General features: G+C 48.4%; 60 protein-coding genes and 2 pseudogenes (1 of these 62 running past the window's edge). 20 read left to right on the forward strand and 42 right to left on the reverse strand.

Features of this window, described 5'->3' with window-relative positions:
- Nucleotides 1-118: 118 nt before the first annotated feature.
- From NC980_RS19280 to NC980_RS19315, 8 genes and pseudogenes are all read right to left on the reverse strand, one after another.
- A pseudogene (locus tag NC980_RS19280) lies at nucleotides 119-361 on the reverse strand (biliverdin-producing heme oxygenase); the annotation flags it as partial.
- A 70-nt stretch (nucleotides 362-431) separates the two neighbouring features.
- Entirely contained in the window at nucleotides 432-794 is a 363-nt protein-coding gene (locus tag NC980_RS19285) for a hypothetical protein (protein ID WP_190376100.1), read from the reverse strand.
- A gap of 316 nt (nucleotides 795-1,110) precedes the next feature.
- Nucleotides 1,111-1,470 (reverse strand): nitronate monooxygenase, encoded by a 360-nt coding sequence (locus tag NC980_RS19290; protein ID WP_347272586.1) that lies wholly within the window; start codon nucleotides 1,468-1,470, stop codon nucleotides 1,111-1,113.
- A complete protein-coding gene (locus NC980_RS19295; RefSeq protein WP_347272587.1) occupies nucleotides 1,404-1,901 on the reverse strand; it encodes a nitronate monooxygenase in 498 nt (165 codons plus the stop codon). The genes NC980_RS19290 and NC980_RS19295 overlap by 67 nt, the downstream gene beginning before the upstream one ends.
- A 174-nt stretch (nucleotides 1,902-2,075) precedes the next feature.
- A complete protein-coding gene (locus NC980_RS19300; RefSeq protein WP_190376101.1) occupies nucleotides 2,076-2,438 on the reverse strand; it encodes a metalloregulator ArsR/SmtB family transcription factor in 363 nt (120 codons plus the stop codon).
- 120 nt (nucleotides 2,439-2,558) lie between these two features.
- A complete protein-coding gene (locus tag NC980_RS19305) occupies nucleotides 2,559-2,888 on the reverse strand; it encodes a hypothetical protein (protein ID WP_190376102.1) in 330 nt (109 codons plus the stop codon).
- Nucleotides 2,851-4,446, reverse strand: coding sequence for a cryptochrome/photolyase family protein (locus NC980_RS19310; RefSeq protein WP_190376103.1), 1,596 nt, complete (start codon nucleotides 4,444-4,446; stop codon nucleotides 2,851-2,853). Before NC980_RS19310 ends, NC980_RS19305 begins: the two co-directional genes overlap by 38 nt.
- A gap of 87 nt (nucleotides 4,447-4,533) precedes the next feature.
- Nucleotides 4,534-5,469: a transglutaminase family protein gene (locus NC980_RS19315; protein ID WP_190376104.1), complete on the reverse strand. Its 936-nt coding sequence runs from the start codon at nucleotides 5,467-5,469 to the stop codon at nucleotides 4,534-4,536.
- 155 nt (nucleotides 5,470-5,624) lie between these two features.
- Between NC980_RS19315 and NC980_RS19320 the strand changes: the two genes are divergently transcribed.
- The 3 genes from NC980_RS19320 (at nucleotide 5,625) to NC980_RS19330 (ending at nucleotide 9,131) form a co-directional block, all read left to right on the forward strand.
- The gene (locus NC980_RS19320; RefSeq protein ID WP_190376105.1) at nucleotides 5,625-6,968 is read left to right on the forward strand and encodes an N-acetylmuramoyl-L-alanine amidase; all 1,344 of its coding nucleotides are present in this window, start codon (nucleotides 5,625-5,627) and stop codon (nucleotides 6,966-6,968) included.
- Between the two features lie 238 nt (nucleotides 6,969-7,206).
- Entirely contained in the window at nucleotides 7,207-8,307 is a 1,101-nt protein-coding gene (locus NC980_RS19325) for a chemotaxis response regulator protein-glutamate methylesterase (protein WP_190376106.1), read from the forward strand.
- On the forward strand, nucleotides 8,307-9,131 hold the full coding sequence (locus tag NC980_RS19330) for a protein-glutamate O-methyltransferase CheR (RefSeq protein WP_190376107.1): 825 nt from the start codon (nucleotides 8,307-8,309) through the stop codon (nucleotides 9,129-9,131). The genes NC980_RS19325 and NC980_RS19330 overlap by 1 nt, the downstream gene beginning before the upstream one ends.
- A gap of 42 nt (nucleotides 9,132-9,173) precedes the next feature.
- On the opposite strand, the gene NC980_RS19335 is transcribed toward NC980_RS19330, so the two are convergent.
- Complete coding sequence (locus tag NC980_RS19335; protein ID WP_242026699.1) at nucleotides 9,174-10,784, reverse strand: SpoIID/LytB domain-containing protein; 1,611 nt, start codon at nucleotides 10,782-10,784, stop codon at nucleotides 9,174-9,176.
- A 276-nt stretch (nucleotides 10,785-11,060) separates the two neighbouring features.
- Between NC980_RS19335 and NC980_RS19340 the strand changes: the two genes are divergently transcribed.
- The gene (locus tag NC980_RS19340; protein WP_190376109.1) at nucleotides 11,061-11,294 is read left to right on the forward strand and encodes a hypothetical protein; all 234 of its coding nucleotides are present in this window, start codon (nucleotides 11,061-11,063) and stop codon (nucleotides 11,292-11,294) included.
- A gap of 101 nt (nucleotides 11,295-11,395) precedes the next feature.
- Here NC980_RS19340 and NC980_RS19345 read toward each other — a convergent pair whose 3' ends face one another.
- The 4 genes from NC980_RS19345 to NC980_RS19360 all read right to left on the reverse strand — a co-directional run bounded on the left by NC980_RS19345 (nucleotide 11,396) and on the right by NC980_RS19360 (nucleotide 14,418).
- Nucleotides 11,396-11,779, reverse strand: coding sequence for a response regulator (locus NC980_RS19345; RefSeq protein WP_190376110.1), 384 nt, complete (start codon nucleotides 11,777-11,779; stop codon nucleotides 11,396-11,398).
- Nucleotides 11,780-12,159: 380 nt separating this feature from the next.
- Nucleotides 12,160-13,092 (reverse strand): ribokinase, encoded by a 933-nt coding sequence (gene rbsK / locus NC980_RS19350; protein ID WP_190376111.1) that lies wholly within the window; start codon nucleotides 13,090-13,092, stop codon nucleotides 12,160-12,162.
- An 8-nt stretch (nucleotides 13,093-13,100) separates the two neighbouring features.
- The gene (locus tag NC980_RS19355) at nucleotides 13,101-13,958 is read right to left on the reverse strand and encodes an ImmA/IrrE family metallo-endopeptidase (protein ID WP_190376112.1); all 858 of its coding nucleotides are present in this window, start codon (nucleotides 13,956-13,958) and stop codon (nucleotides 13,101-13,103) included.
- An 88-nt stretch (nucleotides 13,959-14,046) separates the two neighbouring features.
- The gene (locus NC980_RS19360) at nucleotides 14,047-14,418 is read right to left on the reverse strand and encodes a helix-turn-helix transcriptional regulator (RefSeq protein WP_190376113.1); all 372 of its coding nucleotides are present in this window, start codon (nucleotides 14,416-14,418) and stop codon (nucleotides 14,047-14,049) included.
- Between the two features lie 191 nt (nucleotides 14,419-14,609).
- On the opposite strand from NC980_RS19360, the gene NC980_RS19365 reads away from it, so the two are divergent.
- The 3 genes from NC980_RS19365 to NC980_RS19375 are packed head-to-tail and all read left to right on the forward strand — an operon-like array spanning nucleotide 14,610 to nucleotide 17,183.
- Nucleotides 14,610-15,608: a hypothetical protein gene (locus NC980_RS19365; RefSeq protein ID WP_190376114.1), complete on the forward strand. Its 999-nt coding sequence runs from the start codon at nucleotides 14,610-14,612 to the stop codon at nucleotides 15,606-15,608.
- A gap of 42 nt (nucleotides 15,609-15,650) precedes the next feature.
- Nucleotides 15,651-16,739: a hypothetical protein gene (locus tag NC980_RS19370; protein ID WP_190376115.1), complete on the forward strand. Its 1,089-nt coding sequence runs from the start codon at nucleotides 15,651-15,653 to the stop codon at nucleotides 16,737-16,739.
- A gap of 12 nt (nucleotides 16,740-16,751) precedes the next feature.
- A complete protein-coding gene (locus NC980_RS19375) occupies nucleotides 16,752-17,183 on the forward strand; it encodes a KTSC domain-containing protein (protein WP_190376116.1) in 432 nt (143 codons plus the stop codon).
- Between the two features lie 43 nt (nucleotides 17,184-17,226).
- On the opposite strand, the gene NC980_RS19380 is transcribed toward NC980_RS19375, so the two are convergent.
- The 4 genes from NC980_RS19380 to secY form a co-directional block, all read right to left on the reverse strand.
- Nucleotides 17,227-18,747: an FAD-dependent oxidoreductase gene (locus tag NC980_RS19380; RefSeq protein WP_190376117.1), complete on the reverse strand. Its 1,521-nt coding sequence runs from the start codon at nucleotides 18,745-18,747 to the stop codon at nucleotides 17,227-17,229.
- A gap of 75 nt (nucleotides 18,748-18,822) precedes the next feature.
- Nucleotides 18,823-20,160 (reverse strand): LLM class flavin-dependent oxidoreductase, encoded by a 1,338-nt coding sequence (locus tag NC980_RS19385; protein ID WP_190376118.1) that lies wholly within the window; start codon nucleotides 20,158-20,160, stop codon nucleotides 18,823-18,825.
- 220 nt (nucleotides 20,161-20,380) lie between these two features.
- Nucleotides 20,381-20,932 carry an adenylate kinase gene (locus NC980_RS19390; RefSeq protein WP_190376119.1) on the reverse strand — a complete coding sequence of 184 codons (552 nt, stop codon included), beginning with the start codon at nucleotides 20,930-20,932 and terminating at the stop codon, nucleotides 20,381-20,383.
- Entirely contained in the window at nucleotides 20,932-22,236 is a 1,305-nt protein-coding gene (gene secY, locus NC980_RS19395; protein WP_190376120.1) for a preprotein translocase subunit SecY, read from the reverse strand. The genes NC980_RS19390 and secY overlap by 1 nt, the downstream gene beginning before the upstream one ends.
- A 224-nt stretch (nucleotides 22,237-22,460) precedes the next feature.
- Between secY and NC980_RS19400 the strand changes: the two genes are divergently transcribed.
- Genes NC980_RS19400 through NC980_RS19415 form a run of 4 tightly spaced genes read left to right on the forward strand, consistent with a single transcriptional unit; the run spans nucleotide 22,461 to nucleotide 24,003 of the window.
- A complete protein-coding gene (locus NC980_RS19400; RefSeq protein ID WP_190376121.1) occupies nucleotides 22,461-22,730 on the forward strand; it encodes a DUF1778 domain-containing protein in 270 nt (89 codons plus the stop codon).
- On the forward strand, nucleotides 22,721-23,224 hold the full coding sequence (locus NC980_RS19405) for a GNAT family N-acetyltransferase (protein ID WP_190376122.1): 504 nt from the start codon (nucleotides 22,721-22,723) through the stop codon (nucleotides 23,222-23,224). Before NC980_RS19400 ends, NC980_RS19405 begins: the two co-directional genes overlap by 10 nt.
- 39 nt (nucleotides 23,225-23,263) lie before the next feature.
- Entirely contained in the window at nucleotides 23,264-23,794 is a 531-nt protein-coding gene (locus tag NC980_RS19410; protein ID WP_190376123.1) for an endonuclease/exonuclease/phosphatase family protein, read from the forward strand.
- On the forward strand, nucleotides 23,788-24,003 hold the full coding sequence (locus NC980_RS19415; protein WP_190376124.1) for a hypothetical protein: 216 nt from the start codon (nucleotides 23,788-23,790) through the stop codon (nucleotides 24,001-24,003). The genes NC980_RS19410 and NC980_RS19415 overlap by 7 nt, the downstream gene beginning before the upstream one ends.
- On the opposite strand, the gene NC980_RS19420 is transcribed toward NC980_RS19415, so the two are convergent.
- The gene (locus NC980_RS19420) at nucleotides 24,000-24,614 is read right to left on the reverse strand and encodes a UbiX family flavin prenyltransferase (protein ID WP_190376125.1); all 615 of its coding nucleotides are present in this window, start codon (nucleotides 24,612-24,614) and stop codon (nucleotides 24,000-24,002) included. The two genes, NC980_RS19415 and NC980_RS19420, sit on opposite strands and share 4 nt — an antisense overlap.
- A 48-nt stretch (nucleotides 24,615-24,662) precedes the next feature.
- Entirely contained in the window at nucleotides 24,663-27,026 is a 2,364-nt protein-coding gene (locus NC980_RS19425; RefSeq protein WP_190376126.1) for a ribonuclease R family protein, read from the reverse strand.
- A 139-nt stretch (nucleotides 27,027-27,165) separates the two neighbouring features.
- Between NC980_RS19425 and NC980_RS19430 the strand changes: the two genes are divergently transcribed.
- The 3 genes from NC980_RS19430 (at nucleotide 27,166) to NC980_RS19440 (ending at nucleotide 28,828) form a co-directional block, all read left to right on the forward strand.
- Nucleotides 27,166-27,399 (forward strand): hypothetical protein, encoded by a 234-nt coding sequence (locus tag NC980_RS19430; RefSeq protein ID WP_190376127.1) that lies wholly within the window; start codon nucleotides 27,166-27,168, stop codon nucleotides 27,397-27,399.
- A 213-nt stretch (nucleotides 27,400-27,612) separates the two neighbouring features.
- Nucleotides 27,613-28,353 carry a thioredoxin domain-containing protein gene (locus NC980_RS19435; RefSeq protein ID WP_190376128.1) on the forward strand — a complete coding sequence of 247 codons (741 nt, stop codon included), beginning with the start codon at nucleotides 27,613-27,615 and terminating at the stop codon, nucleotides 28,351-28,353.
- 19 nt (nucleotides 28,354-28,372) lie between these two features.
- Nucleotides 28,373-28,828 carry a DVUA0089 family protein gene (locus NC980_RS19440; RefSeq protein ID WP_190376129.1) on the forward strand — a complete coding sequence of 152 codons (456 nt, stop codon included), beginning with the start codon at nucleotides 28,373-28,375 and terminating at the stop codon, nucleotides 28,826-28,828.
- Nucleotides 28,829-28,889: 61 nt separating this feature from the next.
- Here the strand turns inward: NC980_RS19440 and NC980_RS19445 are convergent, their stop codons facing one another.
- Together NC980_RS19445 and NC980_RS19450 are read right to left on the reverse strand one after the other, a co-directional pair.
- Complete coding sequence (locus NC980_RS19445) at nucleotides 28,890-29,228, reverse strand: P-II family nitrogen regulator (RefSeq protein WP_059000501.1); 339 nt, start codon at nucleotides 29,226-29,228, stop codon at nucleotides 28,890-28,892.
- Nucleotides 29,229-29,440: 212 nt separating this feature from the next.
- Nucleotides 29,441-30,025, reverse strand: a complete 585-nt coding sequence (locus tag NC980_RS19450; RefSeq protein WP_206753812.1) for a hypothetical protein — start codon at nucleotides 30,023-30,025, stop codon at nucleotides 29,441-29,443.
- 211 nt (nucleotides 30,026-30,236) lie between these two features.
- Between NC980_RS19450 and queF the strand changes: the two genes are divergently transcribed.
- Nucleotides 30,237-30,635 carry a preQ(1) synthase gene (gene queF / locus NC980_RS19455; RefSeq protein WP_190376131.1) on the forward strand — a complete coding sequence of 133 codons (399 nt, stop codon included), beginning with the start codon at nucleotides 30,237-30,239 and terminating at the stop codon, nucleotides 30,633-30,635.
- Here the strand turns inward: queF and NC980_RS19460 are convergent.
- From NC980_RS19460 to NC980_RS19495, 8 genes are read right to left on the reverse strand one after another with little or no spacing between them, the layout of a single operon-like run.
- Nucleotides 30,613-30,996, reverse strand: a complete 384-nt coding sequence (locus tag NC980_RS19460) for a DUF2809 domain-containing protein (RefSeq protein ID WP_190376132.1) — start codon at nucleotides 30,994-30,996, stop codon at nucleotides 30,613-30,615. The genes queF and NC980_RS19460 overlap by 23 nt on opposite strands.
- The gene (locus NC980_RS19465; protein WP_190376133.1) at nucleotides 30,997-31,233 is read right to left on the reverse strand and encodes a hypothetical protein; all 237 of its coding nucleotides are present in this window, start codon (nucleotides 31,231-31,233) and stop codon (nucleotides 30,997-30,999) included.
- Between the two features lie 13 nt (nucleotides 31,234-31,246).
- A complete protein-coding gene (locus NC980_RS19470) occupies nucleotides 31,247-32,620 on the reverse strand; it encodes a cytochrome c biogenesis protein (RefSeq protein ID WP_190376134.1) in 1,374 nt (457 codons plus the stop codon).
- A gap of 3 nt (nucleotides 32,621-32,623) precedes the next feature.
- Complete coding sequence (locus NC980_RS19475) at nucleotides 32,624-33,355, reverse strand: cytochrome c biogenesis protein CcdA (protein WP_190376135.1); 732 nt, start codon at nucleotides 33,353-33,355, stop codon at nucleotides 32,624-32,626.
- A 53-nt stretch (nucleotides 33,356-33,408) separates the two neighbouring features.
- Entirely contained in the window at nucleotides 33,409-34,614 is a 1,206-nt protein-coding gene (locus NC980_RS19480; RefSeq protein ID WP_190376136.1) for an FtsW/RodA/SpoVE family cell cycle protein, read from the reverse strand.
- Nucleotides 34,611-35,189 (reverse strand): hypothetical protein, encoded by a 579-nt coding sequence (locus tag NC980_RS19485; RefSeq protein WP_242026701.1) that lies wholly within the window; start codon nucleotides 35,187-35,189, stop codon nucleotides 34,611-34,613. The genes NC980_RS19480 and NC980_RS19485 overlap by 4 nt, the downstream gene beginning before the upstream one ends.
- Before the next feature lie 32 nt (nucleotides 35,190-35,221).
- Complete coding sequence (locus NC980_RS19490; RefSeq protein WP_190376137.1) at nucleotides 35,222-36,250, reverse strand: alcohol dehydrogenase catalytic domain-containing protein; 1,029 nt, start codon at nucleotides 36,248-36,250, stop codon at nucleotides 35,222-35,224.
- A 26-nt stretch (nucleotides 36,251-36,276) separates the two neighbouring features.
- A complete protein-coding gene (locus tag NC980_RS19495) occupies nucleotides 36,277-36,474 on the reverse strand; it encodes a hypothetical protein (protein ID WP_190376138.1) in 198 nt (65 codons plus the stop codon).
- Nucleotides 36,475-36,623: 149 nt separating this feature from the next.
- Between NC980_RS19495 and NC980_RS19500 the strand changes: the two genes are divergently transcribed.
- A complete protein-coding gene (locus NC980_RS19500) occupies nucleotides 36,624-37,211 on the forward strand; it encodes a Crp/Fnr family transcriptional regulator (protein WP_190376139.1) in 588 nt (195 codons plus the stop codon).
- Between the two features lie 4 nt (nucleotides 37,212-37,215).
- On the opposite strand, the gene NC980_RS19505 is transcribed toward NC980_RS19500, so the two are convergent.
- The 4 genes from NC980_RS19505 to NC980_RS19520 all read right to left on the reverse strand — a co-directional run bounded on the left by NC980_RS19505 (nucleotide 37,216) and on the right by NC980_RS19520 (nucleotide 42,294).
- A complete protein-coding gene (locus NC980_RS19505; protein ID WP_190376140.1) occupies nucleotides 37,216-37,407 on the reverse strand; it encodes a hypothetical protein in 192 nt (63 codons plus the stop codon).
- Between the two features lie 231 nt (nucleotides 37,408-37,638).
- Nucleotides 37,639-37,893, reverse strand: a complete 255-nt coding sequence (locus NC980_RS19510; protein ID WP_190376141.1) for a hypothetical protein — start codon at nucleotides 37,891-37,893, stop codon at nucleotides 37,639-37,641.
- Nucleotides 37,894-37,986: 93 nt separating this feature from the next.
- Entirely contained in the window at nucleotides 37,987-39,519 is a 1,533-nt protein-coding gene (locus NC980_RS19515; protein ID WP_206753813.1) for an ATP-binding protein, read from the reverse strand.
- 297 nt (nucleotides 39,520-39,816) lie between these two features.
- The gene (locus NC980_RS19520; protein ID WP_190376143.1) at nucleotides 39,817-42,294 is read right to left on the reverse strand and encodes a phosphoketolase family protein; all 2,478 of its coding nucleotides are present in this window, start codon (nucleotides 42,292-42,294) and stop codon (nucleotides 39,817-39,819) included.
- 195 nt (nucleotides 42,295-42,489) lie between these two features.
- On the opposite strand from NC980_RS19520, the gene NC980_RS19525 reads away from it, so the two are divergent.
- Both NC980_RS19525 and NC980_RS19530 read left to right on the forward strand, forming a co-directional pair.
- Entirely contained in the window at nucleotides 42,490-43,650 is a 1,161-nt protein-coding gene (locus tag NC980_RS19525; RefSeq protein ID WP_190376144.1) for a DMT family transporter, read from the forward strand.
- 43 nt (nucleotides 43,651-43,693) lie between these two features.
- The gene (locus NC980_RS19530) at nucleotides 43,694-43,930 is read left to right on the forward strand and encodes a hypothetical protein (protein ID WP_190376145.1); all 237 of its coding nucleotides are present in this window, start codon (nucleotides 43,694-43,696) and stop codon (nucleotides 43,928-43,930) included.
- A 442-nt stretch (nucleotides 43,931-44,372) separates the two neighbouring features.
- Here the strand turns inward: NC980_RS19530 and NC980_RS19535 are convergent, their stop codons facing one another.
- A complete protein-coding gene (locus NC980_RS19535; protein WP_190376146.1) occupies nucleotides 44,373-45,056 on the reverse strand; it encodes a response regulator transcription factor in 684 nt (227 codons plus the stop codon).
- A gap of 105 nt (nucleotides 45,057-45,161) precedes the next feature.
- Here NC980_RS19535 and NC980_RS19540 point away from each other — a divergent pair, with 105 nt between their 5' ends.
- The gene (locus NC980_RS19540; protein WP_190376147.1) at nucleotides 45,162-46,577 is read left to right on the forward strand and encodes an ATP-binding protein; all 1,416 of its coding nucleotides are present in this window, start codon (nucleotides 45,162-45,164) and stop codon (nucleotides 46,575-46,577) included.
- On the opposite strand, the gene purU is transcribed toward NC980_RS19540, so the two are convergent.
- The 3 genes from purU to NC980_RS19555 all read right to left on the reverse strand — a co-directional run bounded on the left by purU (nucleotide 46,542) and on the right by NC980_RS19555 (nucleotide 48,669).
- Nucleotides 46,542-47,396: a formyltetrahydrofolate deformylase gene (gene purU, locus NC980_RS19545; protein WP_190376148.1), complete on the reverse strand. Its 855-nt coding sequence runs from the start codon at nucleotides 47,394-47,396 to the stop codon at nucleotides 46,542-46,544. The genes NC980_RS19540 and purU overlap by 36 nt on opposite strands.
- Nucleotides 47,393-47,983 carry a DUF4340 domain-containing protein gene (locus NC980_RS19550; RefSeq protein ID WP_190376149.1) on the reverse strand — a complete coding sequence of 197 codons (591 nt, stop codon included), beginning with the start codon at nucleotides 47,981-47,983 and terminating at the stop codon, nucleotides 47,393-47,395. Before NC980_RS19550 ends, purU begins: the two co-directional genes overlap by 4 nt.
- Before the next feature lie 77 nt (nucleotides 47,984-48,060).
- Nucleotides 48,061-48,669 (reverse strand): rhomboid family intramembrane serine protease, encoded by a 609-nt coding sequence (locus NC980_RS19555; protein ID WP_190376150.1) that lies wholly within the window; start codon nucleotides 48,667-48,669, stop codon nucleotides 48,061-48,063.
- 47 nt (nucleotides 48,670-48,716) lie between these two features.
- Here NC980_RS19555 and NC980_RS19560 point away from each other — a divergent pair, with 47 nt between their 5' ends.
- Nucleotides 48,717-49,823 carry an acyl-CoA dehydrogenase family protein gene (locus NC980_RS19560; protein ID WP_190376151.1) on the forward strand — a complete coding sequence of 369 codons (1,107 nt, stop codon included), beginning with the start codon at nucleotides 48,717-48,719 and terminating at the stop codon, nucleotides 49,821-49,823.
- A gap of 59 nt (nucleotides 49,824-49,882) precedes the next feature.
- Here NC980_RS19560 and infB read toward each other — a convergent pair whose 3' ends face one another.
- The 5 genes and pseudogenes from infB to NC980_RS19585 form a co-directional block, all read right to left on the reverse strand.
- Entirely contained in the window at nucleotides 49,883-52,930 is a 3,048-nt protein-coding gene (gene infB, locus NC980_RS19565; protein WP_190376152.1) for a translation initiation factor IF-2, read from the reverse strand.
- Between the two features lie 422 nt (nucleotides 52,931-53,352).
- Nucleotides 53,353-53,628 (reverse strand): YlxR family protein, encoded by a 276-nt coding sequence (locus NC980_RS19570; RefSeq protein ID WP_190376153.1) that lies wholly within the window; start codon nucleotides 53,626-53,628, stop codon nucleotides 53,353-53,355.
- A gap of 68 nt (nucleotides 53,629-53,696) precedes the next feature.
- Nucleotides 53,697-54,980, reverse strand: coding sequence for a transcription termination factor NusA (gene nusA / locus NC980_RS19575; protein WP_190376154.1), 1,284 nt, complete (start codon nucleotides 54,978-54,980; stop codon nucleotides 53,697-53,699).
- Nucleotides 54,981-55,021: 41 nt separating this feature from the next.
- Complete coding sequence (gene rimP, locus NC980_RS19580; RefSeq protein WP_190376155.1) at nucleotides 55,022-55,480, reverse strand: ribosome maturation factor RimP; 459 nt, start codon at nucleotides 55,478-55,480, stop codon at nucleotides 55,022-55,024.
- A 159-nt stretch (nucleotides 55,481-55,639) separates the two neighbouring features.
- Nucleotides 55,640-55,724 (reverse strand): annotated as a pseudogene (locus NC980_RS19585) (carbohydrate porin); its annotated part runs 53 nt beyond the window's last position; the annotation flags it as partial.

Here is a 55,724-nt window from a genome sequence, read left to right on the forward strand (position 1 = left end):
ACTCTTCAACGCTTTCCTGGATTTCTAACTTGTAAACCCCTGCCATCGCGAAGTACAGAATCCAACTCTTGAGTTATACCATCTGTAGTCTAGTTTTGAAGAATTGGTATTAGCCGTGCTCTAAATTCGCAGCGCGGTGAAGTTCGGGAAATACAATCGCTCCAACGATCAGATGATTTGCGTGGCGCTGAAGTTCCGCTTCGAGCGTACTGTAGACCAAATATAAATTTGCAAGCAATTTGCGGAAGGGTTCCCGCTCGACAATGCCTTTTAAGAAGCATTTCATGTAAGCGGTGTTTTCGGCTGCGGTATGGGATTGCACTGTCCCTTCTCGGAGTTGTTTCGCTAGATCTTGAGCCACTTCAAACTCCTCTCTGTTATCAAAGAAACGCTAAGTACCGACAGAGATTGTCCTGATGATGGTGGGAAGCTTAGACATCTTCTGGATAGAGATTGCCGTACTGGTTCAGTTCATCCACGTTTAGCAGGTTTTTCAAGCCCTGTTGACGCGATCGCAACAACTGCTGGCTCAAATTCGCAATTTCACCCTCTGGTAAATCTGCTTGTGCTAACTCATCAAACAATTGATGATAGGCTTCCCGAAGCTTATGGGTGAACTTGAAGCGAAGTTGCTGTGCTTTAAGCCGCTTTTGAGCTAATGCAGATTCTGGTGCATTGTTCGCCCAATCTTGGGGTTTTAGGAAAACTTCGGTGAGTTCGGCATCTTGTAGAGTGATGCGCTGAAAGCTGCGGTCTCCAGTCGCGTAGTGTTTGAGTAGATCACTAAATTGCATCGCCTTCACTATGCCTCGATCGTGGTTTGCTTTTCATCTTAGATAGTTAGCGTCATCATTAATTCCGCCACAGATATGATATTCTCGACGGGTTTCACATTCCCGCTAGAAAAGACTAAACCCTGTTCTACATCTCCCTGAGATGCTTTGGAGAGTGCTTGAAGCAGACAGTAAGTTTTACCTGTATCGCGACAGAGACAATGGCTCAGACAGTTTGCGATACAGCGCCGTTCCAGCGTAGGAGCGTTAATCGTTGCTTGTTTTGCAAACGCATTGTGTAGTGCTCGACCTGGCTTTCCAGCCGGACTAGGAACCGTTACACGTTTTGGGGATGTGCCTGGAGATAAAATTCTTTGTAGCGTCGATCGGCATCACATTCCTCTGTTGTAATGAAGCGTGTTCCGATTTGAACCCCATTTGCACCCAATGCGATCGCGCGATCGATGTCTTCTCGATCCCAAATGCCTCCCGAAACAATGAGCGGAATCTCAAGCCCTACCTCAGTTAGATAACTTCGTAGCTCGGTGATCACCGTCTGAATGGTTTCGGTATTACTTGCCTCGCATTGACTCGCGAAATGTCCACCAATCTGTTTGCAGTTTTCCACAATCAAAGCATCGGGAGAGCGATCGTAGCATTCTGACCAGGTTTCACAGATTGTTTTTGCAGCTTGCACATCCCTACGATTGGGATTAGTGCAACATTGAGATAGTCTACGGTCGCTTCCGGTAACTGCAAGGGTAGACCTGCACCTGTTACGATCGCATCAGCTCCGTGTGCTGCTGCGGTTTGGGCTAAAGCAAGATAATCTCTTGTTACTACTAAGATATTGACACCGATGATTCCATCAGGGCTAATCATTCGTGCCTTCTGCAATTCCTCGATCAGTGCCGATCGATTCGCTGCAAAAAAGCTGCTGCTTTTACGGGGATCAAACTGAGCAGAGGCAAGTCCGATGCCCAAAGAAGAAATCAGCCCAATACCGCCAGCATTCGCAACCGCTCCAGCCAGGTTTGCACCTGAGACTCGTACTGCCATTGCACCCTGAATAATGGGATGTCGAGCAATATGCTGACCAATTCGCCGGGCAGGAAGAATACGGTTCATCTTAGAATTACTCATAGTTTATCGAAACAGCCAAAATTTAATCGAAGCATAGAATGCAGAGTTTTACTTCTTTACTTTATAGCCGTTCAGCTATTAAGCCGATTAGTGAAGAATTGACTACTGATTCCAGCGATCGAGCAGAATTAATTTTCAAGTTTATGTTCTGTAAGCCTCCTAGAACACGGAGGTTTTGTTGCGTAAAGCCTTTAAACTGGCTGCTTGTTGTTGCGCTCGTTCAGCCACGCGATCGCAAGCTAACTCACAGAATTCAAAAATCATTGGGTCGGCAATTTCGTAGTAGGCGCTCGTTCCCTTTGCTTCACGCGAGAGTATGCCAGCTTGGTATAAAACCTTTAGGTGCTTAGACAAATTTGCTTGTCCTAATCCCGTTGCCTCTGAAATTTCCATGACATTCTTTGCCCCCGATTTCAGGCAAGTCAGAATCTGGAGCCGACTCATTTCTGACAGCACCTTGAAATAGTCAGCGACTGCTGCAAGAATCGCTGGATCAACCTTTGAGGGTTTCGCTTTGGGCATAGGGAAACTTGGTAATCAGAGTGAGTTTGATTATATAACTAATTAAGATTATAGCTACACGTTAAGCACTCAGGAAATTACGATCGAGCAGGGAGTCTATATCTCACACTTCTAGAGAATCTAGCGCTCTTGGGAGTTTGATTCACTTGCTTTTCCGCGCCAGTTTAAGCTGTTTTGATTGAGTTGCTGTAAGTATGAGTCAGGCTGAGCGATGATGCTGTTTGCTAGTGCGATCGCGCTTTCTAACTGGGCTTCGGTTAATTGCTGATAGGCAGGAATGCGCTTACGTTCTAAGACTTCATACCAGCAGCGATCGAATAGATTATCCAGAATAATGCGCTGAAAGCAATGATTGTAGCGAACGGGGAAATGGCGCGATCGGGCTAAGTCTGGCAAAACGTGATTTGTTAGTTCAAGGTACTGATTGCGGAGTTGCGTCAGGCGATTCATGAGGTGCAGGGGTAGAGGGAAGGGGATATTCAGTCTGTCGATGTTCGGTTCTCCACTGTTCTGCTTCGGCGCGAATTAGCTGAAGCTCCTCGGCTGAAATGCGCTCTAAGTTGCGATAGATCTGTGTCATGCGTGGATTGTGCTTAAGCTTGTCGTAATGTCGGGCAAGAAAGTCCCAATACATAAAGTTAAACGGGCAAGCCGTCTCCCCAGTGCGACTGCGGGGATTGTAGGTACAGTGTTTGCAATAATCGCTCATGGTATTGATGTAATTTGCTGAAGCGGCATAAGGCTTTGATGCCATCATGCCACCATCTGCATACTGCCCCATGCCAATCACATTCGCTTGCATCACCCAGTCATACCCATCAATAAAGGCAGTATGAAACCAGTCCTGCAATTCTTGCGGAGAGATCCCTGCAATCAATGCAAAGTTATTCAGAACCATCAATCGTTGAATGTGGTGGGCATATCCCGTCGCTTTGACTTGAGTGAGAACATGGTGCAAGCAGTTCATCTTGGTGTCGCCTGTCCAGTAAAAGTCTGGAAGCGGTTGCGTGTGATTAAACCAATTGCGATCGGGATAGTCTTCGCCCATGTAGACATAGATACCGTGCATATATTCACGCCAGCCGATGATTTGTCTGACAAAGCCTTCAGCGCTATTGAGTTCCCAGGTATCCCGATTAGCGTAATAAGCCTGCTCTGCGGCTTGTACCACTTCTAAAGGGTGCAATAGTCCAATGTTCAGATAAGGCGATAACATTGCGTGCCATAGGGTCTGTTCACCCGTGACCATTGCATCCTGATAAGGGCCAAAGTTAGACAGTCGAGTTTTAATAAAAAAGTCTAGTACCTGTAATGCTTGTGTACGGGTGACTCCCCATTGAAAGGGTTCAATCTGCCAATAGGCTTGACTATCTTTAAGATTTGGGGACTGCTTTATCCAGTCAATCACGTCTTGGGTGATCTGGTCTGGCTCAAACCAAAGTGCTTCGGGAAGAGTCAATTTACCTTTGGGGGGCTTACGATTGTCCCGATCGAAGTTCCATCGCCCTCCAACTGGATGCTTTCCATCCATCAACACATTAAATCGCTGCCGCCCTTCACGATAAAAGTCTTCCATCAATAGGCGTTTGCGCGATCGTGCCCAATCGACAAACTCTTGATCCTGCCAAATGAAGCGATTGTTCGGAGTAAAAGTTACAGAGCAAGGAAGATTGAGTGACTGAATCAGCTTCATAAACGGACGATCGACCGGAGCCATCACCCGCAGTTCCGTAATTCCGTATTGCTCAATCCACTTGATTAAGGGGGTCTGGAAATCGATCGATTGTGTATAGCTCACAATCCATCCTGATTGCCTCAGTTCTTCAGCAAAGTGGCGCATTGCTGACCAAACTAGCACCAACTTTTGCAGATGATAGGGTAACTGTTGAGCATGGTGTAGCGACTCAATAAAAAAGACGTGCGTTTGCTTAAGGTTATCTTTGCAGCTTTGCAATGCAGTTTGCCCTGTCCAAAGCTGATCGCCCAGTACCCATACTCCGATGCTCATGCTTTAATCTCAATGATCCCGCGCAACTCGATTACAGCAAATTCTAGACGAGCGATCGTCCGTCTTTGGTTGCAAACGATCTGAATTTTACTGCGAGGCTGTCACGATTGGAACTGCGGGAGCCACTTCAAAGTCAGGCAACATTCCTAACTTGCGAATTGAAACATTCACATCCATTCCCAAATAGTCATCCGTCCCACCAAACCAAGATCCAGAAAGCGGAATCACCTGTCCAGGATGACGAGCGATCGCGACTCGAATCAGATCAAATCCGGCTGTAATTCGATTGGTCGGATCATAAGCTCTCCAGCCTGCACCCGGTAAATAAACCTGCGCCCAAGCATGAGTTGCACCGGAACCTGTCATACCCACTTCACCGCCGTCTAAGGCTGAATCGTAAATATAGCCGCTGACAAAGCGACAAGCTAGCCCTAAGCGTCGAAGTGCTTCAATCATTAACCAAGCATAATCTCGACAAGTCCCCGACTGTAAGCGTAGTGTCTCAGCCGGATTCTGAGTGCCTTCTGCATCTCGTGACTGATAGCTCAATGTGGTGTTAATACTATCCATCATGCGTTGCAAGACATCTAAGGTACTATCTTGATCGCCTGCAACAAATTGTTTTGTCCAAGCTGCAAGCCGACCCTCGGAATCTTCGGTATGCGGGCGAATGAACACAGAGAGATCATTCCATTCATCCGGAGTGTACTGTACGGGAATTTCTTCAGCACGGGCATCCAGCGGAAAATCTGCGATCGTCGGAATGCCAAAATGCTCAGCTCTCACCCGATAGGTCACACTCAGTTCTTTTGCAGGTTCACTGAAGCTCAGGAGTGCAACATTATTCGAGAGCGTATCCATCATCCAGCGAGTTTTGCAGGGAACGTTGCTGTCGATCGCATAGCTCAAGATGCGCCCACTATAGCCAATACTCGGTAAGAAAATCGCTCGATGTTCTCCGAAAGTAACAGGATTGCGATAGTGATAGGTTGTAATATGTTCTAAATCGTAAATAATACTCATAGTACGCCTGAACAAGTTGCAGATGCGGAATCACTTCAAGCATATCGTTATCTTATGTGGATGGAGTTTGAGGCATTTATCAGCTATTTCCTCAAAAGAAGATAGAATGAGCCACTGACAATGTAACTGCATAACCTCGTTACGCAAACAATCTGATGGGACGTATCTTTATTTCTGCCGGACATGGCAATCGCGTTAACGGTGTCACCGATCCGGGGGCAGTCGTCGCAGGCACAACCGAAGCAAGAGAAATGATTCTGACTCGCGATCTAGTCGTGACAGAATTACGATCGCGGGGGGTAGAAGTCCTGTCTGTGCCCGATGCGCTGAGTGCGGCTCAAGCGATCGACTGGATCAACGCTCGCGATCGTCCGGATGATGTGGCGCTTGAAATCCGCGCCGATGCGTTTAGTAATCCAGCCGTGCGAGGGGCAACCGTTTACTACATTGCCAATAACGATCAGCGTCGCCGTAATGCCGAACAGCTATTGCTAGCGCTGATTCGCCGCGTTCCTCAACTGCCGAGCCGAGGAGCCAGACCCGATACCGACACAGGACTCGGTAGCCTGCCGTTTACTCGCCAGATCACCTGCGGATCGCTGTTGATGACGGTTGGATTTCTCACTAATCCAGACGATCGCTTCATTATTCAAAACCAGCGTCGCGATTTGGCAAGTGGGATTGCAGATGGTTTGGTAGCTTGGGCGCGGGGCACGGCTTTACCACCCGATTCCACGACCTATCCTGAAATTCGCATTAGCATTAACGGGCAGATTTACGGCGAGAAGGGAATTCTGGTCAATGGCAATGCCTACATTCCGATCGATTTAACCGATCGTCTGGGAATCGATTTAACTCAAGATCCGAACATTCGTCGCTTGAATTATCGTCAAGTCGTTTTTGTCAAAGCGGTAGACCTACGAAACTATACGATCTCCGTGGGTTGGGATGCTCAAGCGCGAACCGTGCTGTTGCGATCGATTCTAAAAATCTGTCCGGGAACGCTCGATCGCATCATGAGCAACGGCAACACCACTTCGGCACAGTTAATTGCATTTCTCCGCAGCAACAACGATGCCGCGCCCGTACAGTATCCTCAGCTTGCAGACCTCTACCGCAGTGAAGCTGCGATCGAAGGAGTCAATTACGATATTGCCTTCAGTCAAATGCTGCTCGAAACAAACTACTTGCGATTTGGAGGTGAGATTAAACCCTCGCAAAACAACTTTGCCGGACTGGGAGATGTGGGCGGCGGCCCTGAAGGCGCAAGTTTTCCGAATGCTCAAACTGGCGTGAGAGCACATATTCAGCTACTCAAAGCCTACGCCAGTACAGAGCCGCTAGTGCAAGAAGTGGTTGCGCCTCGGTTTCGGTTTGTCACCCGTGGGATTGCGCCCTTAGTGGATCAACTGAGTGGGCGATGGTCGGCCGATCCGCAATATGGTGCAAAGATTACGGCAATTCTGAGGCGGCTGTATGAAGCGGCGCAGCTTTTGTAAGGTAGCCTGAGGTCGATCGAGGGTGTTCGTGAGGATTGCGATCGATTAAATGCCTCTTGGGATTGTTTCAGACTGTGATTTTTCCTTGCTACAGTTATTGTATCGTCGGCATCATACCAAATTTCTAAATGCTCTCTGAAGACCTTCGTAGAGACGTGAGGTATCGCGTCTTCACAGCGGGACTAGTGTGGCGCAGGATTTTTGGGAACTGGTAGCGCTCTTTAATAATCCCGAAGTCATGCAACCTATTAGAGTTTTAATCGTAGATGATGCAGTGATGGTACGGAGCCGTCTGAGCAAAATTCTCGCAGCAGATCCCCAGATTGAAGTTGTGGGAGTCGCTTCTTCAGGAAGAATTGCACTCGCAAGACTGTCTCAACTGAATCCGGATGTAATCATTCTCGATATCGAAATGCCTGACTTAGACGGGCTGCAAACGTTGGCGCAGATTCGTCAACTCAATCCACAACTGCCCGTGATTATGTTTAGCGCGATGACCACGATCGGGGCAATTGCAACGCTGGATGCTCTTTCTTTAGGAGCTTCGGACTATGCGACAAAACCGAGTCAGATGGACAACGTAGATCATTTAACCGACTATCTTCGAGCGACGCTGATTCCTAAGATTAAAGCACTGAGCCAGAAAGTTACACAGAACCGATCGGCACCAATCTCCGACATTAGCCCAAAAGCCACCCCCACAACCGCTGCTTTCTCAAGTTCTCAACTCCATCGATCGTCTGCTGAGATCGTTGCGATCGGTGTTTCCACCGGAGGGCCAAATGCCCTCGCCGCGTTGCTCTCAGAATTACCCGCCGATTTTCCTGTCCCGATCGTCATTGTGCAGCATATGCCGCCCATGTTCACCAAGCTGCTCGCAGAACGTTTATCGACAAAATGCGCTTTGCCCGTTTGGGAAGCAACGCTAGGAGCAAAACTTCGCCCCGGTACGGTTTGGATTGCGCCAGGCGATTATCATTTGAGAGTGAAAGACACGGACTCAACTGTGCAACTTGTGATCGACCAGTCTCCAGCCCAAAATTTTTGTCGTCCTTCAGCCGATGTCTTGTTTGAATCTGTTGCCGAAGTGTACGGGGATCGCGCTCTGGGGGTGATTCTGACCGGGATGGGGCAAGATGGACTCCGGGGCTGTCAGGAGATTCACGATCGCAATGGGCAAATCCTGGCACAAGATGAGGCGAGTAGCGTGGTTTGGGGAATGCCGGGATTTGTGGTGAATGCAGGATTAGCCGATGCCGTTTTGCCGCTCGATCAAATCATGCCAGAGATTCTGCGTCGAGTGAATCGATCGTCTACGCTGGCGCGGAGGATGGACTGATGGCGGTTCCTGCTTTTGATTTTGAGTATCTCCGTCAGTTAGTGCGGCAGCAGTCTGGAGTAGTGTTAGAGCCACACAAAGACTATCTCGCAGTGCTGCATCTGGATCAGATAGCTGCGAATGCTGGGTTTGCTTCAATTGCAGAATTAGTCGAACATCTAAAACACACTCCATTAAGCGAACTGCATCTTCAAGCTCTTGAAGCTTTAGTGATTAAGGAAACGTCTTTTTTTCGCGATCGCTCTCCCTTTGAAGCGCTAAAAGCTTCGGTGTTACCCGCGTTGATTCAGTCCCGTTCTAGTCAGCGAACCATCAATATCTGGTGTGCCGCTTGCTCAACCGGTCAAGAACCTTACAGCATTGCGATGCTGATCCGGGAAGCCTTTCCAGAACTGTCCGCTTGGACAATTCGCTTAATCGCGACTGACTTTTCTAAGCAGGTGCTCGACCGCGCTCAGCAAGGACAGTATACAGACTTGGAAATCAGCCGGGGTCTGGCCCCTGAACTGCGCGATCGGTATTTCCGCAAAGCTGGGGATGCTTGGCAGATCGTTGATGAAATTCGTCAGAGAGTTGAGTTTCGGCAGTTGAACCTAATTCACTCTTGGAGCGCTCTACCAAAGATGGACATTATTTTTCTGAGAAATGTTCTAATTTACTTTGATATCGACACCAAGCGATCGATTCTGAACAAGGTACAGCACTACTTGCAAGCAGATGGCTGTTTATTCCTTGGCAGTGGTGAGACAACGTTTCACCTTGATCCTAGATTTGAAGCGATTCAAAGCAAGACGAGCTTTTATCACCGTCTACGAAGTGCGTAAACAAACGTAAGTTTGACAGGGAGAATTCCCGTTAAACCAGCGTCAGTTTGATGCTTGCTGCTCTGAAGTTCGATCGCGCCACAGCGTAATCGAACTGTTAAATGGTTGCAGTTGCGTATCGGGGAAGTAGAAGCGAAGAATACGATCGCTTGTCCAGCCCAGTCTGCCAAGGTTATAAGACCCAAATTGGCTCATTCCGACCCCATGACCAAATCCACCCCCGACAAACACGAAGCCTTTCAGCACTTTATTTTCCATTATTGGATCGAGGTAAAATAGCGTGCTCGCTGGCGCATCAAATACAGTTTGGATATCATCCTTTTCAAGCTTAATCGTGCCTGCGTCGGTGACGATTGCCGATTTCAAAATGCGTCCCCCTTCCGATCGCTGCTGGATTTGAATGTTCCGAATCGTTTTGAAGTTCGCGAACGGATGCCGGACTGCTTTCAGGTAGTCGCGCAATTCCTGATTTAGCTGCGCTAAGGGCACAGGGTAGCGCCATCGGAACATATTGGTTCCATCTTCGTTAAAGCCTTTCTTTTGATTGATAAAGGCGCGGAAATTGCTCTCATCGGATAAACTGCGCGATCGCAAATCCCAAACTGGACTCGCTGAGTCGATCACTGCTCTAAGATAAGGACGCTCCCAACCGTGCCAGATATCATCAAAGCTTGCAGTCACACCTCCGCTAGTAGAGGAATAGACGGCATCAACTAGCTCATTCTGATAAGTCAAAACCAAGCCACGAGTTGCCGCGATCGCGCGATCGGTTGAAGGTGCTGCGCCGTCTAGACCGCGATAAACCTGGCATTGTGTCGTCGCGCAGAGTTGATAGTTATCGATCACAAATCGACGCAAATTCCGCAGAGCATAGGTGCGGGCGAGAACGGCTTGAGCCTCTAACACCGGTTGGGGTGCCCAAGTTCCAATCTCATGCGGCACAACGCCTCTGAGATATGTTTCAATCCCAACGAAGTTGACGAGCGTATAGTTACCGTAAGCATTCGGTTGAATTCGTAATGCCCCACCAAAAGGACGGTTTGGATGATCATCAGTGGCACGATCGACCTGAACGACTCCTGAACCCGATGAAATATCAATCACATCTCGCGTATACCGGAATCCATCCAGTACCCACGTCGGACGCGGCACTTCTCGAACGACTTTAGTTTCAATCCGTGCGGTTTGAATGCCCTTTGCCTGCAAGCTTCTCAGCAACAAACGCCGTAAGAGTGGCGTGTTGTAGACATCGCGCTTTGCCCAAACTTGCCAGCGCTCCGGTTGAGCGATTTCGACCTCGATCCCTTGTGATTTCCAGTCTTGAGCCTGATCCTCTGCGGTTTCAAAACTGCGGTGCGTACTGAAAACAACGCGCTCCTCGACCACGGGCTGCGGAAGTTTCTGCATCGCCGTTTCGAGCTTGAGTTCTTGAGCGGTTAGGGTTTGGGGCTTGCCGTTTGTGTTGAAGCGCACGGTTAAGCGATCGCCCGGATTTGCTTTCAGAGTGAGCGTATCGGCAGAACGATCACCAAATCGCTGCACGATGCCCACTTGAATCCCGACATCTTGTGGAGGGTTGGCAGTGGCGGGGGCAGCTAGTGCAGCGAAGCAACTGAAACCAAGCGCGATCGGGGTGAGAAGATTGAGTTTCATCAATGTTGAAGCCAAGGGAGTCGAGCCTCTTTCTATTCAGAAGGGGACGTGCGGCGGGTAAAAACCTGTGTTCGATTGTAATGGGAATTTTATGAATCGGAGTGCGTGGAGCAATTAGATTTTTCAGCTTGGATTTATTGATTCCGGATCGATCCGGAATCGATCTGCGTTCAGATTTTGCAGTTCGGTTATCACGAATCACAAGTAATTCGCAATCTTTGTAAATACCTGTTACATTTATTTACATAAAGAAACATAAGTTCACAGGAGGTTCCGATGGTCATCCTCGTTAGTCTGTTAGTTGTGGGCTGGGTAGCAGTTGCTTTGCTGGGTTCCTTGGCTTACTTCTTGGGAGAACAAACGAAACCGATTCACGAGCGCAACTGGCGATCGACCTCGTTTGAAACGCTATCTAAATCGATCACGGGCACCTCGATCGACTACAGCACCCGCGTTCCTGCTTTCGCCGTAGCTGATGCCTACGCCAGCAGAAACTTACCGAGCGCCTAATTGAATTGTTACGACTACTCTCTCTTCTCAACCCTTTGCTGTCGCAGTGAAGGGTTTTCTATTGGTAAGCAATCCGCCTTTTAGCCTGCAATCCCAAGCCATTAATCTGAGCCACAATATTGCTGAATGACGCGCATTAGCTCCACCGGATCGATCGGCTTTGTTAAGTAATCATTGAAGCCTGCATTGATCGCTTGTAAACGATCCTCCTCGCGGGCGTATGCGGTCAATGCGATCGCGGGTAGTTCTGCGCCTTGCGGTAACTCGCGGACAAGTCCGATTAGTTGAAATCCGTCCATTTCGGGCATCGCTACATCACTTACCAAAATTGTAGGAAGTTCTTTTTCCAAAAGCGAGAGTGCTTCCTTGGCATTGGTTGCAACAGTGACGTTTGCTCCTTCGTCCTCCAGCATAAATCGCAGCAGATCTCGTGTATCGGGATCGTCATCTACGACAAAGATGTTAATCTGCTCTAGCGATTCCATTTTTAAGTATTACCAGCGAAGAAGGAACTTGAGGAATTTTTTGACTTGAGTGAAATCTAGGCTAAGCCCCACGGTAGAGACCGTCTTCTACCCAAAGATGGAGACGTATAAATTAAACGACTGTCATCTTAATCCTATTCAATCGACAGGTTTTTTGCTGCTGTTATTGAGCAGCAAGATACATCAGAGAGAGTTTCATCAGAATCAGTCGGGGGCAGTAGCCAGTCTGGAAGATTATTCTAACTTTTGTTGGGGTATGTTTCTTCTCTAGGGCATGGGACGGCATCAGGTGATTCTTTATAAACTGTAATCATTACAAGCTTAACTCTCCTCTCTCTAGTAAAGTTTGGTTCAGAAGCCTGCCCTGTGTCGTTTTCAGCTCAGGGCTTTTGCATTTGGCTCAAAAAAGCATCGAATGTCGATCGCTCTGCTAGTGAGGCTTGCGCCCCGGATTTCGTTGTAGAAAGCGCCCCTGCTGCTGCACCCCAAGTAATCGCCTCGCGCATCGATAACCCTTCAGATAACGCCACAGCTAATCCTGCATTAAACGCATCCCCGGCTGCTACTGTATCGATCGCATTCACTGAAAAAGCTGGGACAAAAAAGCGATCGTCTTCGGTCGCGCAAAATGCGCCTTGAGCGCCTAGCTTGATCACGATCGTTGGTATGCCTTTTTGCTGCAAAATTGCGGCTGCGCGATCGGCATCTGCTTGATCCCGAATTGGAAATCCGACAAGTTGCGCTGTCTCAGTTGCGTTAGGAGTCAGAATATCAATCTGTGAATAAAGCATCCCTGGAAAGTCTTTAGGAGCGGGAGCAGGATCAAGAATGACCGTTGCACCAATTTGTTTTGCAATCGTCGCGGCAGATTGAACGATCGATAAAGGAATCTCAAGCTGCAATAACAAGATCGATGAATCAGTCAATGCGACCCTGAGACGATCAACATCAACATTACCCACATTGCCATTAGCACCTGGAATGACAATAATATGATTCTCAGCCCGATCGTCCACTGCGATCATCGCAACGCCTGACGAGATTGTACGATCGACGGTAATTAAATCGGTTTGTACTCCCGCAGTTTGCAAGCTTTCTAGCAATTCTGCACCAAACGCATCCCTTCCAACTCGCCCAATCATGCGGCTTGATCCCCCCAATTTGGCAACGCCGACCGCTTGATTTGCTCCCTTTCCCCCCGGAACCGTCGAAAAAGTGTATCCAGATAGCGTTTCCCCAGGTTGAGGTAATCGTGGAACTTGCGCCACGAGATCTATATTGATACTACCGAGCGTGATGATCGATCGCGTCATGGCGTGATTCATCCATTTGTAAGGTGCAAGAGAGACAGAACACTAATGCGATCGCCCAACCGAATTGGCAGGGCTTCTACATTGCATCGAATTGATGTCCAACCCAAATCAATCGTTTCTGCTCCAGAGTAAGGTTGACCACTGATATAAGCTTGCGAGATTAATGAATCGTGAGGAATCGATTTATCTTTGGGAATAAAACCGCCTGTCCAGTCTTGCGTCTGAAGTTTCCAGCATACTCGAAGCTTTCTCTTAGCTTTGATCGGGGCACTTTGTTTCATCTCAGAAGGTTTGAGAACACAATGCCACAGAACTAGCGCGTAATTGCCGGTTCCATATTGCAACATTCGCGCAAGCGTCGCGAGCAGTGAAGTTTGATAGAGAGTTGCAAGCGATCGTCCCGTCTTGAAAGAAATGCCTAACCGATTCAACTTTGGCACAAATGAGGATTGCGGCATCAACAAATCGGCGGCTCCTTGATCGCAGAGTCGCTCTTTACGCTGTTCGCTCCAGTTTGGCAAAGCGCTCTCAAACCTCGCTTCTTGTTGAGCATCAAACAGCAATTCCATCAGTTCGTGTCCCTCAGTGAAGCGCTGCCGCACGATCGGATCATCTTCTTTAATCAGAATAATCCCGGTGTTGCTGTCTACTAAAATGCCTTGTTGCTCCTCAAGCGGGGCGCGTAGCGGCTCAGGCATTCCAAAGTGTTGATAAATGCAAGTCAGAGCGATCGGAGGTTCATCACCTAACCCGGATTCTTGCCGCAGGAAATTGACATAGCGAAAGACATCATCTTCACATTGAAGCCTTCCATGTTGAGACAGGAAGGCTCGTCCGGGATGTCGATAGGGCTGTGGCAGGCTCACAGGGTTCCTCACATTTTTCGCGCTAGAGTGCCCAAACTTAAAAGATTGGTCGATCGATTAGCAGTTCACTCAACAAACGGTGAACTTTCTATTTTCCTACTGTCATCTTAATGACGTTATACAGTAGCTCCCATTTCTCCGGCGAGGTCGGCTGCTGTCCTCGATACTTCAATCGCGACAGCATCAACACATCATCGGGCGGTAGATTCGCGTTTTGAGCGAACTCCACCAAACTTGGAGGCAGATCGACTGACTCTAATGCGGAACTTGGTGCAGGTTCCGCCTTTAGCCCTAACACCGCAGACAATCGCTCCCGCACCTGCCAAGAGAGATTCGTTGCCTGCCCCCGCTCAATTTGAGATAGGTAATTACGGGAAATTCCAATCTGCTCAGCTAATTCTTGCTGGCTTAACCCTTCTTGAATCCGACGATCGCGGACTCGTTTTGCAAATTCATCCATTCTCATTTTGACAACTACAGTTTGCGATTTTTGTCGTTGAATATTGCATAGGCGGAGGAAAAGTGATAAAGTAGTACACATGAATTGCAAACTGTAGTTTGCATTCTACTCCTACTATAGCAGTACTGCCCCCGATCGTATAGCAGTCCTGCTTCTGAGCAGCAGAAATTCACTCTTTTCCCACCTCCGCTATGACACAAGTTGCAAACGACAGCAAAACCAGGATTCTCGATGCCTTTCAAACCATCCTTACCGAGCAGCGATCGGTCTCGTCACGAGTTGCCACCCGCAGCGAAGAAGCCGCCAAAGAGCAAGACAGAACAGTGCTGGAAACAGCGTCGCAATACACAGCAGACGGAATTGTGCGCGGGCTGGCTGATTTGCAATTGGATTTTGGCACGACGATCACCGCTCTTGCCAATCGCTTAACCACTGAAACCAAGAAGCTCGATGACCTTAAACGAGCGCTTGCAGTTGAAAGTAAGAATCTCAAAGATCTTCAGCAGACCCGCATCGTTGCTGATGCCCTCTACTTGATCACACAAGAACATCAAGAAGCTCTGCGCCAACTTGAACAACAAGCAACACGCGATCGTGAAACCCTCGATCGCGATACTACCGAAACTCGCAAAACTTGGCAGCAAGAGCAAGAAGAGTTTGACGCTCAGATCAATGAGAGCAGCGAACTTCTGAACCAGCAACGGCAGCGTCAGGAAGAAGATTACCAGTACGACAGTGCGCGATCGCGCCGCATTGCAACCGATGAGTATGAAGAAACGAAACGGCAAATCGAGCGGGAAATTAGGGAAACGATCGAAGCCAAAGAAAAAGACTGGACGGAGCGAGAACGCATTCTGGCAACCGATCAGAGACTATATGAGGAGTATCAGCAAAAGGTCACGGCTTTCCCAGGCGAACTGGAAGAAGCGGTCAAAAAAGCACGGGAAGAAGGAATTCGCGATGCTCATCAGGATGCCAAAATCAAGGCAGATCTGCTGGAAAAAGAATGGGAATCCACCCAGCAAGGCTATGAATTGCAGATCCGATCGCTAGAAGCCAAGATTCAGAAACAGACCGAGCAAATCAGCGAGATTTCCACCCAACTACAAACAGCCTTGCGTCAAGCTCAAGAACTTGCAATGCGAGCCTTTGATAGTTCATCTAACCGTCTCGCTACAAGAAGCGAATAATTGCACCACTTGAACTGTTTACTGTGAGCTTGAGGATTGGCAATGGTAACTAAACGTCCCACTGAAAAAAGCACGAAGGTTGAGATTCTATCTGCATTTGATGAACTACTCAAACAGAAGAAAGCTTTAGAAGAACAACTGCTTGCGAAACCTGTTGAACCTGCATCACAATCGAATGCTAAAACATCGAATGGTAAAACAAACGGTAAAGCTACACCAGAACTAACGATCACGCCTCAACAAAAGATGGAAACCATCATCACCGGACTAAATCAGCTACAACTTGGTTTTGGTGGCGCAATCAGTGACCTATCTGAAAGGCTAACTTTGGAAGTGCTGAAGCTGCAAGAACTACGGCAGGCAGTTGTAGAAGAAGCTCAACAGCTAGAAACGTTGCACAATCTACAGGCAGAAGATTGTACTGTAGAGGCATTAATTCAACAGTACGAAGATAGTTCCAAGACATTCAGCGAAGAACGGCGACAGCGACAAGAAACGCTCAACCAGGAGATCACTCAAGCCAGAAAAGCCTGGGCAAAAGAACAAGAGGAACACCGCCGCAGCGTCAAGGAACGCAATGAAACTCTCACCAAGACTCAACGGCGAGATGGAGAAGAGTACACCTACACGCTCAACTTAGAACGCAAACTCTCAAATGATGAGTATGAGCAGGAAAAAACTCGCTTGTACCGTGAATTGGAAGAGTTGCAGCAGACGCAGCAAAAGCAGTGGGCAGAACGAGAAAAAACGGTTCGCGATCGTGAAACTCAGTTTGCCGAGTTGAAAGCCAAAGTCGAAGCCATACCAAAGGAGCTTGAAGCTGCGGTTAAACGCGCTAAAGAAGAAGGCAAAGGCATTGCAAACCAGCAAGCAAAAGTCAAAGCCAATCTGATGGCAAAAGAGATTGAAGGACAAAAACGTACCTATGAATTGCGAATTCAATCTCTACTGGAAACAATCCAAGTCCAAGAAACCCGAATTCAAGCCCTCTCAAATCAGTTAGATGGAGCACTGAAGCAAGTCCAAGACTTAGCAGTGAAAGCGATCGAAGGTTCAGCCAGCGTGAGTTCATTCAATGCAGTTAAGGAAATTGCACTAGAACAAGCTAAAAACCAAAACAAAGTGAAATAAAGGAGATAGTGCATGAAGCTTTCTAAAGTCGATCTGAGCAGCGTTGTGGCGATTAGCCATGATGATGAATGCTTGGGATTGGTGATCGATCGTGGTACTGATCTGGAATTTGTTGAAGTTCCCGCACCGTTAGCTGCCTACGAAGGATTGCGACTGCTGGATGCGATCGTATCCTCAGATGCCGCCCCTGCTGCTGATTTCAATCAACTTCCAGGTGTGAATCAGGATCTACCCATGTTGCCTGTGCAATCCACAATGGCAAATGCAGTTGGATATGATCCAGATCAACATCTTTTGCAAGTTCAGTTCAAGAATGGTGCTGTGTATCAATACGAAGGTGTTGATGTCGAAACCTGGCACGAACTTCAAGGCACGGATTCCCCCGGTCGATTCTTTAACCGTGAAATCAAAGGAAGCTATCGCTCTCGTCGCCTGAATTCTTAGTTTGTTCTTGCCAGTCTTCAATCAAGCAAGACTGGCATTGCATTTAAGGCAACCAAAGTGGCGGTACAAAGCTGCTTGTTAAGTCTCTTAAGGTGCGATTAGCACTACGAAGCGCTGCGATATGTGGCTCATCTGGCTCGATCGGAATAATTTCAGCAGGCTTACCCACACCCAACTGATTAATCACTTGGTTAGCTGCTTCAAGTCCAGTCACATAAGCCTTTTCCTGCGACCAAGAGCCATGACGAGTAATAATCCAATCTCCACTCATAAAGAGATTATCGATGCTCGTTGTTCCAGAAAGCATCGACTGATAGCTTCCAGGAGAGAAGTGCGTCACGGCTCTTGGCAATCGCACCACACTGCTATCAATTACTTTGGCATTCCGAAATTCAGGCACACAAACCGTAAGATCGCGCTGAACTTTCGCAATGACCTGTGCATCATCTAGCGGTAGCAATTGATTCGCATGATAAAAATCTGCCTCAATCACGCTGCCAGGTTCATCTTTCCATTCATCATGCAGCGCATTGAGATCAAAGAATGTCCAGCCGGTTGTGGCATCAAACCCAAAGCAAGCATTCGACGGCAACGGCACGGGAACTTTACGATCGAACCACAACCGCGTCGCCATCGCATCGATCGCGTTCAAATTCATCAAATTACAGAATTCAGGAAACTGGCGCAATGTCGAACTGCTACTGACAATTTTCTGCATTCCAGCCACACCTACCGCAAAAATCACGGCATCTGCTTCAAAGACTTCCTCACCGCACACAACCCCACTTACTGCGGGAACTCCCCCCGAAGCCTGAACCCTCAAATCACTCACACGCCGCTGAGTCAGCACCCGTCCCCCTGCCTGCTCGATTTGCTCAACCCAAGGACGAAAAATGTACTCTCCCACCGTGCCGCGACACCACACCACATCAAAATCCGGTTGATGCGCCAAGATGAAGTAATACAACATTCCTAACGCTGCTGCGGCTGAACATTGTTCTCCCGGCGCAAACAATCCCACCAGTAACATCGGCTCAAATGACTCTTTGTAGAGCCGCGCAGAAACTCCGAATTGCTTAAACAGTTCGCGAGCAGTCACCGGATCATATCGCTTCCAAGCTGCATCTGAATTGTCAAAATCAACCACTGCATAGAGTAACGGTAGCGCAGACAGTCGATCGCTGAGCGGCAATCGCTTAAATCGCGTGTATAAGAATGTTCCAAGCGGGGTTGGCAAGCGGGGTTCTTGCTGAAAGATTGGCGACTCGACTTCCAGCCCTGCTGGAGAATACTGAGAAGAGCGCGTCCAATCAGTAAAGGGCGAGATGCCCAATTTCTTAACTAAAGAGAAAATATTGCTGTAGGGATACCAAAACCCATGAATTCCAGCTTCCACCGATCGTCCCTGTGCGGTTTTCCAGCCTGCTACCAGTCCGCCCGGATAGCCCCCGGCTTCGAGCAGTGTGACTGCATATCCTTGCTGAGCAAGATGGTAAGCTGCGCCTAAGCCTGCCCACCCTGCTCCAACCACGACAACTTTAGGATGCTCTTGATTTTGGTTCATTCGATCGATCTCAGCTTCAACTGCTCACAGGATAAGTCGCTCCCCCCAAATCAACAAGTCTATTATTGGTTAAACTTACACCGATGTAGGTTGAAAGAATTGATTCTCAGGACGCGCCAAACCCAGATTCTCGCGCAGCGTTTTGCCCTCGTATTCTGTGCGAAAAATTCCACGCCGTTGAAGTTCTGGAACCACTTGATCCACAAAATCATTTAAGCCTTCAGGCAGAAAAGGAAACATGATGTTAAAGCCATCTGCGGCTTCCTCGAAGAGCCATTGTTCCATTTCATCTGCGATCGTTTGAGGTGTACCGACAAAGATTAAACCACCATAGCTAGCCGCCCGTTGCGCTAACTGACGAATGGTTAAATTCTCACGTCGGGCAAGCGCGACGATGCGATCGCGTCCGGTATGGCTCCCATTTGACTCTGGAATCTCCGGTAATAGACTATCTGGATCAAAGCCTGACACATCGTAGCCCAGCGCCAGATTCAAGCTACTAATGCCGCTATCATAATGAATCAGACTATCAAGATGTGCCTGTTTAGCTTTTGCTGCCTGAACCGTTTCGCCAACAATCACCAGCGCACCGGGCAGGATTTTAATGCTATCGGGAGTGCGTCCGATCGCCTGCGATCGACGCTTAATATCTGCAAACAGTGCCTTTCCTGCTTCTAGCGTGTTGACCCCTGAAAACACAACCTCGGCAGTTTCCGCAGCCAATTGTCGTCCCGCTTCAGAAGCTCCCGCCTGCACAATCACCGGATAACCCTGAACAGGTCTAGCAATGTTCAAAGCACCTCGCACTGAAAAATATTTTCCCTTGTGATTCAGAATGTGCATTTTTGCCGGATCGAAGTACACGCCTGCTTCGACATCCCGAATAAAAGCATCATCCGCAAAAGAATCCCAAAGCCCAATCACCACATCATAAAATTCACGGGCGCGTCGATACCGTTCGCCGTGTTCAATCTCTTGCTCCAGCCCGAAGTTCAAGGCTGCATCTGGGTTATAGGTCGTCACAATGTTCCAGCCCGCGCGACCTTCACTGATATGGTCGAGAGAGGCGAAGCGGCGAGCAATGTGATAGGGCTGATCGTAAGTTGTTGAAGCGGTCGCAATTAATCCGATATGTTCAGTTACAGCAGCAAGTGCAGAAAGGAGTGTCAACGGCTCGAAGGATGTGACGGTGTGACTGCGCTTTAGGGCATCGATCGGCATGTTGAGAACAGCCAAATGGTCTGCCATAAAGAAGGCATCAAACTTACTTTGCTCTAGTTTCTGAATAAATTGTTTTATAGCTGAGAAATTAAAGTTTGCGTCTGGAATCGCGCCAGGGTAACGCCAAGCTGCGGTATGAATGCTGACGGGACGCATAAATGCACCCAGTTTTAACTGCTTTGTACTACTCATTCTTAGTCCTCAATCGAACACCCCTAAAACTCTCAATCTTACTGAAAGCATTGTTATGGCTTCTAGGGGTGCGATCGCGGATCAATTACTTTTCTCTGATTTGGTTAAGCTGCTAAAGAATTGTTTCTTAAAGGTGGGTGCCTCATATTGGTTGTGAAGCATAAAAAAACTGACCAGCCTTAAGGTTGAGCCTCAAATCTGATCAGTTGAAGTTTGAAAGTTAAGCGCAAACTTGATTCAATGCGGTTGCGACTTCTTCCATCGTTTGATCGCCGTTGATGGTAACTAACTTGTCCCGCGATTCGTAGTAGTTGATCAACGGTGCAGTCTGCTCTCGGTAGACTTCCAGACGACGACGAATCGTATCCTCGTTGTCATCCTTGCGTCCCCGGCTCAGCATTCGAGTCACCAGCACTTCATCTGGCACATCGAAATTGATCACGCGATCGCACCCCTGACTCAACTCATCCAGCAGCACATCGAGGAATTCTGCCTGTGCCACATTGCGCGGAAACCCATCGAGAATCCAGCCCAGTTGAGCATCCGGTTTTCCCAATCGTTCGCGAATCAAATCAATCACCAGTTGATCGGGCACCAGTTCACCCCGATCCATGTATCCTTGAGCCTTCACCCCCAGCGACGTTTTCTCAGCCACCGCCTCCCGGAGAATATCCCCGGTCGAAATGTGCGGAATTTGGTGGGAGTCAGCCAAAAATTTCGATTGAGTCCCTTTCCCGGCTCCGGGAGGTCCGACAAAAATCAGTCGCGCCACTATTGTTTCACCATTCCTTCGTAACGTTGAGAAATTACATACGTTTGAATCTGTTTCGCCGTGTCGATCGCCACACCTACCAGAATTAGGATAGAGGTCGCCCCAAAGCCTTGGAAGACTTTCACTGGAGTTGCATTTTCGATAATCGAAGGTACGATCGCGACGATCCCTAAGAAGATAGCACCTAAGAAGGTCAATCGATTCAAAACGCGCTCAACATACTCGGTGGTCGCCTTTCCAGGACGAATACCGGGAATGCTTGATCCCATTTTCTTCAAGTTCTTCGACATATCATCGGGCTGCATAATCAGCGAAGCGTAGAAGAAACTAAAGAATAGAATCAACACAAAGTAGAGAAGGTTGTGCCAAATCGAAGCAGGGCCAAGATAAGTGCTGACAAAGTTTGCCAATGCTGCATTATTAAACGATTGCGCCACAATTACCGGAATCGTTAACACAGTGGAAGCAAAAATAATCGGCATCACGCCGCCTTGATTTAGGCGCAGCGGGAGATAGCTGCTGCGCTCCAGCATCATCCGTCGTCCCACTTGCCGACGAGCGGAAATAATCGGAATCCGCCGCGTTCCTTCTTGTACGAACACAATTCCGACCACCATTGCCAGGAAGACCAGCAGCAGAATGACGACGCTGCTGACCACGGCTCGATCGCCGGTTTGCGCCAAGTCGAACGCTTTTCCTAAGGTCTGCGGCAGCGTTGCCACGATATTAAGAAAAATCAATAGCGATGCGCCGTTACCCACGCCACGCTCTGTGATCAGTTCTCCTGCCCACATGACGAACATCGATCCAGCCGTCAGCGCTAGAACCGTTTCGACGACAAACACCGGGCTCCAAGATTCGGCAAACGGACGCAATAATCCAACCGTGAGCAATGTACTTTGAACAACTGCCCAACCTGCCGAAACATAGCGGGTAATCTGTGAAATCTTGCGTCTTCCCGCTTCGCCTTCATTCTTCTGCAAATCTTCGAGCGAGGGAATCGCCGCAGTGAGCAATTGAATAATGATCGAAGCGTTAATAAAGGGCAGAATCCCGAGGGCGAATAGACCCAGCGTTTTCAAACCACCACCCGCGAATAAGTCCACAAAGCTCAAGGCGCTATTGCCTTGAATCGCTTGTGAAAATGCGGCTCGATCGATGCCCGGAATCGGGACAAAAATCCCTAATCGAACGAAGATCAAAAGCCCGATCGTTAAAAGTAAGCGTCCCCGCAGTCCAGCCGCCTGTGCCATTTGGACAAAGGTTTCCTGAGCGGTGGGCGTTCTATCTCGACTCTCGACCATATAAGGAATTCCTCGTGACAGCAATACGGACTTGCGCGTCGGCACAAATCCGATTGAAATAAAGTTGGTTTTAAGCGTTCTGACAGCACAAAATCGCACCGCAAAACGACGAACATCCTATATTTTAGCGGCTCCGGTGTGAAGCCTGACAGAATTCAAGCGACCAGTGAACCTTGTAGGGGCATTGTATATACAATTGTCTTATACAGGTTTGGCAATGAGTCATGGATCAAGCGCGTGATGTCACGATTAATATTCGCGCCACACAGAGCCAGCGCGATCTGATTGATTATGCGGCTGAGGTGCAAGGCAAAAGTCGATCGGAATTTATGCTGGAATCGGCGTATCAGAAGGCGCAGGATGTATTGCTCGATCGCAGTTTTTTCGCGTTAGATAAACAGAAATTCGATCAATTTGAAGCTCTTCTAGATGCGCCACCTGCATCAAACGATCGACTTCGTGCCCTTCTGACCACAAAAGCGCCGTGGGAATAGATCAGCTTCGTCCGCCTGAAAGGATTAATTCATCTCATCATCTTGAAGGCTTCGATTCAGGAAATACTCAACTAGACGATTGGCTCAAACGCCGCGCTTTGAAAAACGAAGCAGAAGGAGCGTCTCGAACTTACGTCTTGTGTGAAGGCGATCAGGTCATTGGATATTACTGCCTTGCAAATGGAGCCGTAGCGCAGACGGAGGCAACAGGGCGAATTCGACGGAATATGCCTGAGCCAATTCCGGTGATGGTGATTGGACGATTGGCAGTTGATCGCCAATGGCAAGGTCAAGGGATCGGACGAGCATTGCTTCGGGATGCAATCTTACGAACGCTCCAGGCTGCTGAGATTGCTGGAATTCGAGCGATTTTGGTTCATGTCATTTCAGATGAGGCGAAGCAGTTTTATGAGAAATGTGGGTTTGCTGCTTCAGCGATCGATGCAATGACGCTGATGATTCGGGTGAAAGATGCGATCGCTTCACTTAGCTGATGGGGTAAATAGACTTGCAATAGCTGGTGAGATATCGCTGTGACTTCATCTATTCGTTTTCGGATTGCAACTTGGAACCTAGAACGTCCCAGGCAAAACGGTTGGATTAAAAATCAGCGTCGGCTCGATCGAATTCGTGAAATTGATGCAGATATTTGGGTGCTGACCGAGACTAATGCAGCGATCGACCTAAAACCCGATTATGAATACGTTGCAACTGTTCCTTATCAAGGACACAAACCAGGTGAGAACCTCACAACGCTTTGGTCGCGATGGAGGATTCTTCGCTGTATTCCCACTTTTGATCCGACTTATGCGGTTTGTGCTGAAGTAGAGTCGCCCTTCGGATTAATGCTTGTTTATGGAACTGTGATTACTTGGGCGAATGACAAAGGAATCAGTGGAACTGCGAAGAAATGGGAGAAAATCGATCGATTCAACAGCATCACGAAGATTGGCTACGGATTCAGAAACAATATCCGTCACATCTCATGTGTATCGCAGGTGATTTTAATCAAAGTCGCGATAAGTCGGGCTGGTACGAAGAGAAGCAGTCAGTTGAGATGTTGAGTGCTGCTTTGCATGATCTTTCACTGGTTTGTGTGACCGAGCAAAAGTTTCAAGGACTTTCACGATCGACCATTGACCATATCTGCTTATCTGAATGTCTAGTTCCTTACAAGATGTCAGCGAACGCATGGGAGGGCGAAACACCAGAGCGCGGCAGGATGAGCGATCATAACGGTGTATTCGTTGACTTGCGACAAGAAGTTTGTTAGTCCGTTTCTTTCCAGCGATCGATCCCTACACAATCAATCTCAAACTGATCCAACGCCCGCGCTACGACAAAATCAACCAGGTCTTCGATCGTCTGCGGATTGTGATACCAAGCCGGAATTGCCGGAACAATCCGCGCTCCTGCCTCTGCCAAAGTCGTTAGATTGCGGAGGTGAATCAAACTAAACGGAGTCTCACGCGGCACAATCACCAATTTACGACCTTCTTTAAGCTGCACATCTGCCGATCGTTCCAGCAAATCTGAGCTTAATCCTGCTGCAAGTTTGCCAACGGTACTCATGCTGCAAGGAATTACCAACATTCCCAAGGTTCGGAAGGAGCCGCTTGCGATGTTCGCGCCGACATCACCCCAAGGATGGCAGGTGAGCTTACCGCTAAATTCGACTCCAGCTTGAGTGCGCCAGAATTGCTCTTGTTGAATGGGTTCTGGGGGCATTCGGATACCGAGTTCTGCTTGCCAAACCATGTAGGTTGCTTTGGATGCCACAAGCTCGATCGCGTAATCTGCTGATAAAAGATACTTCAACGCCCGAACTGCATAAATCAAGCCCGAAGCCCCGGAAACCCCAATAATCAAAGGACGTTTAATCACAGCGCAATCCCGAATAAAAAATGCGGGTGTATTTTCCCGCACTTTCTATTATTCCTCACCAAATTCGTCATCGGAGAGAGCAGTGTCAGACTGGAACTCTGATGAGTCTTCGGTATCAAAGATTTCATCGGTGGCTTCACTGCCGCCGCCAACTGCGATTAAGTCAATCTGCTGACGGTAGTAATCGACGCTCTTGACTTGAACTTCGATGCGATCGCCCAATCGATACTGTTTCCGATTTTTCCGACCGACGAGGGTTTGCTGGCGCGATCGGAATTCGTACCAGTCGTCTTTCAATGAACTGACGTGAACCAAACCTTCCACCAAGAGTTCTTCAAGCTCCACGAATAAGCCGTAGGACTGGACTCCGGTGATCAAGCCGTGGAATACTTCACCCGTGCGCTCTTTCATTAATTCGGCTTTTTTCAAGCCTTCAAGATCGTTTTCGGCATCTTGAGCGATTTTCTCGCGTTCGGTGAGATGAACGACGATCGCGCCGAAATGACCTTCGAGTTCTTGATGTAAATCGGTTGGAAGAACATTCCAGTTGATTTGACCGTGACAGGAACTATGGCGCAAATCTACGCTGTCCTTGACGCGAGAAGAACGTCGATCGCGTCCTTCTTCAAACACCGCATGAAGCGCTCGATGCACCAGCAAATCAGGATAACGACGCACCGGAGAGGTGAAATGTGTATAGCCTTGCTCCAACGCCAAGCCGAAATGCGGTTTCGGTTGAGTGCTGTAGAAGGCGGGCTTCATCGTCGAAAGCAGCAGGTAAGTCAAAACGCGCTCAGCATTCGATTCTGCAAACGCATGGGTAAAGTTCTGATAATCCTGTGGACGAACTTCCTCTTCCTGCTCAAGCTTCAGCTCAATCCCCATGCTGACGGCAAGCTTAACCAGTTCTTGCACTTCTTCGAGATCGGGTGTGGGATGAACTCGATACACTCCCGGAATTCCTAACGCCTGTAGATGAGATGCAACGGTTTGATTTGCAAGTAACATTAACTCGACGATCATTGAGTGAATCGGCAGCAAGGAAGAAACGACAACCGCACCGAGAACGCCTTCATCATCGTAGTGGAACTTGCTGAAGGTAAATTTACCCGCTTCTTCGGGCGATTCTGAGCCATCGGGACGAGCGTAGATTTTCTCAGGCAGGTTTAGTTCAAACGCGCCTCGCTTGCGTCGCTGATCTTTAATCGCGTGGCTAAGGCGATCGAGCTGCGCCAACAGTTCAAAAATTGGCTCGAATTCTCTCAGCTCTTCGGTGTGCTGATCCGCCAAAATTGCTTCAGCTTGCTCATAGCTCAGTTTGTAATCCACCTGAATCACCGTCGGCTGAATCTCGAATTCCATCACTTGCCCGGATTCATCCAGCGTGATCAACACTGAAATGGCAAGGCGATCTTTTCCGGGTTGCAGCGAACAGAGATTGTCGGTGAGTTGCTCCGGCAGCATTGGGATTACCAATTCACCGAGATAAGCAGAAGTTCCGCGTCGTTGGGCTTCGCGATCAAGCGATGATCCCGCTTCCACATACCGCGCTACATCCGCAATGTGAATGCCTAAGCGCCAGTTCCCCGCCTTGGTTCGCTCTAACGTAATCGCATCATCCGCGCTGTCTTCGCTTTTCGCTTTGATCGTGAGGGTCGTCAATCCCCGTAAATCAACCCGTAAGTCAATTTCTGGCTTTGTCACCTTGTTCGGTAACTCCCTCGCGGCAGCTAAAACCGTTTCCGAAAACTCTCGCGGTAAGTCATGCTTGCAGCACACAATGTCAATATCTGCCGCATCATCATCTGCACCCAAAACTTTCGCCACTTTACCGAGTGGGGCGTGCTGCCCGATCGGATAGCGTTTCACCTGAACGTGCGCTAAATGATCGATCGCTTCATCCAGCGCCAGTCCGTTTTCATTCACCTGCAACTCAAACAACAAGCGATCGTCGAGAGGAACTGCCCGAAATTCACCCGCCTCGGTCTTTTTAATTCGGGCTAACACCGATGGATTTGACCGTTCTAAAATCAGACGAACTTCGCCTTCAGGACTGCGGCGACGACTGCCTTCTTTGGTGACGCGGACTAACACACGATCGCCATTCCAAGCGTGATTCAGTTGGCTTTCGCGAATGTAGATATCTTCCGAACCTTCGACATCTTGAATCGCAAAACAGAAGCCTTTACTCGAACAGCGTAATTTGCCTTCAACCACGCCGTCTTCGGTCACTCGGCGGTACTTGCCGCGTTCTTTGACCAGAACACCGACTTTTTCCAGTGCATCAAGTGCAATCTGTAAGCGGCGTAAACTGGCTTCGTCGTTGCACTCTAGCTTTTTCTCTAAAGCTTTGGGCGCAACCAATTTATCATCTGTGAAGTTAGCAAGTAACTCAGCGATCGAGAATTCCATGAAGCGGTATGTCCTCGTGTGTTCAACGGGGTGGTCAGGCTCAGCGGCTTTGAATTCGTCACTTATCACAAGATGTGATCGTTCAAGGCAGTTCTCGTACTGGCATCAAACGATCGCATCTTGGTAAATCAACAAGCCGATGAGCTTCCCAGTTTTAGCAGGTGGGAAGGCTGCGAACGGTGTGCAGGTGATCGATCGGAAGCGGGTTGAAGCTCCGAAGTTGACCAAAATCAACGGTTGCGGAAGTTCTGTTTCCAACTCAAAACACACTGCTGGGACTGCTGAATCCTGTAAAGTTGCTGTTCATCCCTGCAATCCGGATGGAGTAGCGAACTTTTGCGCGACTGCTCGACAGTCTTACGTCACCCAGTAAAGCGATCCCCCTTCTATTCTTACTCAGGTTGGGCGCGATGACACATCGATTCTGCAAGAAATGTAGAAGGTGGGTGGAGAGTGGGGAAAGAATTGCTTTTGCACAAGAGCGATCGGGTAGTCTCCTCAACGCTTATCCCTCGCTCCCCGCTTCTTTACCCTCGATAGCTAACATAAGCTATAGTGCGAGGGCAGATTTTAGAGCTAAGACGCAATGAGAAGGCTAAAACACTTCGCAAGCTGGTTATTGGTCAGCTTGATTTTATTTAGCTGTTCTGCTCCGGTGCAGGCAGATTCCACCAAAATTGATCCAAATTTTGAAGCCCAAGTTTTACAAGTCCTTCAGAAAAATCCCCAGGCGATTTTAGACTCGGTGCAAGCTTACCAGCGTGAGCAACAAGAAACTCAGCGCAAAGCACAGCAGTCCTTTATTCAGGAATTGCAGCAAAAGCCAAAAGCGGTGATCGCCCAATCACCGACTAAAGGAGCCGGAAAAACCGTTCTTGTTGAGTTTTCTGATTTTCAGTGCCCCTATTGTCAGGCGGCAGCCGGAACAGTGCGCGAGTTTGTGACAAAGAACCGCGATCGCGTCACACTGGTTTATAAGCATTTACCGTTAACTAGCATTCATGCTCAGGCACTCCCAGCCGCAAAAGCCGCTTGGGCTGCCGGACAGCAGGGGAAATTCTGGGAGTTTCACGATGGCTTGTTCGCACAGCAGCAACAGTTAGGTGAGCCGCTGTATGCGAGCTTGGCGAAAAGCTTAGGGTTAGACGTGACGCGCTTTGATCGCGATCGCAACTCTCAAGCTGCCGAAGCGGCGATCGCAGCGGATGTACAACTCGCAGAAAAGCTAGGCATTAATGGCACACCATTCTTTGTGATGAATGGTCGCGTGTTTTCAGGGGATGTTGAAATCGCTGCCCTAGAGCAGGTTTTAAGTCAAGCGCAGTAAAGCAAGGTGAGGAGTGAAGATGAAACGATGGATGGTTTGGGTTTGTGCAATGCCGGTCACGCTCGCGTGTGCCGCAGGCAGCGTACTTTCAACTCGTGCCATGGCACAAACGCCTAATCGCACGTATGCCCCGATTCCGCTGACTCCGGGGCGGGAAGTCAACGATCGCTTAGCCGATACGGATATTCCAACCGGAGACGGCAACTTTGCGCGGGATTATCTTGTGCAATTGCAGGCAGGGGATCAAATTGCGATCGATTTGTCTTCGGATAACTTCGATACGATCGTGGCGCTGATGTCTACGCGAGGAGCGACGATCGCAGAAAACGACGATGGTTCTGATGGCACGACCAATTCGCTGCTGTTTACGCGAATTGCGCGGGCAGGAAACTACATTGTGCGCGTGAAAGCGTTTGGAGAGACAGCAGGAGGCCCGTTTAAGCTGAAACTGACCCGATTAAGACCTACACCCTAAACAAAAGAGGCAACCGATATCAGTTGCCTCTTTTGTTTAGCTTAAGAAAAAATGATTGTCGTTAAACCGCTTCAAAGTTTTTCTCACCTGTGCGGATCCGAACCACTTGGTCAACGGGAGTAATGAAGATCTTACCGTCTCCAATTTCTCCGGTTCTGGCTGCCACGATGATTTTGTCAACCACCATGTCCACCTGATCGTCTTCGACCACGATTTCAATTTTGAGCTTTTGCAGAAACTCTACCGTGTATTCAGATCCCCGGTAGCGCTCAGTTTGGCCTTTCTGCCGTCCAAAGCCTCGGACTTCAGAAACAGTCATACCGACAATTCCAGCATTCACTAATGCAATTTTGACTTCATCGAGTTTAAATGGGCGAACAATCGCTTCTACTTTTTTCAAGCCTTACACTCCTTAATCCTAATTTCTATCGTTCGGGCATGACACTATGTATCATTGTTCACAAAGTAGATTTTGCAACATTTGATACAGATTCACAACTGAGTCTGCCCGATCGTAGTGCTGTTTCCGAGTTTCGCACGGAGCGATAAAAATCGGAATTCCCTGGTTGCAATTCGTAATTTCAGAATTGCAATGCGTTACGAATCAAGAAATTACTTAGCCGAAGGATTGAGTAAGGGACGCACCAGCAGGAAGCCTGCACCAAAAGCACTCACAACGATGAGTAAAATCACAGCGCCGAGCATCCAGCCGTTTAGCTCGATGCCTGATTCTTTTTCGAGTTTGAGTTTGCGCCGGGGTTGGCTGTCTTGCTCGATGACCAGCTTGTCGTCGTCCAGTGGTTTTAGCTCAAGGTGCGGCGGGATCACTTCAGCTTCCGGCTCTACGAGCATTCTCGGCGGCATCACCGGGATTTGAAATGAAACGGGTTCGCTGTCGAGGGTCAAATCGATCCGGGGCGGTGCCACAGGCTTGACTGGTGCGATCGAGTTAGAGAACTGGCGTAGGTTGAGTGCAGATTGAACGGCTTTTTCAATTTCCTGACGCAGTTGCTGATTTTGCTTGGTTAACTGCTGGTTTTGAGTTTTGATCGACTCCATTTCCGTTTTAGCTGCCTGGAGTTCGGCAACCACTTCTCGATAGACAGAGATGGGCACGGAGGGGGAATAACCAACCGACGGGGGCTGCGGGGGCAGGTTCACCGATCGGGGAGGCGTTTTTTGCGGCATTGGATTCATAGCAATAAGGTATTTCGGTCGAAGCGTAATGGAATGCCCTGAGAATAGCCGCAATTAAAGCAATCAAAGCGATTTTCGTCAAGATTCTTCTAGAAAAATTTCGATTTGGGGATCAATTTCGGGGATTGTACGGAGAAGTTCCTCAAGCGGATGGCGATCGTCGTGTAAATCCGATTGCTAAGATCAGTCAGGTTATTTTTTCAGATTCAACATGACACAAGCGCAAGAACGCCCAGAAGTGAAGTATGGGGAACGCCTGATCGAAGAAGGCAAGCTGATTACTTTTCCAAATCCACGACCGGGGCGACGCTACACGGTTTCGATTACGCTGCCGGAATTTACCTGTAAATGTCCGTTTTCGGGCTATCCCGATTTCGGCACAATTTATGTGAACTATGTGCCGGATCAGCGCGTGGTTGAACTCAAAGCGATCAAGCTGTATATCAATAGCTACCGCGATCGCTACATTTCTCACGAAGAAGCCGCGAATCAAATTCTCGATGATATCGTCGCTGCCTGCGATCCGCTAGAGATCTCTGTCAAAGCAGATTACACCCCTCGCGGGAATGTGCATACGGTGGTCGAAGTTAGCCATACGAAGCCCGTTTAAGCTGGCGCATTCCGAGCCATCCGACTGTGCTTCCGATCGCATAGGACGGAAAGTCTGACCACAGGAAGGTATTTCCGAGAATCAATCGTCCTGGAGGTGTGGCGCGGATGGCTTGGAGAAAAGGAGGCTGCCAGAGTTGCAAGAATTCGATCGCGCACGCAAAGATAAAAACGCCGATTACAGTTTTGGCGATCGGCGTTTTCGGAAAACAGAATTGAACCAGTGAAATAAAGAAGATTTGATAAGCAATACTTCCGAACACATCGCTAAACCAATTTGGAAATAGCGGCGAGAATCGTACGAAGTAACCGAGTGGAATGATGAGTGAGATCGTCAGCAGCAAAGAGACGCGATAAGGCATCTATACTCCATGTCCATCGCGACAAAATTCTGTTGAAAGAAGCTTGATATTGGATTGATGAAGCTGGGCAGTTTGCAAAAGTGCTTCAGTCGCTGCTCTCAATTCAGCGATTTCTTGACGCTGGGATTCAACCGTATTGTTGAGAAGTTCGATCGAAGTTCTTAGCGAAGCGTTGAGAGTAAGTTGGCTTCCGATCTCAGCTTCAAGCCGATCAAGTCGAGGCCTGTCTTGTATCACAGCGATTTACTCCTTAAGTTTGTGCAAGTTGGCTAGTTGGAGTTGATTCTGTTTGATTTTGGTCGATCGCGTCCAGGATTCCCAGAAATTCCCGTTCAAACGTGACTTGGGCGCGGTTGGTTCTGCCGCCAATGTAAATCGCGCCATCTTTCTCTAAGCCCCAAACTTGCGAGTGGGAAATATAGCTCATAATTACGCCTAGCATCAGTAGCCCGAAGCCGAGATAGACGATCGGAATACCCGGATCAGCTTTGATTTGTAGTCCGGTGCTACCGATGAGATCCACGATCGACAGTCGCACCCCTTTCACCTCGACTGCCATTCCTTTACGCACCGTAGCAATCAGCTTACCGTCCATGTCGTAAATTAACAGCAAGCCTTGTAAGTCTTTTGCCACTAGAGAAACACCATCGCTCATGTCTGGTTTTAACGGGAGCCAAGTCCCCCAAACTCGACCACCAACAGCATTCAGTTTTGCCATTGGAGATTGCAGCACCGGACTGTTATTCAGTCGGACTTGAATCGCTGCGATCGACCAGTCCGCTTGATACATCGTTACGCCGTTATGCTTCATCGGCTCATTGACGTGAATGGTTTTGCGATCGACCTCCTTTCCATCTTTGTCCAGCACAGACAGATCCGAATAGAACTGATCAATCTCACCCGTGGGCAGATAGTCAATCCAAAATCGATTCACTTTTACTGACCAATCCTGGGGAATTTGCGGAGCCGCCCAAACTCCCGCATCGACTACGTGATCGATTTTGAACGTGCCGCCACTGGGAACCATTTCTTGAGCCATAAAGCCTGTGGTTGCCCCGATTACGCCGCCCACCAAAACCAGAATCATGGCAGCGTGAACGACGATCGGCCCGACTCGCCCGATTAGTCCTTTGTGTGCATACAGCTTTTCGCCGTCCCGGAAAACCTTATAGTTGCGTTGTGCTAGCAGTTTTGAAACTTGATCTAAGTCACCCTTGGGGAACTCTGCGCTCAAGGCAAATTTACGAAATTGCCGCGACTCGCTGTAGAAGTTCCAAGTGCGGGAAAACCAGCGCAGCGCAGGTAATTGGCGCGTAAAGGTACAAGCCGTTAAGCTTGCGCCAAACAGAATCAGTAAAGCTAAATACCACCACGTTCGATAGACATGATCCAACCCTGCGGTTAATAACACTTTCCAAGTTAGAAAGCCAAACAGCGCAGGATGTTCAGGATAATTAGATTGGTAATACGCGATCGACTGCCCTTGTTCGATCACAGTTCCAGTAATGCTGAACACGGCGATCGCCAATAGCAGTACGATCGCCAACTTTAAATCTGCTAAAACCGGAAGTAATTCTTTTTTGAAATACCGTTTTGGAACGTTCACAAATTCTGCAAGAGTCATAATCTAAAGCGCAAACCGCGACATTAACGAAAACACACCAAATCCAACCAATAAAGCACCGCTCACAGGCGTAATCCAACCCGACCAGCGCCGCAACTCTAACAGTTTTTTAATCGCTGCCGTGAACGTTCCCGCTAAGATTAACGGTGCAACATATCCAGCCGTGTAACACAACAGAAGTGAACCCCCCAACACGGGATCTTTCGTCGTGGCAATCCAGGTCAAAATCGTCGCTAAAACCGGAGTGCTACAAGGCGAAGCTACTAACCCAAAGGTCACGCCTAAAAGATACGATCGCACCCCCGCAGGCAGTTCCTGAGAAATCCATTCCGTACCTCCAATCGACGGCATCGCAAAGGGTAACGCTTCAAGCAAATTCAAGCCCATCAAGATCGCGACGATACTGACCACGATCGGCAATCCCACGCCAACCTGCCCGTAAACTTTGCCAAGCAGCGTCGCTCCAATTCCCAATGCTGCTAAGGTGGTCGCCAATCCCAGCGAAAACCAGGTGGATTGCGCTGCCGCTTGCCAGCGAGACTTTGCCTCATACCCACCGATATAGCCAATCGTAATCGGTAGCATCGACAACGTGCAGGGAGTCAAACTGGTCAGCAATCCTGCCGCAAAAATCACACCAATGCTCACTGGAGTCAGATGTGCAAGCTGGGTTGAAACCAAGCGATCGGCGAACTGCGACAGTTCGTAGAGTTGAGTTTGGAGCGTCTCGAACATAAGGCAAATCTAAGAATATGAAGCGATTTGAAGCGCTTCTAATATTCTAGGATTTAACGAGACGGTCTGGGCTTGGTTCGTCGGGTTCGCGCTTCAGCAAACGAAACCACCTTAGAATTTTCGCCGATCGACATCACACTCGCTTCGCTACTTTCACGCGCTACCCGAATGAGTAACGCTGCACACACTAAACTCGAAATCATCGAATTCATCCCATAGCTGAAGAACGGCAGCGGTAATCCCGTAGTTGGCAGTACCCCCGTCGCAACCCCGATGTTTAAGAGCGACTGACCCACCAGCATCACCATCACCCCGATCGCCACTAGCCGATGAATTGCATTCTTCGCGCCCCGCGCCACAATTAATGCCAGCGTTGCATATGCAGCCAACATCAGCATCAATAACAGACCGCCGATTAAACCAAACTCCTCCGCAAACACCGCAAAGATAAAATCGGTGTACTGAATTGGCAAGTAAAACAGTTTTTGCTGCGATGAACCAAAGCCCGATCCGGTAATTCCCCCCGATCCAACCGCTAACAAACTTTGAATCAATTGATAGCCATCTTGCAGTGGATCAGCCCAAGGATTGAGAAAGGACATCACCCGCCGTCGCTGGTACTCTCGGATACTAATACTAAGCACTGCCAGAGTCAGACCTGCTGCTGCGGTTCCCCCCAGATAAAGGTAAGGCAATCCTGCCGCAAGTGCGACCAACCATAGCGTCATGCCACAAAGCGCGGTGGTGCTTAAGTTCGGCTGAAGCAAAATTCCGACTAGCAGCAAACAAAATAGCCCGATCCAAGTCAGCCGCACTCGCCAAGTCAGCCGCTCCCATTGTCCAAAAATCCGCGCACTCTGTAACACCAGAAATGGTTTAATCCACTCTGACGGCTGAAACAAAAACGTGCCGACCTCAAACCAGCGCTGACCGCCATTCACTTCTCGCCCAATTATCGTAGTCAGCAGAATTCCGCCGAGTAATCCAATAAACGCGAAACTCGAAATGCCCTGGATATACCGAAGTGGGGAATGAATCAGGATATTGAACAAAATCATGCCGATCGCGATCGCGACCAGTTGCCGCTTAAAGTAGTGCAACCCATCACCGATCGCATCTCCGACAGGAAATGAGGCACTATACATCACCGCAAGCCCAACAAACAACCAGACGAACGTGAGCCAGCGCAACAATCGGGGAGTCACTGCCCAATCCATCGCGGTTGTGTCAAAAAACGGAATGTAGTGCCGCCAGTTCATCGATTTGTTAACTCCGATCGCAATTTTTCTAGATCATCCAGCAGAAACACCGTCAATTGTCCTGAGTAGGCTCTGCCGTTCTCGGTTTGAGCAATCTCAAGCCAGTAGGCAAAGCGTTCTCCCTGTCTTAACTCTCCTTGCAGCGCCGCGATTTGGGAATTTTGCTGAGTCACTGCTTCTTGGATGCGTGCCTCGGTTGGGTAAGATTTGACGATCGTGCTTGCCGCAAAATCTTGAGCAATCTCCAATCCGTAAATCAATCGCACCGAGTCCCGGAGCCGATTCAAAGTCACGCCGTTTCGCATATCGAATAGCGACAGCGTTTCACTGCGAATAATTCGCCCTCCGGGTGCAAGTCGAGTTATTTTACCAGGTGGATACAACGACGCATCAAATGTTAGCTGTTGTGCGGCGGTATTGACGCGGCGAACTAAAAACTTTTCGTTTTGACTGGGGCGAATGGTGGAATTCGACTGCATCCACACAGCAGCTTCGTCGATCGTTTGTCCGGGGATCGCTTGTGCCGGGGTCGCCATCAGCATCAGTCCACCCATGATTAAGCCAATCTTTTTCATTGCTCCTACTCCAAACAAGACAGGCTTATGATTCACCCGTTTGGCTCAATTGCAACTTTGATTACTTTTCGTTGTTTCATGTCCTGAAAGACTTGCTCTAGGTTTTGCAAGGGTTGGCGATCGCTGATCAATAGCTCAAACGGAATTGTTTCACTTGCAAGCAGATCGAGCGCTGAGCGGACAAACTCCGGAGTGTTATGAAACACTCCTTTGAGCGTCAGTTCATTGTAGTGGAGTTGGTCAGTATTGACGGAAATTGTTGTATCACGTGGACAGCCTCCGAATAGGTTGACGGTCGCGCCCGGACGAGCGCAGGCGATCGCGGTTTCCCAGACGCTCGGAATTCCGGTGGCTTCGATTACAATATCTGCGCCCCATCCGTCTGTTAGTTCTTTTACCAATTGCGGCAAATCCGGAATTTGCCGGTAGTTAAAGGCTTCTACCGCACCGAATTTTTTCGCAATTTCTAATCGTTGCTGGTTGCCTCCAAACACATAAAATTCTGTGTTTGAAGCCATAGCCGCGACGAACATTAAGCCGATCGCACCATCACCCAGTAAAACAACGCGATCGCCGGATTTATAGTTTGATCTCGAAACGCCATGCAGCACACAAGCTAGAGGTTCTGTCATCGCGGCGATCGCATCTGGAAGATGATCGGGAATGGATAAAAGATTGCGCTGAACGATCGCGCTTGGAATTTTCAGATACTGGGCGAATGTACCGTTGTTGAAGCTGAGATCGGTACAGAGTGAGAATTCTTGGCGGTTGCAGAAAAAACAGGTCAGGCAAGGCGCGGAATTGTTGGCAACGACGCGATCGCCAATTTTCCAGTTTGTTACAGAGTTGCAGATCGCAACAATTTCTCCAGCGGCTTCGTGTCCAAACAACGTTGGCAAGTTCAGCATTTTGGCGTGTCCGCCGCGTCGCCAGACTTTCAAATCTGTGCCGCAAGTTGTCGCGGCTCCGACCTTGATCACGACTTCTCCGGCTGCGGGCGTGGGATCTTCTACCGTTTCTAATCGCAGATCTTCCTGTCCGTAGAGTAATGCAGCTAACACAACGCTCCTCGGTTATTTGAACAAATTTATTGAACTGCGATCGCCAAACTAAAAAATCCGAAGCGGCGATGCAGCGCCCCAAATCTAATGCCCTCCAGCGCAGCCAGTAGCTTTTCACCAAGCGTCAAACAAAGATAAAGCAAACCGGCAAACAACGCAATGCTGATTAAACCGCCAACTACTCGTCGATTTGAAAATGCGGGAATTCCAAGCGAATAACGCAACGAGTCGGTTTACAAAAAGTCCGATCGTGCTACTATCAAGCGTATTGAATACGGTAAATCAATCGGATTATTGTATTTTAATTGAAGCCATCTCTGTAGATCGCTTTATTTAGCGATGCAGAACTTCCGTTAAATTACGAGGTTTGCTCATGCAGTCCATTCTTCCGTCTGTCGTTTCGCGATCCCAATCTGCAACGCGAACGTTTAAGCGGCGATCAATTATTCCGCTTCAACCAGTGGCGCTTTGGCGAATTGAATCGGGAGTCGTCCGAACACTCAGTTGGCTAGAAGATGGCTCAACAATCACCCTGGGATTGTGTGGAGCAGGTGATGTTGTGGGGAAATTGCTCTGCGCGATCGACCCCTATCAAATCGAGTGTTTAACCGAAGTAGAGGTAACACCCCTTTCTCCCAATGAGTGGTGTCCTGATCCTGCTTTTCTTTTAGCGCGAGTCCAACAGGCTGAAGAGTTTATGCTGATTCGCAGCCATCGTCGAGTTGAAGAAATGCTATTAAAGCTGCTCACTTGGCTATCAAAGAAATTTGGGCGCGAAGTGCAACACGGTCATCTGATTGAGTTGCGCCTGACCCATCAAGACCTAGCAGAAATGTTAGGAACAACTCGCGTCACGATTACTCGTGTCCTTAAACAATTCGAGCAACAAGGTATTGTTCAACGACTACCCAATCAGGTGACATTACTACAACCGGAAGCAACTTGGCACTATGAAATTTAAAGCGCTAAGAATCAACTTGCTCAGATCGCGTAGCATCTAGGTTAATAGATGGTTCTGGAGTAAAAACAGCGACTACGGTGGCGAAACCAAGCGCCAAGAGAAACAGAACCGCGATCGTTTCTAAGTCTGACTTCAGCAGCTTTAACCAGGATTGTTTCTGCCCACCATCGAGCAGCGACAACAGTCGAGTAAGCATTAGAGATCACCGATGAATGATGTAATTGGACTTTTGCAGCTTGATACGAAGAGGCTCTACAAGATGTGACATACAATTTCCTGAAGCGATACCACAGAACTTAGCCCGAATAGTTGTGTGGAACTCTAAAAATTGTTGTCTGCAATATCCGGTTCCAGGAGCGATTAGCGAATTGCAGTACAAGCCCATTGCAGTGCAAGTTCATTGAAAGTGGTTAGTTATTGATAATATTCAGCTTCCTGGTAGTTGAGCATTCTCGACCAAGCCGAGCAACTCTTGCGGCAAGTGAAGCATTTCCTGCCACAACTGAGCGGGACTAATTCCAAACAAATACTGCAACCCAAAAACAATCGCAATAATTGTTAGGAGCAATCCTCCGGCCCCGCTTAAAATTCTTAATAGGAGTCGGAGCAGTAGAAATGCTACAACGATCGCTGAGATAACTAACACAGTTTGTGAATCGACAGATGCCAGCAAATTATCCATAGCTTTAGAGCAAAGAAGTCCGCAGCATTATTTTATTATCGTTAAAGCACTGGATAAGTTTAGGAGTAGCACTTACTTGATCGCTGCTATTGACTAACATAGCGGAAAGCAAACGGTAAACGTTGTTCCTTGATTCTCACCTGCACTTTCTACCGTGACTGATCCTTGGTGCAGTTCCACCAGTTGACGCACGATCGCTAAGCCCAAACCTAATCCTTTCTCAGAAGCCGCATTGGCCGCATCCTGACGAAAACGATCAAATACATAAGGCAGAAACTCCGAGTGAATCCCGATTCCAGTATCAATCACTTTGATTTGAGCCGTGGATTGATTGCTAGTCAGTTGCACGGTGATATTTCCACCTTCAGGCGTGAACTTAATCGAGTTGGTCAGCAGATTCAGAACAATTTGCTGCAAACGTTTGGGATCGCCAGAAATTGTTGCATCGAGATCCACTGCATTAAAGTCAATGTAAAGCTGCTTTGCTTCTGCTGCAAGCTTCACCCCCTCAATTGCTGCTGAAATGACACTATATAAACTAACCGCCATTAGCTTGAGCGTCAGTCGCCCGTGCACCATTCGAGACATATCCAGCAGATCTTCGATCAGTTGAGATTGAACTTCGGCGTTGCGCTCGATCGTTTCTAAAGCACGCTCAATTGAATCGGGATCGAGCCTGCGGGTACGGAGAATTTTCGCCCAACCTAAGATTGCGTTGAGCGGGGTTTTCAGTTCGTGCGTCACGATCGCAAGAAATTCATCTTTATCTTGGTTTGCGGTTTCTGCTTTGACCCGCGCTGCTTTTTCCAGCGTTAACAATTGAGAACGATGTAACTCTTGATGCTTTATCTGCGTGATATCTTGTGTAATTCCTAGCATTCGCACAGGTTCACCTTGCTCATTCCGGTGAATTTGTCCTTTGCAGCTTAACCAGCGAATTTCTCCAGTTGGCTTAATGATGCGATATTCATTCTGTAGTTCTGTTGCAGACTGTAAGGCATGAGACAACCTTGCTTGGGCTGCGGCACGATCGCTAGGATGAACCATCGTTTCCCAGGCTTGAAGCATGGTCGGGCAGTTATTGGAGTCAAGTCCGACTAGCTCGATATAATTTGGTGACCAGGACAACCGATCCGTCACCAAATCCCATTCCCAAGCCCCCATTTGTGCCGATTCGAGCGCTAAGCGTAGGCGATCTTCGCTTTGTTTTAGCGCGATTTGGCTGTAGTGCAGTTGTCTTAGGTGCTGCTCGTTGTCGAATGCAGTTTGGTGACGCAGGATGGCACTTTGTAGCGTATGTCGTAGCACTTCCGGCGTAAGACTGCAATCGAGAATATAGTCTTTTGCGCCTGCTTGCAGAAACTCGTAGGCAATTGCAGTTGAAGAAACAATCACCACGATCGGCAAGACTGCCTCGTATTGTTCAAACTCTGTCAGGTCAGCAAGCTCTGAGTTGAATAAGATTGCTTGAGGAATTGTGTGCTGCAAAATTTTCAGCGCAGAGCAGCTAGAATCAGCCTGAAGAACTTGGTAATTGATCCCATCGCTCTGAGATAAATACCGCTCGTAGGCTTGTCGATCGTCGGGGGAGCGATCAACAATCAAAATAGTACAGTGCTGCTCCATGATCGCTCTGCCGGGGTGAAACTTCCGAGAAGACGCAGACAAGATTTCGGAGTAAAGGAACACATAAACGTGAAAAGCACCTCTATCCTAAGTGATAAAGATGAGCTTTAGATTAAGAGAAAGTATGAATATTCTTTAAGATATCTCAGTTGACTTGCGATCGCAAGCAGAGCGTCGAGCAAACTTGCTGAAAAATAGTTAGGTCGTGCTTAAGTTTAAGAATTTAGAGATAAGTTTTTTACACGCAGTTAGGGATCTCCGACTGCTTGAAAGAAACGGAGATCCCTGTGTTTATCCTTAGTGTCCTGCTTTCGTTGTGTCGTCGTCTCCCTGAGTCGGTGAACCGGTTTCAGTCTGAGAAATCACAGTTTTTCCAGCATTATTGCCGCTATAGTATTGCCATTTCCAATCCTCTACTTCCGGCATATCTTTCCCGTGCTGCACGATGTAGCGATTGTGTTCCGTTAGTTTATCCCGTGCGATTTGTTTGACATATGCGCCAACAGTGAGCAACTTCGGAACTCGATCGATCGCATCCTGCACCAGATGAAAGCGATCCAAATCATTCAGCACAACCATATCAAACGGAGTTGTCGTTGTGCCTTCTTCTTTGTATCCCCGCACATGCAGATTAGAGTGATTGGTGCGGCGGTAAGTGAGACGGTGGATTAGCCACGGATAGCCATGAAACGCGAAGATTATAGGCTTATTAGTCGTGAAGATTGAGTCAAAGTCACGATCGGACAATCCATGCGGATGTTCTGACTGCGGTTGTAGCGTCATCAAGTCCACCACATTGACGACGCGAATTTTCAGATCCGGGAAGTAATGCCGCAGAAAATCAACAGCAGCTAACGTTTCTAAAGTGGGAACATCCCCTGCACAAGCCATCACGACATCCGGCTCAGATCCTCGATCGTTGCTTGCCCAGTCCCAGATTCCAATCCCTGCAGTGCAATGATTAATTGCACTGTTCATATCCAGCCACTGCAATTGGGGCTGCTTTCCAGCAATGATCACATTGACATAGTGACGGCTCCGCAAACAGTGATCTGCAACAGATAACAAAGTGTTTGCATCCGGTGGCAAATATACACGAGTTACACTCGGTTTTTTGTTCAGTACCACATCAATGAAACCGGGATCTTGGTGCGTGAATCCGTTATGGTCTTGTCGCCAAACATGGGAGGTCAACAGATAGTTGAGCGATGCAATCGGTCGTCTCCAGGGAATGTGACGACAGGCTTCCAACCATTTAGCGTGTTGATTGAACATTGAATCAACAATGTGGATAAAAGCTTCATAACATGAGAAGAATCCATGTCGTCCGGTGAGCAAATAGCCCTCTAGCCAGCCTTGACAAAGGTGTTCGCTCAGCACTTCCATCACGCGCCCATCGAGTGAGATGTGATCGTCGCCTGGAAGAATTTCGCCTGTGAAAATGCGATCGGTGGCTTCTAAAACCGCGTTTAAGCGGTTGGAATTGTTCTCATCCGGAGACATCACGCGGAAATTTTGAGTGTCCTCGTTGAGCCGCATCACATCGCGTAGATATTTACCCAATACCCGCGTAGACTCGGTTTCGACTTGCCCCGGAGATTCAACCGGAACCGCAAAGCTCTCGAATTCCGGTAGTTTGAGCGCTTTGAGTAAAGCACCACCGTTGGCGTGAGGATTTGCTCCCATTCTGCGATCGCCCTTGGGTGCGAGTTCCGCTAATTCAGGAATCAGCCTTCCGGTTTGATCAAACAATTCTTCTGGTTTGTAGCTCCGCATCCATTCTTCGAGCATTCGTAGGTGATCCGGCTTGCTTGCCATTTCAGACAGCGGAACTTGGTGAGCGCGGAACGTATTTTCGATCTGAATGCCGTCAACGATTTTGGGGCCTGTCCATCCTTTCGGTGTTCTCAGGATCAGCATGGGAAACTGCGGACGTTCTTTAAATCCGTGAGTCCTCGCCTCTCGCTGGATGCCCTGAATTTCCTGAACAATCTTATCCAGCGTTCCTGCCATCAATTGGTGCATGGTTGCCGGATCATCCCCTTCCACAAAGTAAGGCTTATATCCGTAACCCACAAAGAGATGCTCTAGTTCTCGATCGCTCAATCGTGCCAAAACGGTTGGATTCGCAATCTTATATCCATTGAGATGCAGGATTGGTAGCACTGCTCCATCCCGCGCTGGATTAATGAACTTATTTGAGTGCCAACTGGTCGCCAAGGCTCCGGTTTCTGCCTCTCCATCACCCACCACGCAGCAGACGAACAAATCTGGATTATCAAACGCGGCTCCGTAGGCATGAGCGATCGAGTAACCCAACTCGCCCCCTTCATGGATTGATCCCGGAGTTTCCGGTGCAGCGTGGCTCGGAATTCCACCCGGATAAGAAAACTGCGTAAACAGGTTGTCTAATCCCGCTTCATCTTGGGTGATGTGCGGATAAAGCTCGGTGTATGTACCTTCTAGATAAGTATTCGCAACCATCCCAGGCCCACCATGTCCAGGCCCAGCAATGTAAATCACATTCAGATCGTAGCGGCGGATCAACCGATTGAAATGGACGTAGATAAAATTCAAGCCTGGTGTCGTTCCCCAATGTCCCAGCAGACGGGGTTTGATGTGTTCAACTTTTAAGGGCTGCTTGAGTAGAGGATTGTCTCTAAGATAAATTTGTCCAACCGAAAGATAGTTCGCAGCACACCAGTAAGCATTTATTTTCTGTAGTTCGTCTGGACTTAGTGGTGTAGAAATTGGGGCGGAATTTGCGACTGTCATGAGGATGATTGGATAAGGAAACCGCGCTCCAGTATCGAAAATGTTAATTAGTTTTATCTCTTCCAAAAGAAGGAATCTCAGTCAGGAAGGGTTCGTTGGGCGGGATTTGCAAGTAGGAAAGATAGATTTATGCGGATGCATTGGGAACACTATTCAAAAAGTTTGCAACTGCCGACGAACAAAGGGTGAAGTCTGATGGATCGAGAGCAACTGGATCATGCCCCCCAATCAAGCCAACTGAATGGAAAACTCGCTCCATCTCAGCAAAATCTGGATTTGCAGGAAATCGAAGACTTGCAAGCCACAAAAGCGCAACTGCAAAAAGATGTGGCGGAGTTACGATCGCAGCGCGAATCCCTGCAAACCGTTGGCAAATCCAAACTATCGAAAGCAAAACTAGGACTCTGGTTAATCTTAGTCTCGACCCTTGCGCTTTCGATTCATAACGTGATTGTGCGAATTACGATCGGGCAGCGCGTGAATGTCCTCGGTTTGTTCTCAGCAGGCGGATTCATCCAACCGACGATCGGGAACTCGCTCTTAATTCTCTGGATGCGGATGCTGATCGTAGTGCCATTAATGATGGGCATCGCAGCATGGCTTTATCCTCCTGCATGGCAAGATTTACAGCGATTGATTTTGAGCCGCGATCGTCGCCCTTTGTGGCACATCGTCGCCAGTGGCGCGTTTTTATTCCTGTCACAAGTGCTGATCTACATTGCGATCGCTCAGATCGGGCCCAGCGTGGCAGTGACGATTTTATTTATGTACCCCTTGTTCACGGTTCCTTTAGCTTGGTGGTTGTTCCACGATCGACCGACGCGCCTGCGGATTGCCGTCATGGTTCTGATCCTGATGGGCGTGATTCTTGCGGCAGCTCCCAGACTAATTGCCGCGAAAATTGGCGGGGGCATCATTGTGGCGGTGCTGTCCGGGATTGCATTCGCGCTGTATCTGATTTTGATGCAGCTTGGCTTTCGGAAAGCGCATCCCATCCCTGTGAGCGTGGTGCAATTTCTGACGGTTCTCGTATTGTCGAGCGTAAGTTTATCACTGCCGATCTCGCTGGGGGTTTCGGTGCTGCCAGATGCCAGAATGGGCTTCTTCGGAGGCGGCTTGATTTTGGGAGCGTTTACGCTGGTGGGTTACTTGGCGAATAACTTTGGGGTGCGATATATGGGAGCGGCACAGGCATCGATCGTCGCCTCTAGTGGGCCGGTGATGACCGCACTTTTAGCCGCGCTGATGATTGGAGCAACGCTGGAAGGAGTGCAGATTCTCGGTATTTTGCTGGTGACGGTCGGGGTGACTGCATTAAGTTTTGAGCGCATGAGAAAAACGACAAAATCCGCTTGATCCTGACTCGGTAGAATGAGAACGGCGTTGATTGAGAGAAACGATGCGATTTTCGGTGTCGAGTGGATCGGGACAAGTGTTGGCAAACGGTAGATTAATTATTCAAACGGATGAGTCAGGAGTGCAGCGATTGTGTTTTGAAAGCGATCGCGGCACTTTCATCGAAGGCGGCGAAATTTCTCCAGAGGGTGATCTCATTGAAGCTGCACAGGAACTCTACCGCCAGTTTTTCCGTGCTTGGGGCGTAATGGGGATTACGATGACTTCGATCGCGCCCTAGAAACCCCAGTTGTAGTTCAGGTTGTGATTACAGAAAGACGTAGCAAATACGCTTCAAAAGCCAGTTAAAGTCAATGGATTGCAGCGTTGCAAACAAAACTCAACGCTGCACAGGAACCTACAAAACTGGCTTGTTGCAAGTCGGCTCTCTGTATGCCCTAGAAATTAAGAAAGAACCTGAAATCGGCTAACAAGGCTAGACGATCGCATAAAAAAATTGCTCATAACGAATTCGCAAGAACTCACTATGAGCAGATCAGAAACTTCGGCTTAGTTCTTCACTACGATTCGATCTTTCGTTTGAATCGCTTGTGTTTCCCTTTCCCAGCGACCGAAGTCCCATGCGTCGTTTGACGCAAAGAGATTTCCCAGATTTCTCTAGAACCTAGAGTAACGGCTTAGAGTGGAAATTTTGGGTAGAAATCGGGTAGAAATCGGGTAGTTTATTTTGCTTGCTTGAGGCGATATCCGACTCCGTGTACGGTTTCAATGAAATCTTCTGGAGCACCTGCGATTTTTAATTTCTGCCGCAAGCCCTTGACGTGCGACTTAACCGTTTCTTCCGTCGGCGGATCTTGCAGCGACCAGAGCCGATCGATAATGTTCGATCGACTCAAGATTCGTCGTCCGCTTGTTGCTAATAACTCTAATAATGCGTATTCTTTCGGAGTGAGCTGCACGAACTCACCCGCATAAGTGACTTCATGGGTTCCGGGATCAATCTGCAATTCGCCCCAAGTGATCAAGGTTGGAGTGTTTAGCGTGCCTCGTCGCAGTAGAGCACGGATTCGCGCCATTAGTTCTTCTAGATCGAAAGGCTTTACCATGTAGTCATCTGCACCCGCATCGAGTCCGAGAATTTTGTCGGCGATCGTATCTCGCGCAGTTAGCATTAGAACGGGTGTAGTCGAATTGTTTGCCGCAGTTCGGAGGCGCTTACATAAGCTAATTCCATCGAGTTTTGGCAGCGTCACATCTAGCACGATGAGATCGTAAGACAGCGATGAAATCCAATTCCAGGCAGACTCGCCATCTTTAACAACATCCACTGAATAGGCGCGATCGCTTAAAGCTTCCGTCAGAATTTCTGCCAAATGCAGATCATCTTCAACAACTAGAACTCGCATATCAGGATAAAGGCTAAATCGATCGATACTTTAATACGAATGCAAGAGGCAGTTATTTTTTGCTTCTAAACTCTTTATTTTTTCTTGGTTTTTGACAATAAAAGAATGGCTTTCTTAAACACTCCAGAACGAAATTGGTTGATTGCAGGCTTTGGATTTTTGATTGCAATACTCTGCTTTAGTAGCGTCATTTCCTATCAAAATACCTATCAGCTAACACAGAGTAGTTATAAATCCCAGCAGATCTATGAAACGATTAAGGGTTTAGACGATGTTCTCGTGGAAGTTACGATCGCAGAGTCTGCAAGACGCGGATATGTCTATTTGGGAAATCAAGATGAGCTAATTCAGTATCAATCAGCAATTCAAAAAATTCCTCATAAATTCGTTCAACTACAGAAACAGTTTGATCCGAGTTCTCAGGAATCGCAAAAGCTAGGAAAAATCTACGATCTAGTATCACAAAGAATTAAGCTATTGCAGGAGTCGATCGCGCTCTACCAAAGAAATACTGAGGCGGTGCTTTACCAAAGAATGATAACTAATCAAAGTATTGGATTACGGGCACAAATTGTAACTGCGATCGCAGCTCTAGAGCAGCAACAGCAAGCGGAACTCAATCAATCGGTCGAAACGACAAGAAGAAGTATTCATGACCGAAAACTCATCGAGCTTTGGATTACGTTTTCTGGCTTTATTGCAATATTCACCTGTTTTGTCGCGCTTTATAGCCAAATTATACAAAGGCAGCAAGCAGAAACACTTCAGCATAAACTTGCCCAACAAAAAGAAGTCAGTGAGCTTAAATTGCGGTTTTTCTCAATGGTTTCGCATGAGTTTCGGACTCCGTTAAGTGTCATTCTAGGTTCGGTTCAACTTTTGATCGAGGGTAATTCAAAGTGGGGAGAAGAACGTAGACTGAAAAATCTTGATCGTATTCAAACGGCTGCACAAACGATGAAGCAGCTTTTTACAGATGTGTTAACGCTCACCAGGGCTGAAAGTGGAAAACTAGAATGCAATCCAGAAGCGATCGATTTAGAGTCTTTTTGCCTGAATTTAGTTGAAGATTTTGAGATTTCTACTGCGGGAAGCCACATTATTGAATTTCAAGCAGAACAGAAAGTCATTCATGCAAATTTAGATGAGAGGTTGCTCTACCTGATATTAAGCAATTTGCTCTCAAACGCAATCAAGTATTCTGATTCAGGAAGCAAAATCTTATTGAGATTAGATGGCACAACTGAATACATTAGATTCCAAGTACAAGATGAAGGAATTGGAATTCCAGTAGACGATCAATCCAAATTATTTGAACCGTTCTTTCGAGGGCAAAATTCAAATCATGCAGCAGGTACAGGATTAGGACTATCTGTGGTTAAGAAATGCGTAGATTTGCAAAATGGTTTGATCTCCATTCAAAGCCAGAAAGAACGGGGGACGATCGTAACAGTTGAATTTATGCGATGTGAATTTGAGCGATCTCTATCCAAAAACAACCGTTCGATTTCCATACACTAAAACACGATTTTGTAGATGTAATCTTACCGCTCTTGCAAGTACAATTCGCTCTAAGTCTTTGCCCTTGCGAATCAAATCTTTTACATCATCTCGATGGCTGACTCGTACCACATCTTGTTCGATGATTGGGCCTTCATCTAAATCTTCTGTAACGTAATGCGCGGTTGCACCAATGATTTTGACCCCGCGTTCAAAGGCTCTTTGATAAGGATTTGCACCCGCGAATGCAGGCAAAAACGAGTGGTGAATATTGATCACGTTTGGAAATTTAGCGATGAAATTCGCGCTTAGAACCTGCATATATTTCGCTAATATCACCAAATCAATTTGATATTTCTTCAAAATCTCTAACTGATTTGCTTCTTGCTGTAGCTTTGTTTCTTTTGTAATGGGAATGTGGTGGAAGTCAATATCAAACTGCTGCGCGATCGCTCCTAGCTCTGCATGATTGCTGATAATGACGGGAATCTCTGCTTTGAATTCTCCCGATCGCTGTCGCCAAATCAAGTCATATAAACAATGGTCTTGTTTACTCACCCAAACCGCAATTCGAGGCACCGTATCTGAGAAGTGTAATTGCCAGCGAGCATTCAGCGGTGTTGCAATGGCTCTAAACGCTGGCTCAATCACTTCGCGAGGTAAATGGAATCCTTCAAGCTGCCATTCAATGCGATTAAGAAATAAACCCGCAGAAAAATCAGTGTGTTGATCTGCGTGAATAATGTTTCCACCGTTTGAGTAAATGAAGTTTGCAATCTTTGCGACCAAACCTTTTTGGTCGGGGCAAGAAATTAAGAGTGTTGCAGTTGGAGTATTCATTGAGGAGAAGCAGTTGGAGTCACTGAAGGAGAAGGTTTTGGTTGGTCGCGTTTCCATTCACTTAAAGGTCGATCAACCGCATTTTGAAAATTAATTGGAACTAGCAATACCGAAAGATCTTGATTTATATCCGCAGGTGGATCAACTAAAGCATAAAGAAAATTGCGATTAAAATTTGGCTTGCCAATTACTAAACGATGATTTTTCTGATTGCTGAGTTTAACATCAACCGTCGCCGATGGCTGATCTAAACCAAATTCAGATTTTCTGGCAGCAGGAACGTTAAAGGTACGATCGCTTTTCCCCGCCGTGAGGAGATTGAGGAGAAAAGCGATCGAGCTTTCATTTGCGGGCGCAACTTCTGGCTTTCTCAATGTCCAGATCGGTGCTTTTTCAAATTCCAATGTTTGTTTTGGAGTTTTCACGGTGAAGGCTTGAATCTCTTGTTCTTTAAAATTGAAAAGCGGTTTCTCGTCTGCCTTTGCTTCATCAATTTGAGCCGGTTTTTTTGACTCGGTGTAGTAAACAAAACCACCAAGCGCCAAAGCCGCAAGTACAAGAGCTAACGAAGTGCGCTGAAATTTCATAAGCGATATCAAATCACCGCAGCTATTTTAGAAGATTTCGCTGTCCGATGGCTCAATTAGGAGGAAAACAGCCCAAGCTATTTCAGAGAACTCAAGACATGAGTAAAAGCCTCTCGAAGTTGTGGTAAATATCGAGCCGCAAAGATTCCGCCTAGAAATCCAAATAAATGTTCTTCCCAGGAGATCCGTCGATGAATCGGTAACAAACCCCAAAGAAATTTACCGTGAAAAAATGCAGTAAAAACTAGTAGCAGAACATTGAGAGCATTACGATCGAAAAATGCCAAAGACATCAAAAATCCCAAATACCCAAACGTCACGCCGCTTGCACCAATATGAACGGTACGATCGCGCCCCAACAACCATGTCCCTAGTCCGCTCGTTAATGCAACGGTTGCCGTGATTGCACCAAAGTTTTCAGGATTTTGCAGCACAATTAGTCCGCCATAGGTAAGAAATGCGAACGAATTGCTGTACAGATGCCCCCAGCCTCCATGCAAAAATGGTGCAAACGCTACACCCCACAATCCCATCCATTCACGCGGACGTACCCCAAACCGATTTAGCGACCTACGTAAAATTAGAAGATTGACGATCGACACAACCCAAGCCAACAGCAGCAGATATCCTAGAATTTTGGCTTGACTCAACCCATTCATCAGCGCAGTTTGGCTAAGATCGTTCATAAATAAAAAATTCGGAATTCAGAAACTTAATCTCTCACATTTTCTACATGGAAACGCCAACTCTTCTGGAAACCGCAGATATCTATTTGTGGAATACGATCGCCCCCATTGCTAATCAGCTTGACGAAGATGTGGAGCTTCTACGATCGGCGCTACGAGGATTAGGAGATCGGCATCTTCTCGCGCTCCGAGTTCCTAAAATCTATAACGGTGCAGAATTGGAGAATCACTTGTTCCACTCGTTTCAAGAGCAAGTTGCGCGATTTTCAGGAGCATTGGCATTTCTGCAAACTCAGCATCAGAGTGCGGGCGCGATTTTATCCAAAAGCAACAATGAAGACCTGAAACAGGCTTATCTACCTTACCTGGCGACGGGTGAAGCATTAGTGGGAATTGGATTTTCGCATCTGCGACGACATGACAATCCACCTTTAAAGGCGGTACCTTTGGCAGGCGCAAGCGCCAACGAAACCAACAGCGGCTATCAACTCCACGGTCACATTCCCTGGATTACTGGATTCGGCTTTTTTGAAACCGTTCTAGTTGCAGCACTGCTTCCCAACGGTCAAGCGGTCTACGGCATGATTCCCTTTACCGATACGGCGCAAAATTCCGGTGGTTCAATTCGCTTTAGTAAGCCGATGCAGCTTGCCGCCATGAGTGCTACGAATACCGTCACCGCAGAAGTGACTGAATGGAATTTAGAGGCTTCAGAAGTGGCGTTTGTGGCTGAGGCGGGATCAATTTTTAAGAACGATCGCATCAATGTTCTCAATCACAGCTTCTTTGCGCTCGGTTGCGCTCAGGCTGGACTCGATATTGTCAGCCACGCTCAAGAAACGAAGCCTTATTTGTCGATCGCGCCTGCCTATGAAACGCTTCTAGAAGAATTAAAACTCTGTCGTGATTTTATTTATTCAGCTCAGGAGCAGAGTTTTGAGGAGCGATTGAACTTGCGAGTTTGGGCGATCGATCTAGCGATGCGATGTGCTCATGCAGCAGTAGTCGTGTCGAGCGGTGCGGCAAATTCTAAGCAGCATCCCGCGCAGCGAGTGTATCGAGAAGCGCTCGTATTTTCGGTGGCAGGTCAGACAACCGCGGTATTGGAAGGGACGCTCGATCGCATCTCTGCAACCTCACGCCGCCATCGGTAGAGTCAATTAACAAAAAACTCCCGAATCTACGATTCGGGAGTCAATCAAACTACAGATAGTTATCGAGCAAGCGTTCGGCGCTTCGTGACCATCTTGTAAGCTTCAAGAATATCGCCTTCAGCCCAATCCTTAAAGTCGTCAAGACCGATACCACACTCGTAACCCGAATTCACTTCTCGCGCATCTTCCTTCATCCGCTTCAGCGAGTCCAAGTTGCCAGAGTAGATCAACTTACCGCCGCGATGAATCCGAATTTTGCAGTTCCGCACGAGCTTACCAGACTGCACATAACAGCCTGCCACAGCCCCACGGCCCACCGGGAACACGGCTCGAACTTCCGCCTGACCCAATGCTTCTTCCACCAGTTCCGGTTCCAGCAGACCTTCCATTGCGCCCTGAACATCATCCAGCAATTTGTAAATGATGTTGTAGTCGCGCACATCTACGCCTGCTCGATCGGCAGCTTGACGCGCTCCCGGAGCCAACGTGGTGTTGAATCCGATAATCACGGCATCACTGGCAGCGGCTAGGTCAACGTCTGTTTCAGAAATCTCACCTGGAGCCGAGAATAGAACCCGTACCTGCACTTCGTTCTGAGGCAATTGGCTTAATGCACCTAAAATTGCTTCGATCGAACCTTGCACATCGGCTTTCAGCACCAGATTGAGTTCCTTGAGCTCGCCCTCTTGCGCCTTCGCTGACAGGGTATTCAAGCTGACTCGGCGCGAAGACATCGCCGCCAACAGTCGAGAAGTCCGTTGTTCATCCGCACGATCAGAAGCCGTTGCACGCGCTTCTTTTTCGTCTGTAAACACCTGGAACTCATCGCCCGCTGCTGGAACATCGCTCAAACCAAGGACTTCCACTGCAAACGAGGGACTTGCAATCTGAACACGATGACCGCGATCATCCACCATTGCTCGAACTTTACCCAATGCCGAGCCTGCAACCAGAACATCACCAATTTTGAGCGTTCCGTTTTGGATCAGCAAGGTGGCAACAGGGCCTTTCGCCTTATCCAGATGCGCTTCGATCACGGTTCCTCTCGCGGGTCGATCAGGGTTCGCAGAAAGGTCTTCCACTTCCGAAACCAGCAGAATCATCTCCAGCAGCGTATCGAGGTTATCACCTGTTAAAGCGCTTACTGGGACCATAATCGTGTCACCACCCCATTCTTCCGGGACGAGTGCGTATTCGGTTAGCTCTTGCTTAACGCGATCGGGCTGTGCCCCTTCTTTATCGACTTTGTTGATCGCCACGATGATTGGCACTTCTGCCGCTTTCGCATGGCTAATCGCTTCGACGGTCTGAGGCTGCACACCGTCATCTGCCGCAACAACAAGAATGGCAACGTCGGTAACTCGCGCCCCACGTGCTCGCATCGCGGTAAACGCTTCGTGCCCTGGCGTATCTAGGAACACAACTTGCTGAATTTCGCCGTTGTGCGGCACGTCAACGTGGTACGCCCCGATATGCTGGGTAATCCCACCTGCTTCTCCGGCCGCAACTTTCGTTTTCCGAATCGAGTCGAGCAGCGTTGTTTTCCCGTGGTCAACGTGACCCATGATCGTAACTACAGGCGGACGACGATGGAGGTAATCCAAGTCACCAGCATCGATCATCTCGGTTACTTTCTTCGCGGCAGCTTCTTTTTCGCCTACTTCAACCAAGATGCCATACTCTTCCGCAACCATCGTCGCGGTTCCCGCATCCAGCATTTGTGTAATGGTGGCAGCGATGCCCTTCATGAAGAGCTTGGTGATGATCTCAGTCGGAGAAACAACCAGCAAGTTTGCCAGTTCTTGAACCGTCAACCCGCCTGTAAGCGAAATAATCTCTGGACGCTCGGCTTTTTCGGTTTCATTGCGACGATCGCGGCGATCGCGGAAGTTATTCCGTTTCCGCTGGGTCGGAGCAGCAGTGGCAGCAGGTCTAACTTGCTGTTGCCCTGGTAGACCTTTAGGCTTCGCAGGTCGAGCCAGCGACAAGCTGACTTGAGCAGAACTAACGGTTCCATCCTCATCTTCATTGAGCAAGTCGAAGTCATCTTCGTCGTCATCCTGGATTTTGGGCTGCCCCCGCCGCTTACCTTTGGCGAGCTTGGCTGCTTTTTCAGGAATTTCTTGGACTTCTTCTTCCTCATCCTCCCAAACTTTAACGCGACGCTTTGGTGGGGTCGGTTTGTTCAACGTTAGGTCTGGCGCACCTGCCGCTGCTGGCTCAGGAGCGACTGGCTTGACGGGGCGCGATCGCAGCACCGGAGCGTCTTGGGCCGCGCCCTCTTCCGTAGATACCGGCTTGGGTCGGCGAAGCTCAACGATTTGCTGAGGTTTTGCTTCTCCCGGTTTAGTCGGTGCACCGGGTCGCTTATTAATTGCGGGACGCTGCGCTTTTTCGCCTCTAGAATCGCGTGAAGGCGGGCGATTTTCCGAGCGGCTATCTGTTCCCTCGCTAGGGGTGGACTTGTCGCGCTTCAAGACAGGCTTACTGATCGTTGAAACGGGACGAGCTGGGGCAGGCGAAGCTGGACGCACAGGAGCTTGAGCCGGAGGTTCTAGGGCTTGAGCAGGTGCAGGCGCTTTGATCGCTTGCGGGGGCACAGACGGTTCGACTGATTTTGGCGCGATCGATTGCGGAGCTGGAGCCGGTTCATCAGCTTTTGGTTCCGAAGCAGCCGGACGCTCTGGCATAGGGCGCGTCGGACGTGGTGGCTCGGCAGATCTAGCAGCGGGCGGTGACGCTGGGGAAGGTTGGGGCGGCTGTGGGGGGGTACGGAGTTCCGATGATTCCGAAGCGGCGGTCGATCGCGTAATGGGGCGACGAATTTCTAAGATTTGCTGTTTCTTCTGAATATTCAAGGGCGTTTTCTTTCTTGATTCAACAGATTGGGAGTTTGATGGGCGGTTAGAGGCAGTCTTGGCCGGAGAGGGCTGGCTGGCAGCATATTTCTCAGCAGCCGCACGGATTTGTTCCGTTTCGGTTTCTGTGATAGTACTACTGTGGCTCTTGACCGCGATATTTAATTGTTCGCAGATTGCGAGAATGTCTCGATTGTCTAGATTCAATTCTTTGGATAGTTCGTAAATTCTGACTTTGCCGTTGTTCATCCACTCTTCCCTCGTACGATCGTTGGTGTTACATAGTGACCTTCTGTTTTGACTAAAACGACAGGTTTATTGGGTTATTGCAGTTCATCTGCACTGGTAATCTTGAAGAAGATGTTATCCCCTTGGTTGAATGGTAGCTTAGAAACGAAGTCCCCGATAGGTCAATCGGCAGATTGCTCAAAAAAATAATGCCACGAGTCCTTCATAAAGCGGAGCCATCGCGTCGTGTTAATCGTTCTGAGTTGCTGGTGATGAGCCACCCTCCCTAAATGTCATGTCTGAGTTGCTCTGAAGCAATAAAACTGAAGAGAGGATACAGATAACATCTCAGAGCAAGGGACAGCAGATCTCCTACGATAGAACGGATTAGGCAGGCTAATCGATTCTAGAAAGATTTTGATTAGCGAAGTTAGCCACTAGATCTAATATAGCTCAGGTTGCGTCGCGTGAACTTCTACTTGCTTTTGCTGCAAGTGCTGATAAAGTTCGGTGGGAACTGTGGCTTTGAGGGCGCGACTGAGGCGACCTTTTTTTTGTGCCGCCTGAATGCAGCTTGGACTGGGACAGAGATAAGCCGATCGTCCCATCCCGGTATTGATCGCGATTTCGTGGGACGGGTAAAGTCGCACCACTCGAAGAAACTCTTCTTTCAATGCGACTTTACGGCAACTAAGACAGCGACGATAATTCGGTGGCATGAAGCAGAAGCTAGGGAGCAGGATTATGTTAACTTTTCTTGCTGGCAGAAGCCTACTCCCGCCTCGCATTAAGCCTGCTGTTCTTCGAATTCCGTCTCCAAAGCTGGTGCAGTTTCCTCTTCTTCGTCGTAGAATTCCTCGTCCTCGTATTCGTCAACCGGGGGTTGGGATTGACGACGAGCTTCGATCACGGCTGCAATTTTCTCGGTTTCAGCCGCCGCATCGTATTTGCGGCTATCTTTGATGTCGATCTTCCAGCCAGTGAGACGAGCAGCGAGGCGGACGTTTTGACCTTCTTTGCCGATCGCTAAGCTGAGTTGATCTTCTCCCACTAAAACATGCGCCTGACGACCTTCGGGATCAACGAGGCGAACCTCATCGACGCGGGCTGGACTCAGTGCGTTGGCAATGTAAGTAGCGGGATCAGGTGACCAGCGAATCACGTCAATTTTTTCTCCTCGCAGTTCGTTGACTACCGCTTGGATGCGAGAGCCACGCGCTCCAATGCAAGCACCTACAGGATCAACATCGCGTTCCAAAGTGTCTACGGCGATTTTAGTGCGAGGACCAACATGGCGCGAGGGCGGATTTGCTTCACGGGCAACTGCTACAATCCGCACAACATCATCTTGGATCTCAGGCACTTCGTTCTCAAACAGGTAGACGACTAAGCCTGCATCCGCTCTAGAAACTAGCAATTGCGGGCCGCGATGAGAGCCTTCGCTGACTTTCTTCAGATACACCCGGAAGGTAGCATTAGCGCGGTAGTTATCGTTGGGTAGCTGGTCTCGCTTTAGTAATTCGGCTTCAACTTCTGGCTGACCAAATCCGCTGACGACTGCCATGATGACCGATTGACGCTCAAACCGCAGCACTCGCGCTTGTAAAATTGTGCCTTCTAAATCCTGGAATTCTTCTTGAATGAGTTTGCGCTGTTGGTCTCGGAGCTTCTGCGCTAAGACTTGTTTGGTTTGAATCGCTGCCATGCGACCGAAATCACCTTGATCCGGCGTGACATCCAGAACAACTGTATCACCCGTTTGCGCTTCAGCGGCGACTTCTTGAACCTCAGTAAGAGAGATTTGATGATCCGGGTTTGTGACTTCTTCGACAATCGTTTTGGTTGCCAGTACGCGGAAACCTTCTTCTTCGACATCGAGTTCGACCTCGAAGTTATCGAAATATTCTTCGTCAAATCCATCGCCATCGATGCGCTGAGTGCGGCGGAAACGCTCATAGCCTTTTATCAGGGCTTCTTTGAGCGCTGCTTGAACCGAGAGCTTCGGTAAGTTGCGTTCACGGCTGATGCCGTCGATCATGTCTTTGAGTCCGGGCAAAGCGACCATTGACATAGAAAATTCTCCGTAAATATTGAGTTGTCGAGCAAAACGAATTATTCTTCGCTTTCGGTTAGTTGAACGCTTGACACGATCGCTCTTGGCAGTGCGATCGTGCGTCCTTTTTTGCTGATATAGACGTTCGTTTCGTCACGCCGAATCAGATTGCCTTCCCAGTAAATGTGGCCTTGAAACGGTTCAGACGTTGTGATTAGTGCTGGAAACCCCCGGAACGAGATAAATTCTCGATCGCTCGTCAAGGTTTTTGGGATACCGGGACTGGACACTTCGAGGACATATTGATCCGGGAGCAAGTCGTCCAAAAGCGGCTCCAGCGCCCGACTCATGCGTTCACAGTCATCCAGTCCCGTATCGTCCTGCTTGTTTCTCACGTCGATCCGCAGCACGGGCGGACTTTGATTCGTTTGAAACACAGCATGAACCACTTCAAGATCGATCGACTCCGCCACCGGAGCCGCCACTTCCAAAATTTGAGGAATCAAAGGATGCGCCATCGAACCACTTCTCCAAATAAAAAAAGTGGGACAACTGCCCACTTCTCATGAAACGACTGATTTCATGGAGTTCGGTTAAACAGAAAATTGCTGTTCTTCCTTGTCCATTTTAGCGAAAAAATCTAGGGTGGCTCGTTTTTTCCACAAGCCACCTTAGCCTTAGAACGTGAATGTCGAGCGAATTACAGGCACGACTACAGTTCCATTTGCACTGATCCCTTCAGGATTGAAGATCGCGAATACA

This window comes from Leptolyngbya sp. AS-A5 (genome assembly GCF_039962495.1).
In the GTDB taxonomy this organism is placed as follows: Bacteria; Cyanobacteriota; Cyanobacteriia; order Leptolyngbyales; family Leptolyngbyaceae; genus Leptolyngbya.

Excerpts from the sequence above, each read along its gene's own strand:
- NC980_RS19285 (WP_190376100.1), bottom strand. The coding sequence starts at position 794 with ATGCAATTTAGTGATCTACTCAAACACTACGCGACTGGAGACCGCAGC.
- NC980_RS19295 (WP_347272587.1), bottom strand. The coding sequence starts at position 1,901 with ATGAACCGTATTCTTCCTGCCCGGCGAATTGGTCAGCATATTGCTCGA.
- NC980_RS19300 (WP_190376101.1), bottom strand. The coding sequence starts at position 2,438 with ATGCCCAAAGCGAAACCCTCAAAGGTTGATCCAGCGATTCTTGCAGCA.
- NC980_RS19305 (WP_190376102.1), bottom strand. The coding sequence starts at position 2,888 with ATGAATCGCCTGACGCAACTCCGCAATCAGTACCTTGAACTAACAAAT.
- NC980_RS19310 (WP_190376103.1), bottom strand. The coding sequence starts at position 4,446 with ATGAGCATCGGAGTATGGGTACTGGGCGATCAGCTTTGGACAGGGCAA.
- NC980_RS19315 (WP_190376104.1), bottom strand. The coding sequence starts at position 5,469 with ATGAGTATTATTTACGATTTAGAACATATTACAACCTATCACTATCGC.
- NC980_RS19320 (WP_190376105.1), top strand. The coding sequence starts at position 5,625 with ATGGGACGTATCTTTATTTCTGCCGGACATGGCAATCGCGTTAACGGT.
- NC980_RS19325 (WP_190376106.1), top strand. The coding sequence starts at position 7,207 with ATGCAACCTATTAGAGTTTTAATCGTAGATGATGCAGTGATGGTACGG.
- NC980_RS19330 (WP_190376107.1), top strand. The coding sequence starts at position 8,307 with ATGGCGGTTCCTGCTTTTGATTTTGAGTATCTCCGTCAGTTAGTGCGG.
- NC980_RS19335 (WP_242026699.1), bottom strand. The coding sequence starts at position 10,784 with ATGAAACTCAATCTTCTCACCCCGATCGCGCTTGGTTTCAGTTGCTTC.
- NC980_RS19340 (WP_190376109.1), top strand. The coding sequence starts at position 11,061 with ATGGTCATCCTCGTTAGTCTGTTAGTTGTGGGCTGGGTAGCAGTTGCT.
- NC980_RS19345 (WP_190376110.1), bottom strand. The coding sequence starts at position 11,779 with ATGGAATCGCTAGAGCAGATTAACATCTTTGTCGTAGATGACGATCCC.
- rbsK (WP_190376111.1), bottom strand. The coding sequence starts at position 13,092 with ATGACGCGATCGATCATCACGCTCGGTAGTATCAATATAGATCTCGTG.
- NC980_RS19360 (WP_190376113.1), bottom strand. The coding sequence starts at position 14,418 with ATGGATGAATTTGCAAAACGAGTCCGCGATCGTCGGATTCAAGAAGGG.
- NC980_RS19365 (WP_190376114.1), top strand. The coding sequence starts at position 14,610 with ATGACACAAGTTGCAAACGACAGCAAAACCAGGATTCTCGATGCCTTT.
- NC980_RS19370 (WP_190376115.1), top strand. The coding sequence starts at position 15,651 with ATGGTAACTAAACGTCCCACTGAAAAAAGCACGAAGGTTGAGATTCTA.
- NC980_RS19375 (WP_190376116.1), top strand. The coding sequence starts at position 16,752 with ATGAAGCTTTCTAAAGTCGATCTGAGCAGCGTTGTGGCGATTAGCCAT.
- NC980_RS19380 (WP_190376117.1), bottom strand. The coding sequence starts at position 18,747 with ATGAACCAAAATCAAGAGCATCCTAAAGTTGTCGTGGTTGGAGCAGGG.
- NC980_RS19385 (WP_190376118.1), bottom strand. The coding sequence starts at position 20,160 with ATGAGTAGTACAAAGCAGTTAAAACTGGGTGCATTTATGCGTCCCGTC.
- secY (WP_190376120.1), bottom strand. The coding sequence starts at position 22,236 with ATGGTCGAGAGTCGAGATAGAACGCCCACCGCTCAGGAAACCTTTGTC.
- NC980_RS19400 (WP_190376121.1), top strand. The coding sequence starts at position 22,461 with ATGGATCAAGCGCGTGATGTCACGATTAATATTCGCGCCACACAGAGC.
- NC980_RS19415 (WP_190376124.1), top strand. The coding sequence starts at position 23,788 with ATGTTGAGTGCTGCTTTGCATGATCTTTCACTGGTTTGTGTGACCGAG.
- NC980_RS19425 (WP_190376126.1), bottom strand. The coding sequence starts at position 27,026 with ATGGAATTCTCGATCGCTGAGTTACTTGCTAACTTCACAGATGATAAA.
- NC980_RS19430 (WP_190376127.1), top strand. The coding sequence starts at position 27,166 with ATGAGCTTCCCAGTTTTAGCAGGTGGGAAGGCTGCGAACGGTGTGCAG.
- NC980_RS19435 (WP_190376128.1), top strand. The coding sequence starts at position 27,613 with ATGAGAAGGCTAAAACACTTCGCAAGCTGGTTATTGGTCAGCTTGATT.
- NC980_RS19440 (WP_190376129.1), top strand. The coding sequence starts at position 28,373 with ATGAAACGATGGATGGTTTGGGTTTGTGCAATGCCGGTCACGCTCGCG.
- NC980_RS19450 (WP_206753812.1), bottom strand. The coding sequence starts at position 30,025 with ATGAATCCAATGCCGCAAAAAACGCCTCCCCGATCGGTGAACCTGCCC.
- queF (WP_190376131.1), top strand. The coding sequence starts at position 30,237 with ATGACACAAGCGCAAGAACGCCCAGAAGTGAAGTATGGGGAACGCCTG.
- NC980_RS19460 (WP_190376132.1), bottom strand. The coding sequence starts at position 30,996 with ATGCCTTATCGCGTCTCTTTGCTGCTGACGATCTCACTCATCATTCCA.
- NC980_RS19470 (WP_190376134.1), bottom strand. The coding sequence starts at position 32,620 with ATGACTCTTGCAGAATTTGTGAACGTTCCAAAACGGTATTTCAAAAAA.
- NC980_RS19475 (WP_190376135.1), bottom strand. The coding sequence starts at position 33,355 with ATGTTCGAGACGCTCCAAACTCAACTCTACGAACTGTCGCAGTTCGCC.
- NC980_RS19480 (WP_190376136.1), bottom strand. The coding sequence starts at position 34,614 with ATGAACTGGCGGCACTACATTCCGTTTTTTGACACAACCGCGATGGAT.
- NC980_RS19485 (WP_242026701.1), bottom strand. The coding sequence starts at position 35,189 with ATGAAAAAGATTGGCTTAATCATGGGTGGACTGATGCTGATGGCGACC.
- NC980_RS19500 (WP_190376139.1), top strand. The coding sequence starts at position 36,624 with ATGCAGTCCATTCTTCCGTCTGTCGTTTCGCGATCCCAATCTGCAACG.
- NC980_RS19505 (WP_190376140.1), bottom strand. The coding sequence starts at position 37,407 with ATGCTTACTCGACTGTTGTCGCTGCTCGATGGTGGGCAGAAACAATCC.
- NC980_RS19510 (WP_190376141.1), bottom strand. The coding sequence starts at position 37,893 with ATGGATAATTTGCTGGCATCTGTCGATTCACAAACTGTGTTAGTTATC.
- NC980_RS19515 (WP_206753813.1), bottom strand. The coding sequence starts at position 39,519 with ATGGAGCAGCACTGTACTATTTTGATTGTTGATCGCTCCCCCGACGAT.
- NC980_RS19520 (WP_190376143.1), bottom strand. The coding sequence starts at position 42,294 with ATGACAGTCGCAAATTCCGCCCCAATTTCTACACCACTAAGTCCAGAC.
- NC980_RS19525 (WP_190376144.1), top strand. The coding sequence starts at position 42,490 with ATGGATCGAGAGCAACTGGATCATGCCCCCCAATCAAGCCAACTGAAT.
- NC980_RS19530 (WP_190376145.1), top strand. The coding sequence starts at position 43,694 with ATGCGATTTTCGGTGTCGAGTGGATCGGGACAAGTGTTGGCAAACGGT.
- NC980_RS19535 (WP_190376146.1), bottom strand. The coding sequence starts at position 45,056 with ATGCGAGTTCTAGTTGTTGAAGATGATCTGCATTTGGCAGAAATTCTG.
- NC980_RS19540 (WP_190376147.1), top strand. The coding sequence starts at position 45,162 with ATGGCTTTCTTAAACACTCCAGAACGAAATTGGTTGATTGCAGGCTTT.
- purU (WP_190376148.1), bottom strand. The coding sequence starts at position 47,396 with ATGAATACTCCAACTGCAACACTCTTAATTTCTTGCCCCGACCAAAAA.
- NC980_RS19550 (WP_190376149.1), bottom strand. The coding sequence starts at position 47,983 with ATGAAATTTCAGCGCACTTCGTTAGCTCTTGTACTTGCGGCTTTGGCG.
- NC980_RS19555 (WP_190376150.1), bottom strand. The coding sequence starts at position 48,669 with ATGAACGATCTTAGCCAAACTGCGCTGATGAATGGGTTGAGTCAAGCC.
- NC980_RS19560 (WP_190376151.1), top strand. The coding sequence starts at position 48,717 with ATGGAAACGCCAACTCTTCTGGAAACCGCAGATATCTATTTGTGGAAT.
- infB (WP_190376152.1), bottom strand. The coding sequence starts at position 52,930 with ATGAACAACGGCAAAGTCAGAATTTACGAACTATCCAAAGAATTGAAT.
- NC980_RS19570 (WP_190376153.1), bottom strand. The coding sequence starts at position 53,628 with ATGCCACCGAATTATCGTCGCTGTCTTAGTTGCCGTAAAGTCGCATTG.
- nusA (WP_190376154.1), bottom strand. The coding sequence starts at position 54,980 with ATGTCAATGGTCGCTTTGCCCGGACTCAAAGACATGATCGACGGCATC.
- rimP (WP_190376155.1), bottom strand. The coding sequence starts at position 55,480 with ATGGCGCATCCTTTGATTCCTCAAATTTTGGAAGTGGCGGCTCCGGTG.